The organism is Paraburkholderia sp. MM5477-R1 (assembly GCF_050436385.1).
Taxonomy (GTDB): domain Bacteria; phylum Pseudomonadota; class Gammaproteobacteria; order Burkholderiales; family Burkholderiaceae; genus Paraburkholderia; species Paraburkholderia tuberum.
Genome location: NZ_JBNDMC010000006.1, coordinates 1,439,036 through 1,496,706, shown reverse-complemented (window position 1 = coordinate 1,496,706; position 57,671 = coordinate 1,439,036). Strand labels below are relative to the sequence as shown.

46 protein-coding genes and 7 pseudogenes (1 of these 53 cut by a window edge) are annotated in these 57,671 nt (G+C 58.9%); 24 read left to right on the top strand and 29 right to left on the bottom strand.

Features of this window, described 5'->3' with window-relative positions:
- Positions 1 to 82 precede the first annotated feature (82 nt).
- The 5 genes and pseudogenes from tnpC to OKW35_RS25310 all read right to left on the bottom strand — a co-directional run.
- Positions 83 to 1,502 (bottom strand): annotated as a pseudogene (gene tnpC, locus OKW35_RS25330) (IS66 family transposase); the annotation flags it as partial.
- Positions 1,503 to 1,699: 197 nt separating this feature from the next.
- Positions 1,700 to 2,083, bottom strand: coding sequence for a RidA family protein (locus tag OKW35_RS25325; protein ID WP_429553457.1), 384 nt, complete (start codon positions 2,081 to 2,083; stop codon positions 1,700 to 1,702).
- Positions 2,084 to 2,149: 66 nt separating this feature from the next.
- Positions 2,150 to 3,259: a pyridoxal-phosphate dependent enzyme gene (locus tag OKW35_RS25320; protein ID WP_429553851.1), complete on the bottom strand. Its 1,110-nt coding sequence runs from the start codon at positions 3,257 to 3,259 to the stop codon at positions 2,150 to 2,152.
- Positions 3,260 to 3,368: 109 nt separating this feature from the next.
- Entirely contained in the window at positions 3,369 to 4,370 is a 1,002-nt protein-coding gene (locus OKW35_RS25315) for a succinylglutamate desuccinylase/aspartoacylase family protein (protein WP_429553456.1), read from the bottom strand.
- A gap of 89 nt (positions 4,371 to 4,459) precedes the next feature.
- On the bottom strand, positions 4,460 to 5,629 hold the full coding sequence (locus OKW35_RS25310; RefSeq protein WP_429553455.1) for a M24 family metallopeptidase: 1,170 nt from the start codon (positions 5,627 to 5,629) through the stop codon (positions 4,460 to 4,462).
- 334 nt (positions 5,630 to 5,963) lie between these two features.
- Here OKW35_RS25310 and OKW35_RS25305 point away from each other — a divergent pair, with 334 nt between their 5' ends.
- The gene (locus OKW35_RS25305) at positions 5,964 to 6,668 is read left to right on the top strand and encodes a GntR family transcriptional regulator (RefSeq protein ID WP_429553454.1); all 705 of its coding nucleotides are present in this window, start codon (positions 5,964 to 5,966) and stop codon (positions 6,666 to 6,668) included.
- A gap of 375 nt (positions 6,669 to 7,043) precedes the next feature.
- Here OKW35_RS25305 and OKW35_RS25300 read toward each other — a convergent pair whose 3' ends face one another.
- Positions 7,044 to 7,280 carry a DDE-type integrase/transposase/recombinase gene (locus OKW35_RS25300; RefSeq protein WP_429553453.1) on the bottom strand — a complete coding sequence of 79 codons (237 nt, stop codon included), beginning with the start codon at positions 7,278 to 7,280 and terminating at the stop codon, positions 7,044 to 7,046.
- A gap of 274 nt (positions 7,281 to 7,554) precedes the next feature.
- Positions 7,555 to 7,986: an Lrp/AsnC family transcriptional regulator gene (locus OKW35_RS25295; RefSeq protein ID WP_429553452.1), complete on the bottom strand. Its 432-nt coding sequence runs from the start codon at positions 7,984 to 7,986 to the stop codon at positions 7,555 to 7,557.
- A gap of 221 nt (positions 7,987 to 8,207) precedes the next feature.
- On the opposite strand from OKW35_RS25295, the gene OKW35_RS25290 reads away from it, so the two are divergent.
- Together OKW35_RS25290 and ctlX are read left to right on the top strand one after the other, a co-directional pair.
- A complete protein-coding gene (locus OKW35_RS25290) occupies positions 8,208 to 9,287 on the top strand; it encodes an ornithine cyclodeaminase (protein WP_429553451.1) in 1,080 nt (359 codons plus the stop codon).
- 58 nt (positions 9,288 to 9,345) lie between these two features.
- Positions 9,346 to 10,299, top strand: coding sequence for a citrulline utilization hydrolase CtlX (ctlX, locus tag OKW35_RS25285; protein ID WP_429553450.1), 954 nt, complete (start codon positions 9,346 to 9,348; stop codon positions 10,297 to 10,299).
- Between the two features lie 158 nt (positions 10,300 to 10,457).
- On the opposite strand, the gene OKW35_RS25280 is transcribed toward ctlX, so the two are convergent.
- On the bottom strand, positions 10,458 to 11,387 hold the full coding sequence (locus OKW35_RS25280) for an HTH-type transcriptional regulator ArgP (RefSeq protein WP_429553449.1): 930 nt from the start codon (positions 11,385 to 11,387) through the stop codon (positions 10,458 to 10,460).
- A gap of 14 nt (positions 11,388 to 11,401) precedes the next feature.
- Positions 11,402 to 12,733: an EAL domain-containing protein gene (locus OKW35_RS25275; protein WP_429553448.1), complete on the bottom strand. Its 1,332-nt coding sequence runs from the start codon at positions 12,731 to 12,733 to the stop codon at positions 11,402 to 11,404.
- 1,025 nt (positions 12,734 to 13,758) lie between these two features.
- Between OKW35_RS25275 and ehuB the strand changes: the two genes are divergently transcribed.
- Positions 13,759 to 14,613 (top strand): ectoine/hydroxyectoine ABC transporter substrate-binding protein EhuB, encoded by an 855-nt coding sequence (gene ehuB, locus OKW35_RS25270; protein WP_429553447.1) that lies wholly within the window; start codon positions 13,759 to 13,761, stop codon positions 14,611 to 14,613.
- A gap of 77 nt (positions 14,614 to 14,690) precedes the next feature.
- Positions 14,691 to 16,145, top strand: coding sequence for an MmgE/PrpD family protein (locus OKW35_RS25265; RefSeq protein WP_429553446.1), 1,455 nt, complete (start codon positions 14,691 to 14,693; stop codon positions 16,143 to 16,145).
- 137 nt (positions 16,146 to 16,282) lie between these two features.
- Here the strand turns inward: OKW35_RS25265 and OKW35_RS25260 are convergent.
- A pseudogene (locus OKW35_RS25260) lies at positions 16,283 to 16,969 on the bottom strand (IS5 family transposase); the annotation flags it as partial.
- A 95-nt stretch (positions 16,970 to 17,064) separates the two neighbouring features.
- On the opposite strand from OKW35_RS25260, the gene OKW35_RS25255 reads away from it, so the two are divergent.
- Both OKW35_RS25255 and OKW35_RS25250 read left to right on the top strand, forming a co-directional pair.
- Positions 17,065 to 18,501, top strand: a complete 1,437-nt coding sequence (locus OKW35_RS25255) for an integrase catalytic domain-containing protein (protein WP_429553445.1) — start codon at positions 17,065 to 17,067, stop codon at positions 18,499 to 18,501.
- Positions 18,502 to 18,710: 209 nt separating this feature from the next.
- A pseudogene (locus tag OKW35_RS25250) lies at positions 18,711 to 18,892 on the top strand (IS5/IS1182 family transposase); the annotation flags it as partial.
- Between the two features lie 34 nt (positions 18,893 to 18,926).
- Here OKW35_RS25250 and OKW35_RS25245 read toward each other — a convergent pair.
- The 3 genes and pseudogenes from OKW35_RS25245 to ltrA all read right to left on the bottom strand — a co-directional run bounded on the left by OKW35_RS25245 (position 18,927) and on the right by ltrA (position 22,600).
- A complete protein-coding gene (locus OKW35_RS25245; RefSeq protein ID WP_429553850.1) occupies positions 18,927 to 20,276 on the bottom strand; it encodes an MFS transporter in 1,350 nt (449 codons plus the stop codon).
- A 289-nt stretch (positions 20,277 to 20,565) separates the two neighbouring features.
- Positions 20,566 to 21,003: pseudogene (locus OKW35_RS25240) on the bottom strand (transposase); the annotation flags it as partial.
- Positions 21,004 to 21,295: 292 nt separating this feature from the next.
- Positions 21,296 to 22,600, bottom strand: coding sequence for a group II intron reverse transcriptase/maturase (ltrA, locus tag OKW35_RS25235; protein WP_429553444.1), 1,305 nt, complete (start codon positions 22,598 to 22,600; stop codon positions 21,296 to 21,298).
- Between the two features lie 2,051 nt (positions 22,601 to 24,651).
- Between ltrA and OKW35_RS25230 the strand changes: the two are divergent.
- From OKW35_RS25230 to OKW35_RS25205, 6 genes and pseudogenes are all read left to right on the top strand, one after another.
- Positions 24,652 to 24,744 (top strand): annotated as a pseudogene (locus OKW35_RS25230) (transposase); the annotation flags it as partial.
- A 60-nt stretch (positions 24,745 to 24,804) separates the two neighbouring features.
- The gene (locus tag OKW35_RS25225) at positions 24,805 to 26,190 is read left to right on the top strand and encodes an agmatine deiminase family protein (RefSeq protein ID WP_429553849.1); all 1,386 of its coding nucleotides are present in this window, start codon (positions 24,805 to 24,807) and stop codon (positions 26,188 to 26,190) included.
- A gap of 328 nt (positions 26,191 to 26,518) precedes the next feature.
- The gene (locus OKW35_RS25220; RefSeq protein ID WP_429553443.1) at positions 26,519 to 27,088 is read left to right on the top strand and encodes an IS4/Tn5 family transposase DNA-binding protein; all 570 of its coding nucleotides are present in this window, start codon (positions 26,519 to 26,521) and stop codon (positions 27,086 to 27,088) included.
- A pseudogene (locus tag OKW35_RS25215) lies at positions 27,088 to 27,653 on the top strand (transposase); the annotation flags it as partial. The gene OKW35_RS25220 and the pseudogene OKW35_RS25215, both read left to right, overlap by 1 nt.
- Before the next feature lie 65 nt (positions 27,654 to 27,718).
- Positions 27,719 to 29,286 (top strand): IS3 family transposase gene (locus OKW35_RS25210; protein ID WP_429553442.1). Its coding sequence is split into 2 segments (ribosomal slippage): positions 27,719 to 28,157 and positions 28,157 to 29,286, totalling 1,569 coding nucleotides; the frame shifts between segments, so codons are not numbered across the junction.
- 30 nt (positions 29,287 to 29,316) lie between these two features.
- Positions 29,317 to 29,490, top strand: a pseudogene (locus OKW35_RS25205) (transposase); the annotation flags it as partial.
- Positions 29,491 to 29,703: 213 nt separating this feature from the next.
- On the opposite strand, the gene OKW35_RS25200 reads toward OKW35_RS25205, so the two are convergent.
- Both OKW35_RS25200 and OKW35_RS25195 read right to left on the bottom strand, forming a co-directional pair.
- Positions 29,704 to 30,693, bottom strand: a complete 990-nt coding sequence (locus OKW35_RS25200; protein ID WP_429553441.1) for a PLP-dependent cysteine synthase family protein — start codon at positions 30,691 to 30,693, stop codon at positions 29,704 to 29,706.
- Positions 30,694 to 31,820: 1,127 nt separating this feature from the next.
- Positions 31,821 to 32,186: a ParB N-terminal domain-containing protein gene (locus OKW35_RS25195; protein ID WP_429553848.1), complete on the bottom strand. Its 366-nt coding sequence runs from the start codon at positions 32,184 to 32,186 to the stop codon at positions 31,821 to 31,823.
- 945 nt (positions 32,187 to 33,131) lie between these two features.
- Here OKW35_RS25195 and OKW35_RS25190 point away from each other — a divergent pair.
- The 8 genes from OKW35_RS25190 to OKW35_RS25155 all read left to right on the top strand — a co-directional run bounded on the left by OKW35_RS25190 (position 33,132) and on the right by OKW35_RS25155 (position 43,036).
- Positions 33,132 to 34,760 (top strand): pyridoxal-phosphate dependent enzyme, encoded by a 1,629-nt coding sequence (locus OKW35_RS25190; protein ID WP_429553440.1) that lies wholly within the window; start codon positions 33,132 to 33,134, stop codon positions 34,758 to 34,760.
- A 245-nt stretch (positions 34,761 to 35,005) separates the two neighbouring features.
- Complete coding sequence (locus OKW35_RS25185; protein WP_429553439.1) at positions 35,006 to 35,746, top strand: GntR family transcriptional regulator; 741 nt, start codon at positions 35,006 to 35,008, stop codon at positions 35,744 to 35,746.
- 1,286 nt (positions 35,747 to 37,032) lie between these two features.
- Positions 37,033 to 37,749, top strand: a complete 717-nt coding sequence (locus tag OKW35_RS25180; protein WP_429553438.1) for an IS4/Tn5 family transposase DNA-binding protein — start codon at positions 37,033 to 37,035, stop codon at positions 37,747 to 37,749.
- Between the two features lie 315 nt (positions 37,750 to 38,064).
- Positions 38,065 to 38,469 (top strand): hypothetical protein, encoded by a 405-nt coding sequence (locus tag OKW35_RS25175; protein WP_429553437.1) that lies wholly within the window; start codon positions 38,065 to 38,067, stop codon positions 38,467 to 38,469.
- A 554-nt stretch (positions 38,470 to 39,023) separates the two neighbouring features.
- Entirely contained in the window at positions 39,024 to 39,455 is a 432-nt protein-coding gene (locus OKW35_RS25170; protein ID WP_429553436.1) for a polysaccharide deacetylase family protein, read from the top strand.
- A 243-nt stretch (positions 39,456 to 39,698) separates the two neighbouring features.
- Complete coding sequence (gene nodC / locus OKW35_RS25165) at positions 39,699 to 41,057, top strand: chitooligosaccharide synthase NodC (RefSeq protein WP_429553435.1); 1,359 nt, start codon at positions 39,699 to 39,701, stop codon at positions 41,055 to 41,057.
- Positions 41,058 to 41,327: 270 nt separating this feature from the next.
- The gene (gene nodI, locus OKW35_RS25160) at positions 41,328 to 42,251 is read left to right on the top strand and encodes a nodulation factor ABC transporter ATP-binding protein NodI (protein WP_429553434.1); all 924 of its coding nucleotides are present in this window, start codon (positions 41,328 to 41,330) and stop codon (positions 42,249 to 42,251) included.
- Positions 42,248 to 43,036 (top strand): ABC transporter permease, encoded by a 789-nt coding sequence (locus tag OKW35_RS25155; protein WP_429553433.1) that lies wholly within the window; start codon positions 42,248 to 42,250, stop codon positions 43,034 to 43,036. The genes nodI and OKW35_RS25155 overlap by 4 nt, the downstream gene beginning before the upstream one ends.
- A gap of 408 nt (positions 43,037 to 43,444) precedes the next feature.
- Here the strand turns inward: OKW35_RS25155 and OKW35_RS25150 are convergent, their stop codons facing one another.
- The 12 genes from OKW35_RS25150 to nifH form a co-directional block, all read right to left on the bottom strand.
- Positions 43,445 to 43,948 (bottom strand): hypothetical protein, encoded by a 504-nt coding sequence (locus OKW35_RS25150; protein WP_429553432.1) that lies wholly within the window; start codon positions 43,946 to 43,948, stop codon positions 43,445 to 43,447.
- A gap of 117 nt (positions 43,949 to 44,065) precedes the next feature.
- Complete coding sequence (locus OKW35_RS25145; RefSeq protein WP_429553431.1) at positions 44,066 to 44,500, bottom strand: oxygen-binding protein; 435 nt, start codon at positions 44,498 to 44,500, stop codon at positions 44,066 to 44,068.
- 297 nt (positions 44,501 to 44,797) lie between these two features.
- Positions 44,798 to 45,358: a nitrogen fixation protein NifQ gene (locus OKW35_RS25140; RefSeq protein ID WP_429553430.1), complete on the bottom strand. Its 561-nt coding sequence runs from the start codon at positions 45,356 to 45,358 to the stop codon at positions 44,798 to 44,800.
- Between the two features lie 11 nt (positions 45,359 to 45,369).
- Positions 45,370 to 45,678 carry a ferredoxin III, nif-specific gene (gene fdxB / locus OKW35_RS25135; protein ID WP_429553429.1) on the bottom strand — a complete coding sequence of 103 codons (309 nt, stop codon included), beginning with the start codon at positions 45,676 to 45,678 and terminating at the stop codon, positions 45,370 to 45,372.
- A gap of 25 nt (positions 45,679 to 45,703) precedes the next feature.
- Positions 45,704 to 45,904, bottom strand: a complete 201-nt coding sequence (locus tag OKW35_RS25130) for a CCE_0567 family metalloprotein (protein ID WP_184053515.1) — start codon at positions 45,902 to 45,904, stop codon at positions 45,704 to 45,706.
- A gap of 24 nt (positions 45,905 to 45,928) precedes the next feature.
- Complete coding sequence (locus OKW35_RS25125; protein WP_429553428.1) at positions 45,929 to 46,414, bottom strand: NifX-associated nitrogen fixation protein; 486 nt, start codon at positions 46,412 to 46,414, stop codon at positions 45,929 to 45,931.
- The gene (gene nifX / locus OKW35_RS25120; RefSeq protein WP_429553427.1) at positions 46,407 to 46,820 is read right to left on the bottom strand and encodes a nitrogen fixation protein NifX; all 414 of its coding nucleotides are present in this window, start codon (positions 46,818 to 46,820) and stop codon (positions 46,407 to 46,409) included. Before nifX ends, OKW35_RS25125 begins: the two co-directional genes overlap by 8 nt.
- Before the next feature lie 22 nt (positions 46,821 to 46,842).
- A complete protein-coding gene (gene nifN, locus OKW35_RS25115) occupies positions 46,843 to 48,234 on the bottom strand; it encodes a nitrogenase iron-molybdenum cofactor biosynthesis protein NifN (RefSeq protein WP_429553426.1) in 1,392 nt (463 codons plus the stop codon).
- Between the two features lie 50 nt (positions 48,235 to 48,284).
- Positions 48,285 to 49,742, bottom strand: a complete 1,458-nt coding sequence (gene nifE / locus OKW35_RS25110; protein ID WP_429553425.1) for a nitrogenase iron-molybdenum cofactor biosynthesis protein NifE — start codon at positions 49,740 to 49,742, stop codon at positions 48,285 to 48,287.
- A 381-nt stretch (positions 49,743 to 50,123) separates the two neighbouring features.
- A complete protein-coding gene (gene nifK / locus OKW35_RS25105) occupies positions 50,124 to 51,683 on the bottom strand; it encodes a nitrogenase molybdenum-iron protein subunit beta (protein ID WP_429553424.1) in 1,560 nt (519 codons plus the stop codon).
- 62 nt (positions 51,684 to 51,745) lie between these two features.
- Positions 51,746 to 53,209 carry a nitrogenase molybdenum-iron protein alpha chain gene (nifD, locus tag OKW35_RS25100; RefSeq protein WP_429553423.1) on the bottom strand — a complete coding sequence of 488 codons (1,464 nt, stop codon included), beginning with the start codon at positions 53,207 to 53,209 and terminating at the stop codon, positions 51,746 to 51,748.
- Between the two features lie 105 nt (positions 53,210 to 53,314).
- Positions 53,315 to 54,196 (bottom strand): nitrogenase iron protein, encoded by an 882-nt coding sequence (nifH, locus tag OKW35_RS25095; RefSeq protein ID WP_018423167.1) that lies wholly within the window; start codon positions 54,194 to 54,196, stop codon positions 53,315 to 53,317.
- Between the two features lie 379 nt (positions 54,197 to 54,575).
- On the opposite strand from nifH, the gene OKW35_RS25090 reads away from it, so the two are divergent.
- The 3 genes from OKW35_RS25090 to OKW35_RS25080 all read left to right on the top strand — a co-directional run bounded on the left by OKW35_RS25090 (position 54,576) and on the right by OKW35_RS25080 (position 56,229).
- Positions 54,576 to 54,995, top strand: a complete 420-nt coding sequence (locus tag OKW35_RS25090) for a group II truncated hemoglobin (RefSeq protein WP_026226291.1) — start codon at positions 54,576 to 54,578, stop codon at positions 54,993 to 54,995.
- A 36-nt stretch (positions 54,996 to 55,031) separates the two neighbouring features.
- Positions 55,032 to 55,640: a hypothetical protein gene (locus OKW35_RS25085; RefSeq protein WP_429553422.1), complete on the top strand. Its 609-nt coding sequence runs from the start codon at positions 55,032 to 55,034 to the stop codon at positions 55,638 to 55,640.
- Between the two features lie 76 nt (positions 55,641 to 55,716).
- Positions 55,717 to 56,229 (top strand): ankyrin repeat domain-containing protein, encoded by a 513-nt coding sequence (locus OKW35_RS25080; protein WP_429553421.1) that lies wholly within the window; start codon positions 55,717 to 55,719, stop codon positions 56,227 to 56,229.
- Positions 56,230 to 56,238: 9 nt separating this feature from the next.
- On the opposite strand, the gene OKW35_RS25075 is transcribed toward OKW35_RS25080, so the two are convergent.
- Together OKW35_RS25075 and cyoD are read right to left on the bottom strand one after the other, a co-directional pair.
- Positions 56,239 to 57,321 (bottom strand): fatty acid desaturase, encoded by a 1,083-nt coding sequence (locus tag OKW35_RS25075; RefSeq protein ID WP_429553420.1) that lies wholly within the window; start codon positions 57,319 to 57,321, stop codon positions 56,239 to 56,241.
- A 105-nt stretch (positions 57,322 to 57,426) separates the two neighbouring features.
- On the bottom strand, positions 57,427 to 57,671 hold the 3' portion of the coding sequence (gene cyoD, locus OKW35_RS25070; protein ID WP_121325257.1) for a cytochrome o ubiquinol oxidase subunit IV. The gene runs 88 nt beyond the window's last position; 245 of the gene's 333 nt are visible here — the last part of the coding sequence; its start codon lies off the right edge, out of view — the gene reads right to left on this strand; the stop codon is at positions 57,427 to 57,429.

The window sequence follows — 57,671 nt, the reverse complement described above, 5'->3', positions numbered from 1 at the left end:
ACGCGTCAAAAAAGCGTTGAGGGTTTTTCCTGACGGGGAGCCACGCAAACGAGCCGTTGCTGTTGTATTTCCGGCTACTGGATCGAATGGGAGAGATCTTCGCGGTAGCCGGCGGGCGCGCCGCGATGTTCCACAGGAGTAGCTCATCGATACGGTGCACCGGATGGTCCGCAATGCGCTCGATGACGTAGTGCAAATAGGCCTCGGGATCGAGCCCATTCAGGCGTCCCGAGCTGATCAGGCTTGTACATTGCGGCAGCACGCTCTTCGCCCGTATCGGAGCGCGGCCTGCGAACGTGAAGTTGCGGCGACCGAGAGCGGTTACGCGCGCGGCGCGCGCGGGGATCAGGTTGTCGATCTGCGCACGTCCATCGGTGCGGTAGTAGACGAGCGCCGGCCAGCGATTGAGCGCATAGCGAATCGCTTTGGTCGTGTCGGACTTCGCCGAGAGAGTGTGGCGAGCGTGGCCTCGAACCAGCGCTTCATGTCGTCCAGTAGCGGTACGGCCCGCGCCTGGCGCACGCTCCGACGTTCGTCCGGAGGTTTGCCGCGGATCTGCTCTTCGATCCGGTAAAGCGCACCGATGCGGCGCAGAGCCTCCTCGGTCACGGCATTGGGGCGCACCGCATGCAGCTCGCCGATCTTTCGGCGCGCTGCATGCGCCATAGATGCAGCTCCTGAATACGCTCGCCACGATACAGCTCTGCATAGCCCGCGAACGCGTCAGCCTGCAGCACACCGGCGAAGTCGGCCAGATGCTGCGGCGGATGCTCGCCGCGCCGGTCGGACGTGTAGGCATACCACACCGCCGGCGGCTCCTTTGAACCCGACGACCGGTCATCGCGAACGTAGACCCACAGGCGCCCTATCTTCGTGCGACCGTTACCGGGAGCCAGCACTGGCAACGGCGTAATCGGTGGGCGGCTTGCTGCCGCCGAGCGTGTAGCGCCTCACAACGTCGACCAGCGGATTGAGTAACCATGTGAGAGCACCTAGCCAATGCCCCATCGTGCCCGGCTCGATCTCGACGCCGTCGTGCGCGTACATGACCGATTGCCTGTAGAACGGGATGTGATACACGAACTTCGCTGCGGCAATGTGAGCGAGCAGTCCCGGGCCTGGCAGGCCTCGCTCAATGGGACGGCTTGGGGCGGCGGCCTGTGCGATGCAGGTCGCAGCACGAGCAGGCCCGCTTCGGGCGGCGATGACGGATCACGCGGAAGTGCGCGCGCACGTATTCGAGCTGCTCGGCAACATCCTCGCCGAGCGGCTCAAGTGTGTCACCACATTCTGGGCAGTCTTGCACGGTGGGCGGATGAATGCGCTCGTCACGTTCGAGATGGCCGGGCATCGGCTGTCGCACAGGTGACTCGCGATGTGCCCGCGTCTTCTTCGCCGTTGCGGCGGCAACCGCGCCCTCGTCGACCTGGAAGGTCTTCGAGTCTCAGTTCGAGCTGCTCGATCTGGCGATCGAGCTTCTCCGGCTTGCGCCCAAACTGCATCCCTGAAGAGGAAGATGTTCCCGCGCTGCGGGTCTTTCTCCGACACCGTCTGAACCATCGCAGCCAGAGAATTGAAACCGGAGCGCATGTCGGTCACCCCCGCAGCAATCCAATTGCGGAGCCTAGGGCTATAGTTCAATAAGCTGTCGCAACACCGGACGGTAACAACGGCTATTTCAATGAGCCGCGCCGAGTTGTCACGTCCCGACGGCGACTACCGCTTCGATTTCCACCTTCGCACCCCGCGGGAGCCCTTTCACCTCGTAACAGCATCGGGCAGGATACGGTGCGTCAAAGTATTTCGCATAGACCTCGTTGACCACTGAGAAGTCTCTGAGATCGGCCAGCAAAACTGTCGTTCTTAGCGTTTTGCTAATATTGGAATCCGCAGCTTTTGCTATGGCGGCCAGATTCCTCAGACACTGATGCGCCTGCTCCTCAACGTTGTCCGACGGGAATTGTCCTGTAGCCGGATCAATTGGCAGTTGTCCGGACACAAACAGAAGTTCGCCGCTTCGAATCGCTTGAGAATATGGACCTACTGCGTTTGGGGCGGCGTCTGTGCGGATTTCGGCAATCATTTTTCCTCTAACGAGTTAGCGTTGCTGGATTGAATCACAATGCTCGATATGGCCACTGCGGTTGAATCAGATCGCGTTCGCGACCTCTTTGTACCCATGTGATGTTGCGATCAATACGACGCGAGCATCGTGGGCCACCTTCCTCTCGGCGACAAGCTTGCGCAGACCGGTGAGCGCAGCGACACCTGAGAGTTCGAGATATAGTCCTTCCCTCGCCAGCACGGCCTGGTCGCATGCGACGTCATTGTCGTCAACAGAGACGGCTGATCCCCCGCAGAGCCTCAGCGCCTGCATCGACTGGTATGTAACGGTGTCACCGCCTATCGATACCATGTTGGTGTAATCGTGAAACTGCCCGACGGTGGATTGCCCTTCGAGCGCGCTCTGAATCCGGGGGAAGGGCTCGACAGCGTGAACTTTCGGGGTTGCGCAGAGGAAGCCGGTCTCCTGGAGGTCCTTGAAACCCTTGGCGATGCCCCACAAAATGTCTCCGCGCGCTGTTGGCACGACGACGTCCGTTGGAAGGGCCTCACGCATCTGAAGGTACAACTCCAGTGCTACTGCTCGGTACGAGTCGACACCAAAAGGATTACTCCCGACGGGCGGCACGTTGTAGTTTGTTGCTGGGTACCACTCGCCGGTGGCCGCGTGGTCCGCAACGCAGGTCCAACGTTCTTTAACGCTATCCACGATGACAACCTTGGCACCATGCATGCGAATAGCGCGCTGCCAATTAGGGCTCATATTTGCGGTCGTCACAACAACGCATTCGACGCCGGCCCGAGCTGCGTATGCAGCCATCGACACACCAGCGTTGCCGCTTGAGGCAACCGCGATCGCCTTCGCACCAACATCAACTGCGCGTTGAGAGACCGTTGCCCCCATCCGGTCTTTGTGAGAGCCGGCAGGATTCGCGAATTCGTTTTTCGTAAGCAGACTGTCAACGCCAATCTCTGCTGCGAGACGCGGCAAGCTCGACAATGGCGTCCTCCCCTCGCCAAGACCAGAGCCGTCGGGGTAACAGAGCCAGTCATGGATCGAGTCCCATTCGAGTGATGAGGGAAAGCTCGCGTAATGAGGCGCCACGCTCGCAGGAACGCCCTTCTTCGCGCAGGAAGGACAACCTTCGAAGTAATCGCCTACAGGGTGAACTGTCTCGCACCGGATGCACTGCATTCCGTCGATTCTGGGATTAAGGTTACTAGCCACTCCGCGATCCTCTCATGATAAAAAACGGGAGCGTGCGATACCGCTCCTGATGTGAACGATGGTTGATGTCGAGTGCCTATTGATCAGGCTCTGCCATCAGTCCGAACAGCGCGTCCCCAACCGAGCAGAGAGTGGGGAACCGACGGAACGTCACGATTCCCGCAGCCGGAAACGTAAGTTCGACCGGCTCGTTCACCGCATCGAGTCCATGAATGAAGCCAGCCGGCCGGCCGCACTCGACGACATCTCCTGGTGCCGCAAGAGGCTCAAAGAGCCCACCGCATGGCGCATAGATAGACTCCAGCAGACCAAGCAGACGAACCAGCTTCGTTTCGCCTGCTTCCAGCGCATCGATTTCTGGCACTATTCCATAGTCCCTGAGGACACGGCGCACGCCACCTTCTGCGATCGCCAGTCCAGCTTTCGAAAGAGTTGATCCGCTGCCGAGCTCCGCAGTTAGTGCGGGAATGCCCTGTTCCTCGGCTGCCGCGAATAGGGTGGTATTCGCCCCCCCGCCCTCTCCCGCGGTCATCGCGCTGTACGGGGCACCAAAACTTTTTAGTAGTCGACGGATATCTTCCGCTTGCTTTTCATCTCGTCCCGGGCGAGCAAGCGCCATCGCTACATGATCGAGTGAGCTACCTCCAGAGTGCAAATCTATAACCACATCGGCCATCGGAAATAGTTCAGAGGCGACATAGTGCGCGATCATGGATGTAGGCCCCCCGGCTGCATCACCCGGAAACAAACGATTGAGGTTCCCCCCATCCAGGGGCGAGTTACGTCGGCCAGCCGCCACGGCTGGCTGGTTCAACGCTGGAAGAATGATCACCCGTCCACGAACCCGCCCCTTCCTGAGGTCATGTACGAGGCGACGAAGCGCAACTTGGCCCTCGTACTCGTCACCATGCGTGCCGGCAGTAAGCAATGCCGTCGGTCCGTCGCCGCCGTTGAAGCAAAACATCGGTACGGGGATCCAACCGTATGCAGAGGTATCCGAAGAGTAAGGAACTCGCGCGAAATCAGCTTGCGCTCCTCGTGCATTGAAGTCGATCGTAGTCCAGACGCGGCTTTTCATTGAAAAATGTGCTCTGAATAATCAGCGGTTGTTGATGCGGGCCTCGGTAAATCACGTGCCTGCGACGCGGTAGTTCGCAGGCTGATCGCTTATAGTTCTACAATGGGCAGCCGCTCCGGGGCCAATGGGCTAAGGAACTCGGGGCCCGACGACGTGACCCGGAATACCTCTTCCACTTGAAAGACGCCGCCTGCTGCCTCCAGCTTTGGCTCGACGTGCAAGACCATGTCTTCAAGAATGACTTCGGTCGAGCCGGCCATAAGCGATGGAGGTTCGGTCAACGCAATTCCGGAGCCATGTCCCACGCGACCTGCACTGGAAATGCGTGCCAGCTGCCGTTCGGACCAAAGTCTTTCAAACAAGACGAAGGCATCGTGCCCCGTCATCCCAGGGCGAATTCCTTCGGCTAAGCGAAGCGTGACTCCCCTTACATAGCCATAGAGATCTTCTTGCTCCGCCGTTGCTTTACCGACTTTAGCTACGCGACAAAGGTCGCTGATCTGGTCAGCTCGGCGAACCCCGATGTCGGCCCATACGAAGTCGTCAAGCTCCAGTCTTACGCCCGAATTCGGTTGTGCGTAGCTCCTGCCACCGCGACCAAATCTGACAGGTAGCCAATCGACACTATCCGCGCCGAGACCAATCATCCGTTGCTTGAGTTGCTGCCCAAACGCGTATTCGGTCATACCGATGCGCAGATCAGGAAGCCCCTCGAAAAAGGCGGTTGTTGCGATGTAACAGGCATTTTTCACGGCTTGCAGCTCGTGGTCACTTTTGACCATGCGCTGCGTCCAGATGAGGTCGGCTGCGTCCGTCAACCGGTAACTGCTTGTCTCTCCCCTCAACGAGTCGATCAGCGCCACCGAGCCGCGTCCGAGCATATCGCGACCATAGTCGAACCCGATGGCGGATCCACTGGGAAGTTCGCTAAGGACCTGCCCGACGGCTCGAATTGCATCGTCAGTGAAGCCGTCATAAAAGACAGGTCGGACCCGTGGATTGCGACCGTTGTGCTCATTTTTCTCTTCAATCCGACTGGCAACGATCGTAACGCCTGGCTTGTCGCGTCGGACAACCGCGAACAAGGGGCGGGTGTCCGACAACCAGAAGAGTGTGCGAAAGCCTGTGTAGTACTCGAAATTGTGCTGGGAAGTGACAACGAGCGCATCCAGCCCGCCAGTAGCCAGGTTTTCTCGTAAGCGCTCGATTCTTCCCCCGACTTCCTCTTGACTCGGCCACTCAGGTAAGGAAATAGCCATCCACTTCTTCTCCATTCAACGCGGTAAGTGACCCCACCCGGGAATGAGCAAGGCATCCGACGGCTCAATATACCTGACATTCCGTCTATACCTAATATACCTGATGGACCGTATGGTTGCAACCTTAAAAATACGGGACAGTTCCAAACCAGCCCTCATCGGCGCTGCGACATGCTGCCACGTATGGCCAGACTGGCCACATAGGGCAGCTGAAATAGACACGGCTGAGTGCCTTTTTGGTGGCAGTCAGATATACTTGGAATGCCAAGCAAAGTAGCTGCTGATCAAAGTCGCGTCCGGCGAACTAACTGGAAAACAGAGGGAGAAAAGGGGTTTGAACAAATCGCTGCAGTTTTCATCATCCTTGCATGAGTCCGTGCGCGAGGAGATTTCGAAACGCATCTCGCAAGGCATATACGTTCCCGGAGAACCGATCCCCTCCACGGCCATGCTGAGCGGGGAATTCGGGGTAAGCGCGATCACGATCAAACGGGCGTTACGAGACTTGCAAGCAGCGGGAATGATCTTCGCCGTCCCAGGCAAAGGCACCTATGTCAAAAAGCAACGTCGGCTACTTCATCACCTCGATCTTCGCGCTCCGGGGCGAGCTTCTCAGAGCAAAGTGCGGCCGATGTCGGTCACGAGAGAAAAGATTTCCGATCCCACGATGAGTGCAATCGACGCACCCGACAAGGTCATGCTTTGCGTGCGGAAGATCGTCCTGTTCGAAGACGCGCCGTGGATGTACGACGCAACATATGTGTCGTCTGAACTGGACGACGAAATTGTCGAAGAATTCCGTGAGCGTTTCGTCGTTGATGCACTGAAACGACACGACATCAACGTTACAAATACGCGTCTTGTTATCGACGCCGCGCCTGCGTCGGGCCAGGTTGCAGAGGTATTTGGCGTACCAAATGGCTTCCCGATGCTGCGCCGGCTCTATCGAATGATCACCACGGAACCACACATAACGGTATACGGTGTGGTGCAGGCTCCCTTTGATCAGTTAGCGTGTACCATCGATCTCGCTCCGTGAACTTACGGCTGGCTGCGGTAGGACCAAGGAGGAAGCTGCACAGCGGTCCTCCGCGGAATCGCTGCGCATAATCGGCCAATCAGCGCGCGCTCGAGATCTTTTCCTCGACCTAGGCGACTGCTTCTTGCGCCGGAGCCTAGAAGAAGCTTCGGACCGCGTCGTCACCTCGCACGTGAACTTGCTCTATCTGCGTGCCGGTACCTCCGAGCGTGCAACTCGCAAATACTTCAACCTTTTCCCACACGACTCCCTTCGAACCGCAACAACCGCTTTTTGGCGAGTTCGGCCTTGTCAGCGTCGATATCAAAACTACAGCCTTTCAGGCTCCCGTCCCGTCTATGGACAGTTTGATGCCGCGATCCAGAACCGCCTCGGTTAAGGCAAACTCGATGAACTGGCTGACCTGTCGGTCTTGACGACCTCCGGTTGACATATCTTGAATGCCTCTTCAAGCGCGTGGACCGCATTAATCGCTTCTAGCATCGCCACGCGATATGCCAGCACCTCTCGGCTGGCCCAGTCCACCGCAGCCATCAGATACACGAAGCCCCGTGCCATCGAGATGTAGTTGCTGTCGAGTGCCCACACCTGATTAGCTCCGTTGATCGCCATTCCCCGCAGCTGCTACGGCTAGATCTTGTACTGCTTGTCGCGGCGGCTCGTGTTCAGCTTGCAGTACAGCGTTTCGACGCTATGTGTGTCATCAGCGTGTCCACATTCCGATGCCCCACCCTGATGCCTGCATAGCGCAGCAGATGAGCCATCATGCGCGCCCCCCCGGAACGGAAACTCAAAATGCAGTTCATCAACGCGGCGCATCCGTTCCATCTCGTCTCGCTGATCGGTTGCGGCAGGCAATAGACGCTTGATCGTGCGATCGGCGTGTTCAAACTTTGTGCGTCGACAAGAGAATGCTCGTTTCAGTGTTCGCGATTCCGTCAACAAGACGAACAGCGCCGAGCACGCGATCGAATTGCTCCAGCGAATCGGCATGCAATTCGACGACAAGGTCCCACCTGCCGTTTGTACTATGGATCGAGACGACGTTCGGATGCCCGCGCAGAAGTTTCACGACGTCGGCGGCACGATTGCCCTGCACCGTGATCGACATAAGCGCACGGATGCGGTGGCGCTCGACTGCGGGCTTCAGCCGCACGGTATAGCCGATGATCACGCCGTGTTTCTCGAGTCGGGTGATCCGATTCTGCACGGTAGCCCGCGCGATGCGCAAAGTCTTCGAAAGCGCGACGATCGACAGCCGCGCGTTATCGCGCAGCAGCGCGATTAGCTGACGATCTACGTCGTCGAGAGTAACCATCGAACCTGTCGCTCCTGTTAGATGTCGTCCAGCCGCAAGCATGTCGCCTGTGGCCCTGCTCGATCAGCGCGAACCGATCAAGTTGCCGAATCGGAATGAGCATTCTGGATAGCTTATCGACAAATTTGACGATTTTGTTATCTATCTGCTGGTCGCCCTACTTGCAACAATGTCTCCATCGGGCGGTAGTTTTCGCCGCGTTCACCCCAGGAGATACACCAATGACACGCTTCCTCGACGTTCCCACCACCGCGCGACTGATCGCCAGGACCGGCGTCACGCAGTTCCTGCGTGAACTCGTCGCCACACTGCGCGCCGACTACCTGCACTGGGCAGACTTCGACAAGTCACCGCGCGTCGCATGCCACTCGCGCGACGGCGTGATCGAACTGATGCCCGTCGCGAACGCGTCGCTATTCGCGTTCAAGTACGTGAACGGCCACCCCGTCAACGCCGCGCGCGGAATGCACACGGTAATGGCGTTCGGCGCGCTCGCCAAAGTCGACACCGGCTACCCGCTGCTGCTCGCCGAACTCACGCTGACCACCGCGCTCCGCACGGCCGCGACGTCGGTGCTGGCCGCGCAGGCGCTCGCCCGCCCGGACTCGCGTACGATGGCGCTGATCGGCAACGGCGCGCAGAGCGAGTTCCAGGCGATCGCGTTCCACACGCTGCTCGGCATCGAGGAGATCCGCGTGTTCGACGTCGATCCGCATGCAACCGACAAGCTCGTGCAGAACCTCGCCGCGTATCCGGCACTGCGCGTCGTGCGCGCCGCGTCGACCGCCGCCGCGGTGCGCGGCGCCGACATCGTGACGACCGTTACCGCCGACAAGGCGTACGCGACGATCGTCACGGCCGACATGATCGAGCCCGGCATGCACCTGAACGCAGTCGGCGGTGACTGCCCTGGCAAGACCGAACTGGAAGCGGACGTGCTGCGCGCGAGCCACGTGTTCGTCGAGTTCGAGCCGCAGTCGCGCATCGAGGGCGAGATCCAGCAGATGCCGGCCGACTTCCCGGTGACCGAACTGTGGCGCGTGCTGCAGGGCGAGACGAGCGGCCGCGAACGCGCGGACGAGGTCACGGTGTTCGACTCGGTCGGTTTCGCGCTCGAGGACTACTCGGCGCTGCGCTACCTTTACGCGCTCGCGCAGCAGCACAACGCAGGCATCGAGATCGCGCTGATTCCGCCGGCCGTCGATCCGAAGAACCTGTTCGCGCTGATCGACGATCCAGCCGCGATCGCACAGGGTCACGCGGCGTTCGTGACCGAAGCCGTCGCCACACTCGCGCGCTGATCGTCATCCCGGGCGGCCTGCGCGCCGCCCGGCTCCCTGCCTCTCGCCTCTACCGTTCATGAATCTCGTATCGATCCAGGCACCGGCCGCCGTCGTGATGATCCGGCCGCACCACTTCCTGCCGAACCCCGAAACCGCCGCCGATAATGCGTTCCAATGCGCCGCCGACCCGGGCGCCGCGCCGTCGGTATCCGCCGCCGCGCGCGACGAAGTCACCGCCGCCGCGCAGACACTCGCGGACGCCGGCGTGCGTGTGCATGTGTTCGACGACCACGGCGAACGCGACACGCCCGACTCCGTATTTCCGAACAACTGGTTTTCGACGCATCCGGGCGGACACATCGCGCTGTATCCGATGTACAGTCCGAACCGCCGCCGCGAACGGCGTGCTGACGTGATTGAGATGCTGAAGGCGGTATACCGGGTCCAAGACGTGATCGACTATTCGGGGCTCGAATACGACGACGTGTTCATCGAAGGCACCGGCGCGATGGTGCTCGACCACGTCGCGCGCATCGCGTACACCGCGCGCTCGCGCCGCGCCGATCCGGTCGCCCTCGAACGCTTCTGCACGCACTTCAATTTCGAGCCAATCTGCTTCGATACGGCCGACGTGGAAGGCCGGCCGATCTACCACACGAACGTGATGATGAGCGTCGCAACCGAGTTCGCGATGGTCGGCCTCGACCTGATCGCCGATCGCCGCCGCCGCGAAGAGATCGCACGCCGCCTGACCGAAACGGGACGTACAGTGATTGCGCTCGATCAATCGCAGGTCGCCAACTTCGCGGGTAATGCGCTGGAGCTGTCGGGCAAGGACGGACGTATGCTCGCATTGTCGCGACGCGCGTTCGACTGCCTCACCGCGGACCAGCGCGCGGCGATCGAGCGCTCGGCGCGGCTCCTGCCGCTCGACGTCCCGACGATCGAACTGGCCGGCGGGTCGGTGCGCTGCATGCTGGCTGGCATCCATCTCATACCACGTCATGCGCAATGTGCTTCCGATTTTTGACACAGACACAGCGACAGGATCGAGACGCGATTGCATCCGCCAGAACTTCTTCCCCGGGTGCTCACACTGAAACGCTCGACAAGCCAGCCACAGCGCGACCTGCAACGTAGTAGGCGAGAGCAATTTCACGGCATGCGTAGGCGAGTCACAACGCAGCGTTAACCTGCGCGACCTGCCATCCGGACCGGCTGAACCAGGCTCCGCCGTGCCGCTGCCATGACCAGTGCGCTGATCGTCGCGAGCGGCTCGGGCTCCTGCTCCCAGTGATGCCAGTAAAGGTCGATCATCAGGTCACGCTCAGGGGCGAGCGCCACCAGCCTGCCTCCAAGGATTAGCGGTTCCGCCTGCATGGCGGGGACCAGCCCGTAACCGAGCTCGTCCACGATCGCATTGAGCAACGCGGCCGGAGAAGGAAAATAGTGTCGGGGGTACCGGGCGACCGTCACACCGAAATGCAACCCGAAAAACACATCGTGCAGGGCGTCCTTCCGGTCAAACAGGATGGCGGAGGCCTCGAGCACGCCCGGCAAGGTCAGACCACCGGCGAAATGTTCACGGGCGAATCCCGGTGTGGCGACGCACTGATAGCGCATCTTTCCGACCGGTTCCGCCACAAAACGATCGACAACCGGTTGCGGCTGGGTGGACAGAAAACCTTTGATATCGCCGCGCGCGAGGGCCTCAAGCGTATGGTCCTGATCGTCCACGACGATCTCGAGCGCCACATGGTGTTGCGCCAGCTCACGTGTGACCGGTTCAAACCAGGTGGCAAGCGAATCGGCATTGACGGCAAGGGCAAGCGCTGTTGTCGTCCCTTTCCCCGGCGTGACACGCCGGAGCAGCTCATCTTCCTGAAGCCGGACCGTCATGAAATGACGAAACACGTCTTCGCCCGCTTTCGTCGGTATCACGGCCGGTTCTCGGATCAGCAGCAGCGCCCCGATCGACTGTTCGAGCCGCTTGACGCGTCGCGTCACTGCAGCAGAGGAGATGTTCAGCGCAACCGCCGCCTGCGTGAAACTGCGATGTTCGACCACCGCGGCAAATGTCTCCAGCTCGACCATGTTCAGCATCGCGCCCACTTTCATGAAAGCCCGTTTCGTCAATGTTCCGCAACAATGTCTGGTGCGGAGGGACCTGAATAGAGATAGCCCTGAAGGCAGGTCGCCCCGCACTCTCGCGCCTGTCGCGCGTCGTCCTCAGTCTCGATGCCTTCGACGATGACGCTCGCCGCGTAAGTCTTCGCGAACTGGATGAGCGGACGCAGACCCAGGGGACTTCGGGTGCCGCCTTTCTGTCTCAGGCAACGCAGATCGATCTTGACGATATCGACGCCAAGCCCGATCAAGGCGGTCAGATTGTTGTGGCCTTTCCCCAGGTCATCCAGTGCCATCTGGCAGCCGAGAGCCTGGAACGTGCTGACGAAGTTCCGCGCCTCTGTCGTCGAAGTCAATGCGGCTGTTTCCGTGATCTCGATCGTCAACCTCGAAGCAAGGCATCTGTCTGCATGCAACTGTGAGGCGATCGGTGTCCACCATGCATCGAGTGTGGCGCTATGCGCGGACACATTACATCCGAGTTGAAGCGCAGGATTGCGGCGCAATGCGGCGATCGTCGCGTCGACGACCCATTCGTCGAGCCGCCTCACCATTCCCAGGCGCTCAATGGCCCCCACGAGACTACCGATACGCATCCGTCGGCCATTCTTCATCTCGCAAAGCAGTACCTCGTAATATAAAACATCCTGTGAATCGTCGGCGGTGCGGACGGGTTCCCGGTCGAAATCGAGCCTTTTCTCCTCCAGTGCCGCGAAGACGGCAGCAGCTACCACCATATCGGCCCTGTAACGCTCACGCCAGTGGTGGCCCACAGTCGCCAGGTTTGCCGAATCGATGAAATCCTGAAATGGTTGATACCCAGAGCGCATCGCTGACGCGCGTACTACAGGCATGACGGCCGCGTCTCCCAGTGGCACGCCGTGCGCGCCAAGTACCTTGACTATCCGGTGCTCGATGATGGGCCCGCGTAACTCCTCCGACGCGTTGCCCTTGTAGGACAGGTCGAAGATAAAAACGATATGCGCGCCGGTTGTTGCAACGGTATCCCTCCCTGATCGTGAGAGCTCCCGGGCCCGCTCATGTACTACATGCCGCACGGCAAGCGCAGTCAACTCGCCATACACCTGCTCGATCTCGCGCAGATTTACGATCGTTGCGACGACGCAGAGCTCCACGACCGACTCGGCAGGCTCCGCTGGCGCGTCGATTTGAGTGGGCATCGACCGCTGGCACGAACCCGGACGATCTTCCGTCTTTCGCTGATCATCGAAACTCTCCTTGCACGCGTCGCACTTACTATCATCGGCTTCCCGCCCGGCAAGCCGAATCGATGCGGATCTGCGCAACTCATGAGCAGGGTTTTCGGACGGCTCCATAATCACCTCGGTATGCTAAACATCCACAAGTACTACTTTTCACTGCATGTCCCGTAGCCACTCGTGGCGCGGAAAACGCATTCACCGTTTCCCGGCCTGCATGTCTCCGATGATCACAGAGAACTGGCCACGCAACCACGAATCAGTGGACATGGAAGACATGGAAGAATGACCACCATCAACGACGTTGAGCCATAGCCGACGAATAGAGTGCTGGCGCATTGTTGGTAGCACCGACCGAGCTCCGCGCGTTCAGCCTGGAGCCTGGTTTCGCCCTCAGTCTCGGGCATACGAAATCTCGGCGAGGCACATGGTATGCCTCTCTCGGCCGAGTGGAAAACGCTCCATTCCCCCTTCCGATGTCAAAAAGAGAACATCGCTTTTGGCCCGCCTCCGTTGTCTGCGACGACGCAAACATATCCGACTTTGCGCCGCCGTTATAAATGGTCACTACTGATCCTAACGTTACAGTCTACGGCGTCCTTCAAGCACCGTTCAATCGGCTAGCTTGCAAAATCGACTTCAGCTGGAATTAGAGCCGCTGTTGAGCCGCCGCAGAAAGCGCCGCTGTCGAATTGGCTCCTGCTTCTTCTGCGTTAGTGCGAGGCGGCAAGGGTGGCCTCAAATCTGAAGTGCAACACTGTTTCGACCGCTCGCTCACACTAGCGCTTGAAGATGGCGGAGCCTCATAAGCTTGCCGCCGGCCCCGCGCAATCACCGCATCGGGTCAACCCTCGCCGACTCTGATTTGACAGCGCCGCATACAGACAACCCTCGTCCGGGTAAGACATGCCGTCCGACTCTACTCTTGGCAAAACACAAGCTTCCCAAAGTGTACCTGGCATACCTAGAATGTCAAGAGGGCGTAGTATGCGTGCGCAACCGCCTGTTTCGGCGGTCGTTATCGCATGCCGCAGCCGAGAGCGGACGCGCTTGCTTCGAGCATAGGTCCCCTTGACAGCCCGGCTATACCTGATATACTTGATATATCAGACGTAGCTATTCAACACGGAGGAGAGCCAAGAATGAGACTGAACAAGGGTTTGACTACGATCGCTGTCATTGCGGCCCTTTTTGCGGCGTCAGCAGTGCATGCTCAGGGAGTTTTGAGCAAAGCGAAGCAGACAGGAACAATCAGGGTCGGGATTTTTAACCGGGCTCCGTGGGGATACGTTGACGCCAATGGAGACGTGAAGGGACAGACCGTCGATATCTTGAAGGCGGCATTTGCTCCGCTCGGGATTACGAAGATCGACGCGGTGGTAACGGATTTCGGGGCGCTTATCCCGGGTCTTTTATCCAAGCGCTTCGACGTTATTGCTGCCGGTCTGTATATCAAGCCGGAGCGATGCAAGCTTGTTGCTTTCGGAAACCCCGACATCCAGATGAGCGACGCCCTTCTGGTCCACAAAGGAAACCCGAAGGACCTGCATAGTTATTCTGATATCGCGAAGGACAAGTCTGTGACGCTGGCAACGGGCAGAGGAAATGTTGAGTATCAACATGCGCTTGACGCAGGCATTCCGAAAGACAGGATAAATGCCTACACCGACCCCAACGCCGAACTCGCCGCGCTAACGACTGGCCGTGCTGATGCCATCGTCGAAACTGCAGCGACAGTCAGCGTCTGGGCAAAAGTGTCCGGCAACGTCGAGCGTGCTTTGCCATTCGCACAGCCGGTAAGCGCTGACGGAAAAACGCTCTACGGCTACCCTGCACTTGCGTTCAGGCCGGCCGATTCCGATTTGCGAGATGCCTACAACGCCGAGCTCAAGAAGCTTCGGAAAAGCGGCAAGATGCTGGAAATCCTCAAGCGGTATGGCTTCTCGGAGACGGATCTCCCGCCAGAGAACCTGACTGCGGCAGATCTCTGCAAGTAAAGGTTTGGTGAAGAAGCACCTGATCGAAACGTTCGGAGGCTGATCCACAGCATCCCTTTCAATCTATAAGGTAAGCTATGAAAGCGGCAGACCACCCCTCCCCCGAAAGCGAATCCGCGTCGCGTGTGGAACACATTCTTTTTCCCAGCAAGGCGAATCACCACGACGCCGGCGTACTGGCGCAATTTCTTTCCGAGTTGGCGTACGAAGACATACCGGCCGATGTTGTTCACATGGCCAAACTCATCACGCTTGATACCATTGGATGCATCGTCGCTGGAACGCAAACGACACTGGGTAGAGAAATCCTAGCCGCCTACGAATTTGGAAATTCAGATGACGGCTGCTGTGTCCCCGGAACCTCTGTGCAGCTCCCTCCGTCGCTCGCTGCAAAGATCAATGGGTGGCTGTCCGACGTTCTCGATTACGAAGACACAGAGAGCGGTCATCCGAGTGCAACAGTCATTCCAGCGGCATTGGCTGTAGCTGAGCGGCTGAAGGCCACGCCCAAGCAACTGCTCACCGGAATTGTTGCCGGCTATGAGGCGGGCCTTCGCGTTCATGATGCGACGCGCGCGAGCCCTGAAGCGTACCGACGATTTGCCGTTTATCACGCATGGCACGGGGTCGCCGCTGGTGCTGCCGCCATGGTGGTTTCAGGCGGAACGGAAAAGCAATTCCGCTCTGCCTTGGGGCACGCTGCAGCGAACACTAATATACCACTCTGGTACGTTCAATACGGTCGTCCGGCGCACGCCTTGAAAGCAAACTACGGCCAGATGGCGTTGGGTGGTGTCGATGCCGCGCTTTGTGCTCGTCAAGATATCATTGGTCCATTTGCAATGTTAAGCGATCCTGAGCGAGGATTTGCACGCATTATTGGATCCGACCAATTCGATCCATCTCAGTTTTCGTTGGCTCTTGGCGAGAATTGGCGTACAAGAAAGGTGATGCTCAAGAAGTTTCCAAGTTGTGCTTTCCTTCACACAACCATCGATGCGGTGTCTCAAATAACAAAGGCAAATGGCATTGATCCAGCTAACGTGGAAAATCTTCGGATTCGTTGCTTCGCCAGAATTGTCGAATGGTTTTCTGACAAGGCGCCGAAATCTGCCCTGGATGCTCAATTCTCGGTGGAATACGTGTCGGCTATGGCACTTCACTCCATTGAACCCGGCCGCGAGTGGTACTCACCGGAAATTCTCGACAGTCCGGAAATCACTCGATCAATGATGAAGATGGACGTAGGAATCGACCCGGTGGCGGAGGCAGCGTTCTGGGGAGAGAAAAAACAATGCATGTCGACGGTAACTGCTTTTTTGAAAAACGGTGAATTCCATTCGGCAAGTGTTGGCTGGGCGCCCGGCGAATGGCAGAGGCCGCTCAGTGACGCAGACGTTGTCGAAAAATTTCTCAATAACGTAAAGGGGACCTGTCTGGACCAACGGGGATCGCAGATTGTTGAGAAAATACTGCATCTGGACGAATCGCGAACGCTGAACGAGCTTACCGACCTGCTTCGCGCGGTGTAGTTCGCCGCTATCCTTGATCGCGGTTTCCTTGAGCAATTGAAAACCCTTGTGGAATGATCGCAAACCATTAACCCGATGATAGCCTCTGTGAATCAGCCGCGCGATGGAAGGGTGTCCTTCAAAGACCGCTTACAGATGGTTTGCTCCACGACCCAGCGTGTCTTGCCCAATCCGCTAATGCGGCTTGGCCTCGGCGGGCGATTTCGGTTGCAATGCCAGCTGCATGTAGCGGACGGCGATATTTGCCGTGGTCGTAGCCTCGGTCGCCCTGAACAATGCGGGGCTTCGAAAGCGGCCGGCCGCGCTTGCCAGCAATGGGCGGGATAGCGTCACCCAGTGGGTGAAGCGAGCAACATCGTTACGGTTGGCGCCCGTAAGGATTACCATGAGCGGGATGCCCTGCGCTTCGGTGACGAGATGATGCTTTGAACCGGATCGCGCGCGGTCCGTGGGATTCGGTCCCGTTTTTGACCTGCGCCCACTGCGCGGATCGAGGAAGAATCGACGACGACACGGGACCAGTCAATCTGGTCAGCCGCGCGCAGCTTTGCGAGCAGCACTTGATGCAGTTGGTCCCAGACGCCGGCGGGCTGCCAGTCCCGCAGCCAGCGCCAGCAACTCATGCCGCTGCCGCAGCCCATCTCGCGCGGCAGCAAGTCCCTGCATAGGCCCGTTTGCAGGATGACAGGATGCCCGTGAGCAGTGCACGCTCATCGAGCGGCTTGCGCCCTGGATAACGGCTTCGTCTTGGTTTGGAAGGGGGCAAACGGTTCGATGAGTGCCCGCAGTTCGTCGTCGAGTATGGGTTTAGCGCATTGACTCATCAGAATTGCAACTCGCGCTGACCTGTTGCCACACGTAGTTTGCTACCCGTCGGATTGTCCGGCGGGAGCGGCACGAGGTGACGAGACAAATCAGCATGACGACACGCAAGGAGTTGGTGGAAGCATTGCAATTGCGATACGGCAGCGCGACGTTCGGTGACCGGATCAGAATTCTCGATGAGTTCGTGGCTCTGACCGGGTATCACCGCAAACACGCCCTCCGGCTGCTACGGGAAGAGCCCGGCGCAACAAAGGGGACGCGCGAGCGCAACCGGCTGTACGACGAGGCGGTACGCCAGGCGCTGACGGTATTGTGGGAAGCAGCCGACAGGGTTTGCGGCAAGCGACTGAAGGCGTTGATCCCGAAGCTGATTGATGCCATGGAGCGGCACGGCCATCTCGACCTGGACCCGGTCGTCAAGGCCAAACTCCTTCAGGTCAGCGCGGCGACCATCGATCGCATGCTCGCCACTGCGCGTGCACACATCGATGGACAGCGCAAACGGCGCACGGGGGTGGGCTCGGCCATCCGGCGCAGCATCCCGGTGCGGACCTTCGCCGACTGGCGCGATCCACCACCCGGCTTCTTCGAGATCGACATGGTCGAACACTGCGGCGGCTCGAAGATAGATGGTGAGTTGGTCCACACCCTGACGCTGACTGACATCGCCACCGGCTGGACAGAATGCGTGGCCATGCGAGTACGTAACCAGATGCTGGTGATCGAAGGATTTGAGAAGGCGGCTGCCGATCTGCCATTCGCGATGCTTGGCGTGGACTCGGATAATGACAGTGCATTCATGAACCAAAGCGTCCTCGATTACTGCAAGGGTCGCGATCTTGTGCAGACGCGCTCGAGGGCATACAAGAAGAACGATCAGGCTTGGGTCGAACAGAAGAACGGCGCCGTCGTGCGGCGACTGGTCGGTTATGGCCGGCTCAGCGGTGTCGATGCCAGGAACGCGCTGGCACAGCTGTACGCGTCATCGCGGCTTTACATTAACTTCTTCCAGCCTTCGTTCAAGCTGAAGTCCAAGACGCGTGACGGCGCACGCGTACACAAGATCTATTCAGCGCCGGCCACGCCGTGTGATCGGCTTCTGGCACATGACAGCGTTGAACCCGCTATCAAAGAGAAACTGAAGGCACAGTTCAAAGGCCTCGATCCTGTGCGACTGCTGCAGGAGATGCGAACGGCTCAGCAGACATTGAGCGAGTTCGCGGCCCACGGCGTGCGTGCTGAAGCGGCGTTGGCGGGCGAATCGGACGTTGCCGTCTTCCTCGCAAGCCTCGCTTCGGCATGGAAAGAAGGTGAGGCACGTCCAACGCACCGAAAGCAACCCAAGGCAAAGCACTCGTGGAGAAGTCGAGTGGATCCGTTCGCCGACGCGTGGCCGCTAATCGAAGGGTGGCTGATTGCAGAGCCCTCTGTTCCGGCCAACGTCTTGATGGATCGGTTGGCCGAGATGTTTCCAGAGGCGTACGCAAGTCAGGCACAACTACGAACGCTGCAGCGCCGGGTCAAGGCATGACGAGCAGAGCGCGTAAAAGAACTGATTCTGGGCGGCCTGCGAAATTCCGCTGATGCGCCAGCCGAATTGTGAGCTGCGGAAAAGTTGAAAGTCGCCGGGGGCCGGGCGTTCCGCGCCCGGCAAACCACGAAAGAAGAGAAGAGAGAAAGCGAAACGACAACAATCCCTCGGGTAACATTCCTTCGTGAGGCAACACGCCGGCCAAGCTAATTGTCGCCGCCCAACTGTCATCCAAGCGCACACGCCAGCGGGAATTTCTCGATGACATGCGTTGTGTTGTAACTTGGTCGAAGCGATTGTGTTAATCGAACCACACTATCCGACGGGCAAAAGCGGACGACCGCCTTTCCCGATCGCAACGATGCTGCAGATTCATTTCATGCAGAAGTGGTGCTTCTTCCATTGCAGCGGCCGACAGGTCGAACCTACCTTTTGGAGTTAGTCGCGCCGCCTGCCATTTCATTGCCCGCGTCAGTCGGAAGACGACGCGAGAACGGAATGGAGCCGAGTGAAAAGAGACCGGCGACAAAAAAGGCCGGCAAGAAATCGGATGACATGGCGTACATGTGACCGTTCATTTCACATGAGACCTCTAGTACCAGCCCACCGATCGCGACCCCAAGTCCCAGTGACATGTACTGGACGACGCTACCGAGACTCGTGGCACGTCCGATGTTGCTTTCGGTAATGTCAGCATACGTCAATGAATTTATGCTAGCAACTTGTAACGCGTAAAAGAAGCCGCCAACGAGCACGATAACCCACATGCTAAAGAGCGGCATCTCACGCGCGAAAGTGCCAGTTGCAGCCATCGCGGCGCATGACAACGCAGCGTTGTAGATCAGAACCGTGCGAAATCCGAACATGCGAAGCGTCAGGGCCGTAAGCGGACGCATGAGCAGGCTGCCCGACGCGGATGCGCAGGTTAGGAGCCCCGACTCGAAAGCGGTCATACCAAGCCCCACCTGCAGCGATAGCGGCAGCAGGAACAGCACGGCCCCATAACCAAGGCGAAACATCGATCCGCCGAGCACGCTCGCACGAAACGTGGGGATATTGAAAAAGCGCAAGTCTAGCGTCGGCAGTTCGGCGCGCCGCGCATACAGGGCGTAGAGTGCAAGCAGGGAGATTCCTACAAGAGACATTCCCCAAGCGGTCGCGTCAGCGGCAATGTCGCTGCCCACGAGAGAGAGCCCGAGCAAAAGCAACGATGCGCCCGTCGCCGAAAGGAAGGAACCTGGCAAGTCGAACCTGCCAGGATCGGATTCCTGCAGGTTGGCGATGTGACGACTACTCAGATAGATGAGCGCGACGCCAATCGGTACGTTGATGATGAAAATCACCCGCCAGTGAAGATAAGTGGTAGCGAAGCCACCGAGCACCGGCGCTAGCGCCGGTGCGACGATCCACGTTATGTTGAGCCAGTCCATGGCCTGAAAGAATTGGCTCTTAGGCACGGCACGTACGACAATGATTCGACCCACTGGCACCATCATCGCGCCGCCGACGCCTTGCACGAAGCGTGCGACCGTGAATATGTAGAGCGATCGTGATGAAGCGCACATTAGTGATCCTGCGACGAAAATACCGATAGCAATTCGAAAGATCGTTCGCGTACCGAAACGATCGGCAAGCCAACCGCAGACTGGGATGCACATACCGAGACCCACAATGTAGCTGGTGATTGCGATTTTCAGCGCGACGGGATCACTCCCAAAATCGCGCGATATCGCAGCCAGCGCTGTAACGATGATGTTTGCGTCGACGGCCTCCATAAAGAATGCACAGCCAACGATGCGCAAAGTAACACGGACGATCGGAACAGGTGCCAAGACACCTCGCCGCCGCGGGTCAGAACGGTCTGTCATCTAGCTCCCTCCCCTTCGCCTCCAACTGGATCAGGATTTCCCGTTGGACATCCATCACCTAGGGCAACGCTGAACAAGCCGTTGTAGTCATCGATTCGGGCGCAAACAGAGGTAGATTCATCGTGAGTGAAGCTTTCCGCCTGCATTTCGTGCCCACCTGGGCGTTGCACACGGCCTGCGGCCCGCTTTTCGCCCATTACGGGCGTACCTGTGCCATCAATCCCTGCGCGAGAGATAGACGTTGGTCAACGCCAGCGCGACGAAGGCGCGATTGGCGTTCGTCGCCAGACCGCGATAGCGCACCTTCGTGAAGCCCCACAGGCGCTTGACAACAGCAAACACGTGCTCAACCCGAGCACGGATCTTCGACTTGATGCGATTCTTACCGCGCTACCTCGTCAACTTCGCCCGCACGGCGCGTACGCTCATTGGTGAAGTCGCGTGCATTGGGGGCTTTGTCACGGATCAGCGCTTTCTGGCTCGCATAGGCGCTATCTCCATAGACACGTTGCTCTTGCCCATGCAGCAATTTCGGCAGCGGATGTTTGTCGTGTACGTTGGCCGGCGTGACCACCGCGCTATGTGCCAGGCCGCTTTGACTATCTCCCCCGATGTGCAACTTCGCGCCGAAATGGTGAGTAGCCTCGGGAAATTTCGCCCCGAGGCTGTCGCAGAACCGTACGTGACACTCGCGCGTCATACGGCTGCCGGGTCGGCCGGTGGAATTTCACCACCAGCCGCCCACAGGTAGGGTCGAGAACTGGCGCGCGCACGGTAGGCCCCCGGTGGCTTCTCCCTCGCTTTCGCGGTGGGCCTCAATCCGGTTGCCATGGTCACGTTTCCAGCTCCCGCCACGTCAAACGCAGCATGCGGTTTTCCCGCACTACGCTTTCCTGTCCGCTTCACGTCAAGATTTATGGGACCTATCATGCCGGGGACGCTTTCGGGGTGGTAGCACGGCGAACCCGATAGCCGTTGAACAGCTTCAGTTCGTCATATAGCCAGTGCCTACTCCACGTCTTCCAGCCGAAGCCCCGACGATTCCGGGATCGACCCATGTGGCGCCGAATCTTCTTTTCCACCCAGTCCTTGATGAAGCTGAAGCACTCGCTGGAATGTCCAACAGCGAAATAATTCACCCAGCCTCGCAGCACCGGGTTGATCAGTTGCACTACCCGATCGACCGGCCGCGACTGGTATCGCTGGAACACCTCCTTGAGCTTGCGCAGTAACGCCGTGCGTTTCTTCAACTTGGGCGTATAGTGCGCTCGCCATACCTGTCGCCCGATACTGCGCAGGCGTCGGAAGTCAAACCCCAGGAAGCCGAAGCTTTCCGCGCGGTCCAGATCCACGGTGCGACTCTTCTCTTCATTGACCTCGACCTGTAGTTTGGCAAATTCTTCCCGAAGGCGCCGGCTTACCATCCGCAACAGCCACGCATTGCGCGGATGAGCATCGATCAGCACAACCAGATCGTCAGCGAATCGGGCATACTCGACGTAGGTATACTTCCCGCTGCGCGTTGAGCCTTTCACCCGCTCCAGCATCCGGTCTACCTCCGTGAGATAGATGTTACTGAGCAGGGGCGAAATCACCCCGCCTTGCGGAACGCCTTGTTTGCCCGACGCCCTCAGCATCAGCCTCAGCAGATGCATTACGTCGTCGTCCTTGATCCGACGCGCCACTTTTTCAAGCAGTAGATGATGCCGAACTGTGTCAAAGTAGGCGCGCAAATCAAGGTCTATGACGCGGGTCTTGCACTGAACAATCGCCGTCGCCACCCGATGCACCGCTTCATGCGCGGTACGCTTCGGACGATAACCATACGACTCCGGTTGGAAGTCTGCCTCGAAGATCGGCTCCAATATGAGCTTGAGCGCACCCTGGACCACCCGGTCACGGATTGCCGGAATCGAAAGGACACGGACCTTGCCCCCGTCCTTCGGTATTTCCTGCCGCCGCGATCGTAGCGGTACGTAGGCACGCCCGATCAGTTCGTCCCGTATCCGCTCGAGGAACGCCTCCACGCCTTGCGCCTCGATGACCTCAAACGTCACCCCGTCGATGCCCGGTGCGCCGTTGTTCTTTCTGGCCAGCGCATACGCTTCGCGCAGCGTTTCCATCTTGCAGACATGGACGTACAACCCCCAGAAACGCCAGGACGGTTCAGCCTTCGCCTTGACGTATATTCCCCGCCTCAGGTCCTGCAAACTGCTGGACGCCTTTGTCATCTCGTCCTTGCCTCCCATGTTGTCGAGGAAGTTACAAACAGCAGGGCCCCTTCGCTCCACCAGCGTTACCCGGCTTCACAGCTACTACGGACCCATCCGCCACCCTCTCGCCTTCGGTCCACTTCCCGGGTTCGCCGGTTATAGGACCTACCTTGCTCCCGCGATTTCGCGCTGGGGCGAGGAGGGTTTCTCCAGTTGCTCAGCATGTCCTTGTCATCGTGCCGTCGCTTCCACCCCGCCGAAGTGGAATAGCCGTATCGGTCAGATTTCGGCTACCCATGCTGCCTTCGCCCTCACGGTTGCAGGCTCGGCCTTCGGGTCTCTTCACTTTCGAGGCCACATCCACGTTCATCTTCATTACGGCCCGATGACTCGCACGTCCCCCAAGGAGACGGTCGTCGATAGGCTTCAGAGTCTTGGTTTCCCGCCACCCTGCTATCCAAGCTACGGAGCTTCTGACTTCTACTCCGGCAGGTCTACCTCCTGCTGAACACGCCAGCCTTAGCTGGACACACAACCGTGCGTAAGCCTCTCGATTTACACGGCTCGTCCCAGCCATTCTCCCGTCATCTCGCGATGACAGATCGACGCGGAAGGTAGATGCTCATCCCGGTTCGCCGGTTGGCGGCAACCTTCTCTGAGCTGGGTCATCTCCTTCGCTCCATTCGCATTACACAAGCTTCAACACTACTACGGGATAATCCGCCCCCTTCATGTGCATCGGTACTTTCCCCCTTCGTGGGGCCCACTTATAAGGTTTTCCCTTGGCATCACATGAAGAGTTCTCAAGTTCCGCACCCGACCCCGGATTCGAGTCACGCCGCCTATACACCGGACACCACGTGGCCAATAAGCAGGTGGCCGCCACGCTGATCCCGGGGATAACGGGCGCCCCCAGTTTTGATGTCGTCTAAGTTGGTTTCGATGCGTCGTCAGCGGTTCACCTTCGTTCGTCTCTCTTATCCATACATGACGTGTTTGATCACGCCTTTTGACCGTAACGTTCACCACCGCAGCGTTTCCGATTGAAGCAGCTTACGGCTGTTTGAAGTCAGTTCCTGCGAACCGACTTCGGAGGGCCGTCCTCCATCTCGGGTACAGCATCGTGTTCAGAATGCAAACACGTTCATGGCACAACCCGTTATCCAACCGTACCCCCGATGACACGCCAGTGGTGAAACAATTGCAACGCGACGTCCGGCACCTGCCATCCTCGAAGGATGACTTTTCCATGGTCGCTCTCCACCGCGCCTTTTGAGCGCTCAAGCTGTACTTGCTCAGGTGTTATCCCCAAATGTGCAAGGCTTTCCCCATCAAGTCGAGTTATCGGCATTTGATGTCATCTTGCACGTTTTCTCTACTGGCTCGATAACGAATGCATGTAACGTGCCATATTGAAAAGCTCTAAGACTCAATATCGCCAGTGTAAGGCGGCGCGAAGTCGCGATGGAGTCAAGTGGGCGGCAATATCCGGCCGCGGCGCGCATTCGTGTGCAACACAAGACCGAAGCGCTAGATACGATGCGCTGATGCGAAAAGGGTTTCCGTGAAAAGAAGGGTTGCGCCTATTGTCGAACTAGCGACATCCGGCGTCGGAGTTGTTCAGTTTCCGACCTTGTAGCTGGCCTCAATGTGGAATGTGACTGGGGCAAGCTGGAGATCGCCAGCCGTCGGCGGATGAACTTCGACACCAGCAGACCAAACGCACCTGCGGCTGCGAAGGTATTCACATCGGCGAAGATGATATCAGCGAGAAACTCGATTACGCGCCCGGCGAGTTCGCGGTGGACTGGCATGTCCGTTGCAAGCAGGTACCACAACTGCTTGACTGCCTCAGGATCGAGGGCTGCGACTGGAATCTGCCATGGGGCGAAAGGCATGAATGGGTTGCAGGCTGGCAAAATTCCTTCGCGAATCAGACGAGGAACCGAACCCGCATAGGTGTTTAGGCGCCGAGAAGGCAACCTCCACGCTGATGGTTTCGACCCACGGTAAGCCTGTCAGATTTTTGGTGTGCCGAGGTCATGAAACGATAGCGGAAAATATGTCCTATGACCGAAGCAACAGTGACCAAGAAAAGCAAGAACCCGAAGGCGCCGAAGCTGTTCCCCGATGATCTGATCGACCAACTGCTGGCGCAGGTAAGCATCCGGATTTCCAGATTCTATCGACTGCTGTCTTGTCTTCTATTCACCACGACGGAGATGAACGTGTCAGATCAAAACTTGTTGAATCGATCCACCCCTCAGCAGCTCGCCGCCTACTTCCTCGCTCGCACCGGCTGCGAGCATCCGCCGCCCATCCGGATCTATCGAAATGACACGCCGTCGCTCGTCGGCGCGGTGCCGGAATTCGCCGATATGGGCGCGGTTCTGATTGCATATCCTGGTAGCATCAAGCCGCCGATCGGCCATAGCCAAGAGCCCCCGAGCGGGCCACGGTCGTTTGGCATTCCAAGTGAGATGATTATCCGCATGCAGCAGAACGATACCGCGACGCCAGTTCACATTTTGGTCATGTGTGCGGACGTCGCTCAACGCGACATCATTCTGCGAGACCTACAGCAGACGGCCGACAAACTTTCCTTGAAGTTCAACCCTGACCATCTGCAGCTGGTCGGCTGGGACACCGATACCTTCTGGACGCGCGACTATGGTCCGTGGTGGGTGTACGATCCCAAAAACGATACCTACGCGATTGCGAAACACACGCATACGACGATGGGCGGCGGCGCCGTCGGCTTTGTCGAGGGGGCGGAGAAAGCCAATCCGCTAGTGGGGTTGGGCATCTTCCGTCCGAACGACGATTACGGCGCGGTCAAACTATCCGACTTTCTCAATGGTCCCATCCGAAAATGGAACACCGCCACATGGCCCGGCGACAGGAAACAGCCACAGATCGCGGTGCATGACTGGTATTATCTCGGGTTGCTCAACGTTGGCGGCAATTTCATGGTCAACGGCAAAGGCGTGGTGGCTTCGACCTACCTAGCCGTCACTCAAAATGAAGGTCCGGGCAGCGCCTACGGAGAGATGGCGGAAGTTGTCGATAAGCGCGCGGAGTACATCCTGAGCCAGTTGAACCGTTTCATGGGTCTTCATACGTATCACGTGCTGAGCGACCCGACGGGCACCTACATAGAGCATATCGATTGCTGGGGAAAATTTCTCGCGGAAGACAAAGTACTTGTTGCTTCGTCGCAGGATCAGAAGACCAATCAGGCGTTCGATGCAATCGCCGCGTCGTTCGAGAAGGAAGACTTCAAGGTTTACCGCGTGCTGTGCCAGGATATTTACGTCCCCAATGCGAAAATGCCGGCCACCACTGCCGCCTACACAAACAGTCTGATTCTCAACCACCACGTCTATGTGCCCATTTCCGGCAGGGGCTATGAAAATTATGATCGTCAGGCCCTGAGCGTCTACAAGGAGGCGCTACCCGACTACACGGTCGTCGGTATCGCGGGCAAGCCGGAATTTCCGTGGCTTGGCACCGATGCCGTGCACTGCCGCACGCGCGCAATCCCGCGCAAAGTGATCGATAACTGGCAGGCTGCTCTGCACGGCGCGCCACCCTGGTCTCGGTCCTGAAGCGTTTCCTTCGTAAGGGCCTCATTATACGCATGCGAAGCAGTGCAAGCGGATGAAGAAATCGCTGGGCGCTGTGCGTTCTCGGGTGAACGCACATAGCGCGCCGGCAGATCATGACGTCGCATCGTTCGTACTTTCGATGCCAGCTTTTGAGAGCATGCTTTCTCGGGTAACCCAACTGACGAATTGTCGCCGCCACGCGCTTTACGAGTTTGATGTAGAGCTCAACCGCTCGAATGCGTAAGCGTGGCACCAGCCTTGTAATTACCCACATGCCCATCGAAAATCCTGGTACGCTGGAATACGTCAAGACCGGGATATTTAAAGGATGGCCGGTAACGGTAGCCGACAGACGAAGGATCGTGCCTGGATCGAGCGGGAGATTAACGCCAGCGAGTTCCGGGATGATCGGTTGCGTAAGCGTTTCGGAGTACTTCTGGAACAGCTTTGGGATAGCATGGGCCAAAGCATTCCGTTTGCTTGCCAGGACTGGGCCTCAACGAAGGCTGCCTACCGGTTCCTCTCGAATGAACGCGTGAACGAACGGGATATCCTGTCAGGCCATTTCGCAGCGACTGCGGATCGATTCAAGGTGAGCGGAGGCACCACGCTTGTTTTGCGGGATACGACAATATTTTCCTACAAGCGGGAGCGCCCCGAGCTTGTCGGTTACACGGGCAAAGCGACAATGCGAACCGGGTACAAGGGAAACGGATTGCAGAATTCGCTGACCCAATGCGGCATCCTGATGCATTCCAGCCTGGCGGTAACCATCGAAGGTTTACCACTGGGTCTGACCGCCATAAAATTCTGGATACGGAGCAAGTTCAAAGGCTGTACGGCGCTCAAGCGTCACGTCAACGCTACGCGCGTACCGATTGAGCAAAAGGAAAGCTAGCTGTTGACGAAACCTCGTACCGGCGCGGCCACGAGTATCTGACGCTGGTCGCTGACATGCAGGCGCGACGGGTCATGTTCGTCACGCCCGGGCGTGACGCGAAGCCGATTGAAGGCTTCGCGGCATATCTGAGCCAACACCGCGGCACGCCCGAGCAGGTCACCTCGGTGAGCATCGACATGTCGGCCGCCTTCACCAAAGGCGTGAGCGAACATCTGCCCAATGCGCGGCTGACGTTCGACAAGTTTCACGTCGTCGCCCACGCGTCCAAGGCGCTTGATACGGTGCGCCGCCAACAACAGAAAGCCGACCCAGAACTTAAAGGGATGCGCTGGACGCTGCTCAAGGACGCCAACAAACTGAATCTGGCGCAATTGACCGACCTCGAGGCGCTGGTCAGGCAGTACGCCACCAAGCGCACCGCCCGCGCATGGCTGTATCGCAAGCAAATCCATGTCGTCTCCGAGATGTTGCGGCAGCGGTACACCAACGTCAAGCGCTCGAAAGTCAGCCGATGAAGGACGTCGCGCGTCTGATTCGTCGGCACTTCGACGGCATCGTCGCCCCCCGCGTCACAATGGTTGTCGTCTGGATAAAATTGGAATCTGGGGGCGGTAAAGAGAGAACAAGTTGGCGCGTTACGGAAAGACATTCAAGGACAGAGCAGTGGCGCGGTTGCTGCCGCCGGAGAGCGCATCAGTGGAAGAGGTTGCGCGAGAGATCGGTGTGGGCGCGCAGACGCTGGAGCGCTGGCGCAGTGATGCGCTGTCCATGCCCGCTCGCGAGCGGGCATGGACAGCGGCCGCGCGTTTCGAAGCGGTGTTGAGCACGGCAGCGATGGACGAGACGGCCCGCAATGCGTGGTGCCGCGAGCATGGCGTGTATCCGCAGGAACTGGCGCAGTGGCGGCAAGCGGCCACGCAGGCGCTGGCCGAGCCCGAAGAGGCCCGTGCGAGTCCACAGCAGACGAAGCAGGACCAGCGTCGCATCAAGGAACTGGAACGCGAACTGCGGCGCAAGGAGAAAGCACTGGCCGAGGCAGCCGCATTGCTGGTTCTTTCAAAAAAACTCGGGGCGATCTTCAACACGGACAAGGGCGAGGACGAATGATCGGCCTCGAAGATCGCCAGTTCCTGGCCCGGGAAATCGATTCGGCAAGACTGGCTGGCGCACGGTTGCGCCTGGCCTGCGAGGTGGCCGGAATCGACGTGCGTACCCTGCAGCGCTGGAGGGCCAATCAAGGGCTCGTCACTGGCGACGCCAGGCCCGGCGCGATGCGCCTGCTGCCCGCGCACACCCTGAGCCCGGAGGAGCGGGAAAACGTGCTGCGCGTAGCCAGCGAGCCGCGCTTTGCCGACATGCCACCGGCGCGCATCGTGCCGATGCTGGCTGACGAAGGCGTGTATATCGCCAGCGAATCGACCTTTGCACGCGTGCTGCGCGAGCATGGGCAGATGAGGCGCCGTGGCCGTGCCAGAACTCCTTCGAGCGGCCGGCCGCCGACCACGCACGTTGCAACCGCGCCGCGCCAGGTGTGGTGCTGGGACATGACCTATTTGCCGGCAACGGTCACAGGGCGATGGTTCCACCTGTACCTGATTCTGGACCTGTACAGCCGCAAGATTGTCGGCTGGGAGGTGCACGACAGCGACGCGGCCGAACACGCTGCTCATCTCGTACGTCGTACGGCGCTCTCCGAAGGCATTGCCGCCCTTGAGGCCCGGCCGGTGCTGCACGGCGATAACGGGGCGACGCTGAAGGCCACGACCGTGCTGGCGATGCTGCACTGGCTGGGCATCAAGCCGTCGTACTCGCGCCCCCGGGTCAGCGACGACAACGCCTATGCCGAGGCGCTGTTCCGAACCGCGAAGTACCGGCCGGAGTTTCCGGTCACAGGCTTCGAGGACCTGAACGCTGCTCGCACCTGGGCTGCCGGCTTCGTGCAGTGGTACAACTTCGAGCATCGTCATAGTGGCATCCGCTACGTGACGCCTGCGCAGCGTCACGCCGGTGACGATCGTGCGCTTCTCGCCGCTCGGCATGCACTGTACGAGAGGGCCCGCGAGCGCAATCCGGCCCGCTGGTCGCGCCACACGCGCAACTGGACACCGGTTGGTGCCGTGACGCTTAACCCCGAACGCGACTCAGTCGTCGAGATGGCGTCGATCAGCGCAAATAAACAGCCTCTGGCTGCATGAGTGAGGCGACAACTTGCTTGACGCGCGCCGGTCGCCTGGACTCAGACGCGCCAGACCAACGGCTTCATCGAAGCAATCAACGGTTTGTTTCAAACGGCCAAGCGAAAGGTTCGCGGCTACACGCGCTTCGCGACGATGCGTACGGTCCTCTTTCTCGTTGCTGACAAGCTCGATTTCTCCGACTTCAACCCGCATGCCTCGTGAGCCCCGTTACCCACTGCATTTTCAAAAGAGCCTCCACCATCTATTCCTGACTAGGGTGGTTAATTGCGAGCTTCGCTAGGGGGGGCGAAGATTTCGGACTATGTGCGTTACCGCCGCGCAACGATGTAATCGGGTGGAGTCAGGCGTGTGAAAATGGCAGTCATGCGTCATTGAACGCGCGCCGGTTCTGAAATCTCAACTATTCGTTTATGACTACGGTAAATATGGCGCGTCCGCGAAAAGATCTGCAAAGTGCTCCTCTACGTCGATTATTTGAATATCGTGAGTTGACAGCCAATTTTGATTGAAAATAGTGTCCAAGTACTTTGTGCCACTGTCGCACGCTAGTGTTACGATGCGCGATCCTATCGGTGCTTCGCGAGCCAAGCTAAGTGCCTCGTAAATCGCACCCCCGGTCGAGCCGCCGACCAGTAGGCCATGCCGCCGGGCCAAATGATGGCAAATCGAAAAGGCCATGTCGTCTCTCACTTTTCGACCCGAATCTATTACGTTGTAGTCAATCGCCACGCCCACTTCCGCGCCTTCAGGCGTGCCAGTGCCCGATTGGTGGTATTGCGCACCCTGACCGCCAAAAATGACACTTCCGGCTGGTTCAACACCAATTACTTGGATGCCAGGAATATATCGCCTCAGGTGACGCGCAGTACCGCAAAGCGACCCACCGGTACCGATAGCGCACACAAGATGCGAAATTGTTGGACCGAGATCGTCGAGCAATTCAGCGGCTAGCCCGACGTAACCGGCAGAGTTAGCCGGATTGTTGTGTTGTTCAGTCCAGTAGGCGTCCCCTTCCGCCGACATTCGCATAGCTGCTCGGTCACGTACGTCCGTGGCTAGAGCTCCATCGCCACTGCCAACCGTCCGGACGTTGCTGCCCAATGCACGAACGGTAAGGATCTTATCGAGGCTAGCATGGGAGTCCATCAAGGCGGTGAAGTTGATTCCGCGTACCGCTGAGATCATGGCCAACGCACTCGCCGTATTTCCCGATGAGGATTCGACAATGTCAACAACGGCCTCATTTGGGCGGCTGTCGATCATGCTTAGCGCCATGCGGTCCTTCATCGAGCCAGTTGGATTAAACATTTCCAGCTTGAGATAGAGACCAATCTCACCGCCGCGTAAAGAGATGAACAGCAGCGGCGTGTTTCCGATAGTATCAATGATGCTATTAACGATCATCTGTCTATCCTCCGTTTGAGGAAGTTTTAGTCGGCCAAGAAATGCCATCCGACTGGATGCCGGAAAGCGATTATCCTTTTTTCAGTACGAGAATCTGGTGAAATGAATTTCATTCGAATCCATTGGTAGTCGGCGGTGTTGTGAAGCTGACGAGATCGCTCTGGGCAACGCCCCCCCCAATTGCCAGCCCTCGCCACGGAACGACGTCGGATTCCAGACAACTGCGTCCGGCAAGAAAATGATGCGTCTTATGGCGGCACCGCTCGCTTCTTTCGCCGTAGAACAACCGGAGCAGGCACGAAACCGCCACCAAACCAAGTTTCCGAACCATGCCATCAAGAACCTCTGCCAATCGACTGCCTCCAAGATTCCCGACGTCGCTCACATCGAAGGCACATATCCCACACGGGTCGAGAAGTAGTCGACCGGCTACAGTAGGACCGGGCGCAGGTGGTACTGCAGAAAGCTTTGATCTGACGACTCGGTATGCGCGGTTTGGGTCACTGCAGCTGCGTGTTTCGCTTCGTCCCGAGTTCATGAACAAGCACATCTGGCATCCCTCGCCGATGTCGATGCCCCCGGGCGTCAGACCGTTAATCCGTGGACACTCCAAACCGCGAGCTTGGTTCGCCTTCGGGACGGATTCAAAGGAGCCGGCAGTTCCGATCTTACCGGTCAATACGGGAATCCGTTTAGGATCTCCGATGCGGTCGACGTGAATCGTCGCTTTATGACATATGCGCTGACTATTTTCATAATTGGACTTCGCCGGACTGGTCATCGACATACGCCCCGCGGAAGTCAAGTTCCCAACGGCCGAAGTCATCTCCCTCGGTCGAAGAGGCGTCCGCCGCGGTGCCAACCACTGCCGCTGCTCGTAGGAACGAATTGGACGTGCATGCCTTAGGCACAAACTGGACGTGACTGTCGCTATAGCTTTCGCGCAATTCGTTCCGCTATTGGAGGTAGTTTTTGGTGGGCTGGTTTGGATATACGATACGCGACGGCGATCGGAATCCGTCGACCCAAGCCTTGGTTCGGACTGGTCGTTGAGCAAATCGCGCATCCACCTGCTGAATAGGGGTTCCGGTCTGTCGACAGAGTATTCTTGGGTCATGAGTGGTCCCTCATCTCAGGTCATCTAGCTCGATTGAGCAACTTGGCAGTGTGATCTTTAACCTGTGTCGAGTGGTTTTGAAGCTCATCAGATTCCCGGAGAGGCCAGCCTGGATGATTTGGTCGACAGCAACGGGCGCAGGATCGGACCAGTAGGTCACGTCCAAATTTGGATCATCGTAGGAAAGCAGGATGCACGGAACATACGATAGGCTTAGTGCCTTGGCGCAAAAATGGCGATGATGGCCATCCATAATAACAAGATGGCGGTGTTCGGCCAAAATGGGCTCGGTCCACCGCCCGCTTTCGGCGATCATTTTGGTTAGCGTGCTTGCACGGCCGGGATTAATGTTCTCGCTTGGTCGAAGTTGCGTCACAGGCACTTTGACTACGGCGTAACTAGAGATTAATTTTGCGGACGACAATGGCTTCACCTCGGTTAGTAATGTGTTCGCGGATAAACGGCTGCATGTATCGTGCCATATTGAAAGATCTGATAATCAGCATCGCTGGTGTAGCGTTGGGCCGGTACCGCTATGGAGTCGCATGGATGGCAGTATTCGACCGATGCACTCCGTAAGCAGCTCGCGTTCGTTTGGGACACGCAGTGCATCCGCTCGTATCTGTGGCGCGAAACGGCATCGCCATCCGGGTTGATCGCCAGCGTTGTCGGGATGATTGTCGAACAGCCGCCACGTCCTCTGTCTGCTTCGTCGTATTTGCGACGTTACGGAGCCCAGCCTGGGTTTCCTGCTAGCCGTTCGGTACATGGCGCGCCTTTTGCTGCTCTCAACCTATTGAAGCGTGCCGTGGCGACCGGTCACCGACTCTCGTCCGGGCGAGACGCGGCCGATTCACGTCTTAAAGCGTCGCGGCGCGCCCAAAGCGAGGGAGTACGTCGCCGCGCAGAATGCGGAAACCGGCAAGCAATTGGATATCGCAGGGGTTGCTCCACGGGACTTTGAAGAGGAGATTGGTTTGATGCATTGTGGTGTGGTTTCTATGCTTTGCCACCGTCCTATGGGGCTTGAGCGTTTCGCTTGCTTCGAGCTCTGTTACTCACGGCGTCCGAGCTGTCCGATGGTTACTTGGTCGCGTGATTCGACGGTAGGCATTTGGCTTAACGAAAGATTACTTTCCAAGGCGCAAAACTGCACCACTTTCGCATTCGGCACGGTGCGACCGCTTTACAGATTACCCATTGTGGAGCTATTTTTGATTGATGCTTGCTTTATAAGCGAATGGAATCGAAAACTCTTTCGGAAAAGCATGATCGCCTATGTTCTGACTTTAATAGTGAATAAGCTTACTCGGGAAAAGAAATGCCTAATGAAAATCTAGTGCACAATCTGGAGGATTTTGAAAATCCTCGAATCGTTGAGTTAAGCGACAACGTATCTTGCGCCAGTTTTTTCTTGATGAAACTTTTCCCAGCACGGTTCATGCTCGAATGGGCCGCGGAGCAGGAACTATGGAAGCCGAGCACCACCATATGCGAGTCTCCTTCTCGTACTTTCGGTCTGGCGCCGGCGATGTTGGCTGAGAAATATGGTTACAAACTCGTATTGATAAGCGACTGGACGATTGATCCACATCTTAAAAGGCGCCTTATTGAGGGTGCGCATGTAGACATTGTCGATGAACCGGCGACCCGCGGGCGACTTCTGCAGGTTCGGTTAAACATGCTAGCCCAGTATCTGAAGGAGCTCCCCGACAGATTTTGGCCGTCACAATACTCCAACTCTGCGAATTCACTCGCTAATAGGAAATTCGCGGACTTGCTAATCGACAGAGTGAGAAAGTTTGACTGTTTGATAGTTGCCGTTGAATCAGATTGGTCAATGTGCGCTACTGCTAGCTTTATAAGAGAACGATTCCATAAATTGCATGCTATTGGTATAGATACTCCAAATTCTGTTTTGTTTGGGCAGCCCGGTGGAGATCTAGAGGATGACAGCGGGCTGGGCGGCGAAATCGTGCCTTCCAGCTTAGATCACCGTCAGTTTGATGAGGATCATTGGCTGACGTCCGCAGAGGTGCTTGATGCAACTCGTCGATTGCATCGTGAACACGCTTTATTTATGGGCCCAACCAGTGGTGCAGCATATAAAGTGGCCGATTCGTGGGCACGTAAGAACCCTGGCAAGAAGGTCTTGGCGATTTTCCCCGACGAGGGAAGCCGCTATTTCGAAACCGTCTACGGCGATGAAAAGAACAGGCTCTCATCCATATGCGGCTGGTCTGAGCTAATTCGGCGAGAACCAACGGTTGTGGTGCCAACAGAGAAATTGAGCGGCTGGTCGTGCTACGCTTGCGGCCGACGAACCCTCGATGAGGTTCTTTCTGGCCTTATTGAAAAGTCGTCTCCGAACTGTAGCGAGTCCCGCCAACAGTCGACGTTCCTGCACGTAGGCAGACGTACTCCAGAGGAAGTGTCTCGAGAGGCTACTACTGCTGTCATCGAAGCAGGTGAAACGAGGCTGATAGCATTATCTCGCTTTGACGGGGGCACCGTCGCCCATCTCGCACTGGAGCATGAGCAAAGTCAGTTTGTGGATCCGTTGTACGTGGTGTTTTCGGAGCTAAAGACCAGCCAAAACCTCGAGTTCGAGCACCCGTTTTCAATTGCGGCCCGGAACGAAATAGTTGGTTTTTTTGTCCTGCGTGAAAAGGCCGCGTTGCCAGATTGGGCACCGTCAAACGTCGTGACGCTGCACAGCCTGCGTATCGGTCGATCATATCAAGGCAATGGATACGGTAAAGCAGCAACCAAATTGGCTGCTCGGTGGATCGCGTCGAACCGACCATCCATCGACCGACTCATGCTTACCGTCAATGCGCGCAACGTGCCAGCCAGAAGCGTCTATCTTAGCTCTGGCTTTCAAGACACAGGCGGTACATATTGCGGCCCAATTGGTATTCAAAACATTCTCGAATATAAGATTGGGTGACAGAATTGTGCGTTATTTCGTCGAATTCGGCGCCCGACAGGTCGCCCGTAGCAGAAGAGACATGTTAAATGGACGAGTCTTCAGTAAATGTTGAAATTCTAATTGGTTTGCCGCGTGAAGTGCCACGTCATATCGATTCGACCGAGCGCTTCATTCTTCCTGCGTGGTTGACTAGATGTTCCGAATGGAGTGGCCCATCTTGACCGCACTCGTGGTCAATATTGCGTATTATGGGGGATCGCTGAATGCCTAGGACGACGATAGCTGGGACGTTGCACGAAAGGATTCGAAAAGAGATAAAGGGGCGAGTTACGGAGCATCACTATGAGATGGGAGATCGTTTGCCGTCAGCTTCCGAACTTGCAAAAGAATTTGGCGTAAGTTTGATAACGATAGCACGCGCATTGTACGATCTCCAGTCCGCCGGGGTTGTGGACACGGTGCCCGGGCTTGGAACTTTCGTGCGAGAGAGTCGACGAGTTGTTTTTGATATTGACTTTTTATTTTCTAATTTCAAAGATGAGTCACGATATACTCTTGGGCGATCGGTTACGGCAGTCTCGGTGACACGAGGGAAAATCGCTAATCCGATTTTACGCGAGTTTGACACGCCAAACCAAACTATGCACTGTGTGAGAAGTATGATAGCGGTCGACGGAATGCCGATCATTCATGACGTTCTTTACGTGCCACTTTGTTTTGGCGATAAAATAGTTGACGAACTTGAGGGAAAGTCTGTTGGCGAGGTGCTGCGTGGGCAAGGAGTACAGTTCGACGAGGTGAGATTGCTTGTAGACGCATGGCCTGCGTCGGATGAGGCGAAAGTTACATTCGGAATCTCTGACGGATTCCCGACCCTCCGACGCGCATATCAGCTAATGACAGCCAACCCGTCGCTCTCGTTCTTTGGAGTCTCGGAATCCCCGTTTGATCGTCTGGCATTTAGTGTCTCCAACAAAACTAATCGAGGAATCTCAAGCAGATGATGGCGCAAGCGAATGAGATCAATTCCACGTGGGTATCGAGACTTCGCTTGAACCGGATATGCAGCTTGCCGAAACCGACCTGCCAACAACGAGGGTAGTCGTAGTCCTTGTCGGCATGGACATTATCAGGGACGTTGTCTCGACCGAACGCGTATGACCGGGACAGCATTTTGGCGGCATGACCGGAAATTTTCAAGCTAGTTGTCGCCTCAACGAACAAATTTCAGGCGGCCTTTCTATCCTGGTTAGGGCGTTGCGGAGCGACACCGTGGTGGTCAATCTATCCGGGTTCAGATGCACGGCATCTACATGCTCTGCCGGCTGCGGTACGCCACGCGTCGCGGACGGCAGGAGGCATGGTATATCTTCGAGCGCGCAAGGCACTCGTGGAGAGCCCTGCTGCCAGTCGATTGCAGGAGAACCCATTGACGAAGCAGTCGGTGCATTGGTCGCCGTCATGGTGACTCCGGCCGCGGTTGAGTTGGCCTGGAGATCCGCAGAGCGATTGAAATTCGGCATAACGAAGCAGACCGATTACGCGTGCGGGCCGTCGAACGTGCCCAGTACTCGGCAGATCTGGCACAACGACGATTCATGCTCGTTGACCCGAATAACCGTCTGGTCGCCGATACGCTCGAGCACGAATGGAACGACAAGCTACGCACATTGGCCAACGCCAGAGAGGAAAGAGAGCGTAGCCAGCAGCAAGATCGTCTCGCACGCGACGATGCAATCCGTGAGCGACTCATCGCTATGATAACCGACTTCAAAACACTCTGGCGTGACCAGTCACTACCGAACCGTGAACGCAAGCGGCTACTCGCTCATATTATCGAGGACGTTACACTGGTCAAACTTCCGCAGGAAGGAACCACCCGGATTCAGGTCCGCTTTAAGGCCCGCAGGACTGAAACCCTGACGGCACAGAATCCCAAGTCCTCAGCGCAACAGGTCAAGACACGGCCCGAGGTCCTGGAACTCATCGACGAGCTTCTCGACAGCCACACATGCTCCGAGATTGCGGACATCGTCAACAATCAAGGCATTCGTCCTAGCGGTTGCGTCAGGCCGGGCAAGTCCGACATCCGCTTTACCGCGCTGCGCGTCTCATATGTCGCTCAGCGAAACGGGCTCCGCTCCTTTGTGGCCACAGTCACATTTGTGCCCCGGGGAAAGCATGGCTTCACCTTCAGGCGTCTATACGGTCAGGGTCGGCTTGTAATTACCCACATCCGCATCGAAAAACCTGGTACCCTGGAATACGTCAAGACCGGGATATTTAAAGGATGGCCGGTAGCGGTAGCCGACAGACGAAGGATCGTGCCTGGATCGAGCGGGAAATTAACGCCAGCGAGTTCCGGGATGATCGGTTGCGCAAGCGTTTCGGAGTACTTCTGGAACAGCTTTGGGATAGCATGGGCCAAAGCATTCCGTTTGCTTGCCAGGACTGGGCCTCAACGAAGGCTGCCTACCGGTTCCTCTCGAATGAACGCGTGAACGAACGGGATATCCTGTCAGGCCATTTCGCAGCGACTGCGGATCGATTCAAGGTGAGCGGAGGCACCACGCTTGTTTTGCGGGATACGACAATATTTTCCTACAAGCGGGAGCGCCCCGAGCTTGTCGGTTACACGGGCAAAGCGACAATGCGAACCGGGTACAAGGGAAACGGATTGCAGAATTCGCTGACCCAATCCGGCATCCTGATGCATTCCAGCCTGGCGGTAACCATCGAAGGTTTACCACTGGGTCTGACCGCCATAAAATTCTGGATACGGAGCAAGTTCAAAGGCTGTACGGCGCTCAAGCGTCACGTCAACGCTACGCGCGTACCGATTGAGCAAAGGAAAGCTACCGCTGGCTCGAGAACATGCGCGAGTCGAGCGCGCTGCTGGGCGAGCCCGGGCGCTGTATCCATGTGGGTGATCGGGAAAGCGAAATCTACGAACTGTTCTGCACGGCGCACGATCTCGGCACACACTTCCTTGTGCGCACATGTGTAGATCGCCTGGCAGGCGATGGTCAGCATACGATCGACGCAGAGATGCGTAACGGAAGAGTCAAGGGTCTACATCGCGTTGAGCTTCGCGACGCGAACGGCGCGCGACTGGTGGTCGATCTGGAGCTTCGCTATCAGCGCATGACGGTGCTACCGCCCATTGGCAAGCAGAGCCGTTATCCGACGCTGCAGCTTTCGGTCATTCACGCTCGGGAGCGTAACGCTCCGGGCACGCGTGCCCCCGATAGAATGGAAGCTGATTACGGATTTGCCAGTAAGCTCGCGTGCACAGGCCGTGGAAAAGCTCGACTGGTAATCCATGCGCTGGAAGATCGAGACGTTCCACAAGATCCTGAAGTCGGGGTGCAAGGCCGAAGAAGCACGGCTACGTACGGCAGACCGGCTGGCCAACCTCATCTCCGTACTCTGCATCCTGAGTTGGCGCATCTTCTGGCTCACGATGGTCAGCCGCGCAGTTCCGCATGCCCAGCCAGAAGCCGCATTCACGAAAACGGAAATTGAGTTGCTGAATCGCCTGGTACAGGAATCAGCCCACACCGCACGTGCACCACCGCTCGTGCGCAACGTGTTCAAGCTCGCCCAGCTTGGCGGCTATCTGGCGCGCGCCAGCGATCCTCCGCCTGGCAACACGGTGTGGCGAGGTATGCGACGGCTGACGGACATTCAACTCGGTTACGAACTCGCAATGAAAAGAAGTGGGTAATTACAAGCAGGGTCGGACGGTTACGAACTGTCCGAATTCTCGGCGCCACCTCTCACGCCCAAGATCGTCGTTTGTGTCCGCTCAGCCTCTGCCGCACCCTGCGCTGGTCGCTCACTGCATCCTCGCGGGCGCGAACCAGGTCGCGGATGGCTTCATCCTGCAGTTCGGAAATGGCAACCGGCACAAGTTCGCCTGCTCGAGCAAAATTTGTCACCCATTTCATCCACTTACTGTAAAAAGCATTTCACAACATATCCACGTTGTAGATGAAAGGCATCAAAACAATCGATTTTACAAATAAATCTTTGTATTGCACAGTGAAACCCGTCGTTGCGGAAATGGGAATCGAAGTTGATTGAGCGAATACTTCATATTTGTAAACCTAAGTAGTACGACAGATTTAGGCATGTCTCCATGATGCTCACACTTTTGGATGTATCTCTCGACACGCCACCTAAGCTTACCGAAACCGTGCCCGTCGCGGCCTTCCGGATGGGACGATCGACTGCGGAGCGGCTTACTGGCTCGATAATTGAACGAAACGGGCCAGAGCTGTGAAGGTCGTCGATTGCGTATCCGAGGTGCACGACCAGTGCCACGATCGCGCCGGACGTCGCGACGTCTATTTGACGTTTGACGACGGTTCTAATCCACTTTGCACACCGGACGCCCTCGATGTGCCGGCAGAACACCGGGTGCCAGCAACGTTCTGCGTCATCGGCGCGTACGTAGAGGACCAGCCGAAGCTGATCCAGCGAGTGATCGACGAGGGACACGAGATTGCCAATCACACGATGACTCATCCAGATTTGTCCAGATGCGAACCTGATGAAGTACGAGCCAAATATTGGACGAGAACAGGATCATCAGGATGGCGTGTCCCCAGGCCGCAGTTCGGCATATGCGTGCCCCTTACGGAATATGGACGGACGAAGTGGTCGCTGAAGTGGCAAAGGCGGGGCTGGCGGCTCTTGACTGGTCGGTAGGCCCGCGTGACTGGTCTCGCCCCGGCGTCGATGCGATTGTCAGCGCGGTGCTGGCCTCTGTCCGGCCTGGCGCAATTGTGCTCTTGCACGACTGAAGTCCTCCCGGCGAGTCAGGACGGTGCTGTCATGCTGGGCTGCGCGACCAGACCTTCATGGCGCGCTTTCCCGCCCGATTCCAGAACTGCATGACTGCGGATTTGTAATCAGCTCGCTACCCCAACCACACTGAACAAACCGACATCTATGAATGCCATTGCCACAATCAGCACTGCCCCGGTTTTATTGTATGCACTACTCTCGACTGTTTACAAAAGCGCACAGGCCCTCCATGGCCTACCCACGAGTGCTCCGCCGAAGTCGCCCAATGCCGCCGACTCCAACTTTCTGCCGGACGTGGACGTCATCGTGCCGTGCTTTAACGAGCAACCGCACACACTCTCGGCGTGCCTGGAGTCCATTGCAAACCAGGACTACGCCGGAAAACTGCGGGTCTATGTGGTTGATGATGGTTCTGCGAATCTCGACGCCGTGAGGCCGGTATACGATGCGTACACACGCGACCCGAGATTCAACTTCATTACGCTTCCCCAAAATATGGGAAAGCGCAAGGCACAGATCGCCGCGATACGCTCTTCATCCGGGGAACTGGTACTCAACGTCGACTCGGACACGACGCTGGCGCCCGATGTCGTCAAGAAGCTCGTATTGACAATGCGAGACGCGACGATAGGCGCCGCCATGGGGCAGTTGACGGCCAGCAACCGGAGCGACACCTGGTTGACCCGTCTGATCGATATGGAGTACTGGTTGGCTTGCAACGAAGAGCGCGCCGCACAGGCTCGCTTCGGCGCTGTTATGTGCTGCTCCGGTCCATGTGCTATGTACCGCCGGTCCGCGCTCCTTTTGCTGCTAGATCAGTACGAGACACAGTTTTTTCGCGGGAAGCCGAGCGACTTCGGTGAGGACCGTCATCTAACGATTCTCATGCTGACGGCAGGTTATCGGACCGAGTACGTTCCGGACGCCATTGCGGCGACAGTCGTTCCGGACAAACTGGGGGCGTATCTGCGCCAACAATTGCGCTGGGCGCGCAGTACTTATCGGGACACGTTGCTTTCGCTGCGCCTTCTGCCCTGTCTCGATCGTTACCTTACGCTGGACGTGATCGGACTGAATCTGGGCTCGCTATTTCTCGCCTTATCGCTTCTAGCGGGGCTCGCGCAGCTCGCATTGACAGCGACAGTGCCGTGGTGGACTGCCCTGATAATCGCATCATCGACCATGATCCGCTGCAGCGTGGCATCGGTTCGCGCTCGCCAGATTCGATTTCTTGGCTTTTCTCTTCACACACCCATTAACCTCTTTCTCTTGCTCCCGCTGAAAGCCTATGCGCTGTGCACATTGAGCAATAGCGATTGGCTGTCCCGTGGCTCTTCAGGCAACGTATCGAACGTTCGAGAAAAACAGCCCGATACTCCGGATCCGGTTACGAAGCCGAACATGACTTCAGCGTCAAGAGTTGCGACTCCGCACCGTCGACCGGATCACGCGTGTGAGTCCTCAACGTTAGCAACGTCTGACGAAGCATTCGATGGCAATTAGTTAATCGTACGTATAGATCTCGAGTATTGCGCCAACCCAGAACCGCGCACCATCGGCAGCGGCCCGCTTGAGTGCGATCGTCTCACGCAATGGCTCAATTGGCGCCTTCCCAAGGCGAGTGCATTCACCGGAGTCCTGGTACTCCATTGTGAGTAACTATTCCGCAGCAGGTAAGGATCTTCTATCGGACAGGGCGTTTTCAATCGGGCCGCGGCAGCAGAACGGCTTCTTTTTCTCCAAGACGAGCGCGTAATTTTCCTTCTTATCCCCATGTCCAAGGCAGCAATCAGCTTCGCTAGCGTAAGGAAGTCATATGGCAACAAGATCGTAGTCGACGGATTATCGTTCAGCGTCGCGCCTGGAGAGTGCTTCGGCCTGCTAGGGCCAAATGGCGCGGGCAAGAGCACGACGGTGCGTATGGTTCTCGGCATGGCGCCGCCCGACGCAGGCAAGATCATCGTGCTCGGGGAGCCAGTGCCGGCTCGCGCTCGCTCGGCACGTATGCGCATTGGCGTAGTGCCGCAATTCGACAACCTCGAGCCCGGGTTCACCGTGCGCGAGAACCTTCTGGTGTTTGGCCGCTACTTTGGCATGAGCACACGTGAAATTGAAGCGGTCGTGCCATCGCTGCTCGAATTCGCCCGCCTCGAAAGCAAGGTCAATGCGCGCGTCACCGAGCTATCCGGCGGCATGAAGCGGCGGCTAATGCTGGCTCGCGCGCTGATCAACGATCCACAGTTGTTGGTCATGGACGAGCCAACAACGGGTCTCGACCCGCATGCTCGCCACCTGATCTGGGAACGGCTGCGTTCCCTGCTGGCGCGCGGCACCACGATCCTCTTGACCACCCATTTCATGGAAGAGGCCGAGCGGTTGTGCGACCGACTGTGTGTGCTGGCGGAGGGTCGAAAGATCGCCGAAGGCGGGCCTCGCGCGCTGATCGCAGAACAGATCGGGAGCCACGTGATCGAGATCCACGGCGGCAATCCGCATGAGCTGCGCACGTTGATCGCGCCTCACGCGCAGCGTATCGAGGTCAGTGGTGAGACCCTCTTCTGCTATGTGTCCGATCCGGAACGGGTGTGCATACAGTTGCGCGGGCGCGCGGCGCTGCGCCTTTTACAGCGTCCAGCAAATCTCGAGGATGTCTTTTTGCAGCTAACCGGGCGCGGGATGAAGGAGTGTGAACGATGAGAGAGTTGTATGCAGCGGCCCTGCCCGCGAACCTGTGGAACTGGGTTGCAGTGTGGCGCCACAACTATCTGGCATGGAAAAAAGTCGCGTTTGCCTCGATTCTCGGTAACCTTGCCGATCCTATGATTTATCTGTTCGGCCTCGGCTTTGGTTTCGGGATAATGGTAGGTCGCGTCGATGGCGCATCTTATATCGCGTTTCTCGCGGCGGGTATGGTCGCGACGAGCGCAATGACCGCCGCGACCTTCGAAACGATTTACGCAGCTTTCTCTCGCATGCATGTTCAGCGCATGTGGGAAGCGATCCTCTGTACACAGCTCACGCTCGGCGATATCGTTCTCGGTGAACTGGCATGGGCCGCCACCAGGGCTTTTTTTGCCGGCATTGCCGTCATGGTGGTAGCCACCGTGCTGGGTTATGCAGCGTGGTCATCCATTCTCTACGCATCGCCTGCCATCGCCCTGACTGGCCTCGCCTTCGCGAGTCTGGCGATGATCCTCGCGGCGCTTGCACCCAGTCACGATTACTTCGTGTTCTATCAAACGCTCGTTCTCACGCCTATGGTGCTCCTGAGCGGCGTGATCTTCCCGATCAGTAAGCTACCTGCCGTTTTTTGTGACGTAGCGCGCTTCTTACCGCTGGCACATTCCGTCGACCTTATCCGTCCCCCGATGCTCGGACGCCCGGTGAGCTATGTTGCCCTGCATATTGGCGCTCTCTGCATTTTCACGGTGTTGCCGTTCTTCCTGTCAGTGGCGCTGTTACGTCGACGCCTCATGTCTTAATCTGCTATGGCCAGTACGAATGAGTGGGAAAACACCATGTCGTATCAACGCGAACGCTTCGTGCATCCGCGCACGCGACTCATGCGCCGACAATATCCCCGCAGCCCGATATGGCAACGGAAACGAGCCGCGATGTGGGCGAACAGCAGCGCCAGCGCGCTGCTGTTCGCGTACGACCTGTAGTTATGCTCGGCGAGCCACACCTCGTGGTAGCCGAACGTTCGGGCGGCCGGCGCGTTACGCACCGCTTGCGTCAGCGCATCGCGCGCGTCGCCGTCGGGGTTCTCGACGTTGAGGAAAAGGCCGTAGCGTTATGCGGAATCCGACATGGCAGGCCCTCTTGTGGAAAGACCACGTCAAAGGCAAGTTTTGCGCCCACATCTCGCGGCATTTAAAGTCATGACGACGTCAGCCGTGCCTCAGGCAGCAGCGCGACGCTGCGACCACGCCGCGCGGCTGGGCAGGCTGAGCCCGCAACACGCCCGCAATGAAGCTCGTCACGCTCGACGAACGCAAGGCGGACCACGGCGTGCGGTGACGCGCGCACAACCGCCGCAGCGCGACCAGCGAGTCCGGGTCGATCAGATCCAATGGGCACAGCACCCGGTAGGCGCCCGACAGCAAAGCCTCGAAGCCTTCGGCACGGCCATCGTCGTCGATGGTCCCGGTGTGATGAACGAACTCGCCTCCCGCCGCATCCACCAGCGCACGCAGCACGGCGTTGATGCTTGGCCGCCCGCCCACATAAACCCATCGACGCCCGCTCAATGCGCGCGTCAATGCCCGGTCGTCGAGCAGCGCCTGCTCAACCGCGAACAACTCGTGCTGCAGGCTCGCGACATGTGCCAGCGCGCGCTCCAGCGACAGGCTCGCACTGCTGTCGGGAAGGCATGTGCCACGGTTCTGATTCATGACGGGCTGCTCTTCGGATCGCACCGTTACGGCAACGGCAGGCGGCATGGGTCTCATGGCGAGCGCCTCGTGGCATGGCCCGCAAGCCGTTCGCCCGCTGCCGGGGTAAGAAACCAGCTACGCACCGTATGTGTAGCGCGTCCGGCCGGCATGACGAGCGTGCGGCGCCAGCCGATGCTCGGACAGCGCCTCCGCCCAGTCCCAGAAGTCGGCGCGCAGCGCGGGCGGGAAACCGACGTCGTCGAACGCGTGCCAAAGTTGAACCAGCCATGGTTCTCGGCCCTCTTCGTCAAGCAGCAACGGCGGCCCGGAGTCCGCCTGCAGATGCACATGCCGCTCGCCGTAATACAGCAGCCCGCCGCAGGACTCGACCACGAAGTCGGCCACCCGCGACGCGACAGAATCGAAGCGGTGACCGACGCGTGCAAACAGCAGCATAAGTCTGAGCCGCTGCAAGTGGCACAGCGCCAGATCGCGCAACCCCGCTTCGTCGCAGATCGCGAGTAGCCGGCGCGGCGGTTGCGGCAGCGCGGGCACGCAGGCGGGCGGCAATGCCCGGGCGCGCGGCCCTTGCTGCTGCGACTCCGCAACGGGCCATTGCAGCGTCAGGTAGCAGGCCCGGGTGCAGGGTGTACAGCGAGGGCGGGGCCCCGGGGACGCAGCAGATTGGAACGAATCCATAGGTGCGTAAGGTTTGTGGTTCGATTTCTCGGTTGAATGCCTGAATAGATAACGATGAGCACGCTTAAGCAAGTCCCGCGCCTTCTCACTGTGAATCTACCGAAGGAGCCTGGCAAAGCGGACCGGCGACGCACCTGCTCAACGGGGGCGCGGGCCGGGCATTTTGGCCTACTCCGCTCCAAAGCAAAGCGCGTGGTCCGAACAGACGCCACAACTCGGCGCCTTGCAGATGAACAGGCCCTCGCGCTCGCAAAGTTGCTTGTAGAAGAACTTCTTCCACTTCATGTCATGCGTATTCTTCGCGGCCAGCCGCGGAAACCAGTGGCTGATCAATGCGGACAACTCGCGCCGCGACGGCAGAAGCAGGTCTTGCCAAAGGTGGTTTTGCCCGAGGCTCGCGCAGGCCAATGCATGGGCCAGGCAGTTCGCCTCGTCTGCCGGGCCGGCGCGCGGATCGGCATGGTGATTGAGCAACGCCACCAGGTCTTCGAGTTCGTCGTCACGTGGCATCGTGGCGGGCGACAAGACGCACGTAAGACCGAGCGCCGGCCCGGCACCCGGGAACCAGCGCGCGAGCATTCGGCGCGTCTGGTTGGCGTCCAGTCCGGGCATCGGCAGCACATCGACGCCGTAGTGCTCGAACCCGCTCGACAGCACGCCGGCCAGTGCCAGCACGGTGGGATCGCCCGCATCCACCGCGCACGCCATCAGGGTTGCATAGGCGTCCATCGCGGCATCGCTCAGAGAACGGCCGCCGCGTGCGTGTAGCACTTTTTCGGGCAGATCTTCGCGCACGCGGTGCAGCCGACGCACAGTTCCCGATGCACGATAGTCATCACCTTCTTCTCGTACTCGTCGTCGTCTTCGTCGTCGCCGTCCAGTGCGATGTGCGCGCCGTCCTCGTTAAGCCCGACGAGTTGCAGCACGCCGCGCGGACAGACACGGAAACAGCGTCCGCAACCAATGCATTTGTCTTCGTCGAGCCTGTTGACGAAGGTCGGCGTCCAGGTGGCGCCGCTTGGCAGCGTAACGCTGAAGGTATCGCTCATGATGTGGCTCCGTGGCTTCGCTGGTTCAGGCAGCTGCCGCAGCGGCAGCCTTCCGGGCTGCCATCAGCGCGGCGTGGGCGTCATGGCAGCGCTGGGCGACAGCGAGAATGTTCTCCCAGTTGGTCGGGAGTTCCTCTGAGAGGTCGTGCAGGTCCAACTTCGCCCGGGTCGCTTGCGCGTTGAGTTTCTTCAGGTGCGTTTTGAGTTCATCGGCATCGGTGCTTATCGTCTCGGTCCCCTCACGATTCCTTCAGGCGCCGTACTGTGCGACGGCGGGGTACATCCGGATCACCTCGACCGCTTCGTCGAAAAGCTTTGCGCCCGCCTGGGCGAGCTTCTCCAGCGAAGCGAAGCCGAACCGGTGTACGTCGCGCAACTGCTTGTTGACGACAACGAGCCGCCCCGCGATCAACACCATGCGGCCGAAGCCCTCGTGGCTCATCTTCATCATCGGCGAAACCATTTGGCCGGTCTCACGCTCGATCGCCACCGCAATCGCGCTATAGAAAAGCTCGAGCCGCCACAGCGTGTCGGGGTCGGGGTCTCCCATGACCGGAATCGCGCGGCGTTCCTCCGGCGTGTGGATGTACGGCTTGAGCAGTTGCAGGTCGGTCTTTCCGTCCCACACGCCGTGGGTGTCCTGCGCGCGCAACTGCCTGACGAGTTGCTGCACAAACGGTGCGACCAGCAGCAGTTCGTCGCTGGCCTTGGACGGAATTGCGGATGGTTCAGCCATGGGATACCTCATCGTCTTCAAAGTCGTATACACGTTCGCCATCCTTCGCCAACGCCTTGCGCAGCCACGGCGGCGGCGTGCCCTTCAGCACCTGTTGCAACTTGCCGAGAGTCTCCTCGATGGACTCGGGCCGCGGCACCTTGATCGGGTGAATCTTCAGCGCAACCACTCGAGCCGCGGCCGAGCCGCCGATTGCGGCGACGTACAGGATCGCGCAATCCTTGACGGCTTCGAGCTTGGGCGCGAGCTTGTCCTCGTCGCCGTCCTCTTCGAGCTTGTCACCAAAGTCGAACGACTCGACGAACTGGTAGCCGTCCGGTGCGACGTTGTAGGTGACGATGCTCCTCGCCCAGCCAAAATGCGCATCGACGAACTGCCTGTCCTGGGTGGCGAACGCGATCTTCATGCTGTGTGCTCCTTCAGGTGGGTCAAGCACCGGCCGCGACGACAGGAATGTTCCCTTCGCGCGCCGGATCGCGCGCGGCCAGATCGATAGCGGCCTGCGGCAGCGGCCAGTCGCCCGGATCGTGATGCGGAATCTGCTCGATCATCAGGTTGGCGATCTCAAAGATCAGGTTCATCGTGCCGCGGTAGCCGACGTAGCGTCGATGTGCGTTTCCAACCCGGTCGAAGACCGGAAAACCGATCCGGAAGAGCGGCTTTTGCAGGTGCTCGGCCATCTGCCTGCCGTGCGAATGGGTGATCAGCAGGTCGCAGTCCGCCGCGGCGCGCTCCATGTCTTCGAGATCGCCGATCACGACCTGATCAGCGGGCAGCAACGCGTGCGCGCGCGATCGCGTCGTGCTGATGCAGCAGCGCAACTGCGCGCCCATCTCGTGCAGCATGCTGCCGACCGCGAACAGCAGATCGGGCTCTGCGCCGATCGCGACCTTGATGCCTCCAGTGTAGAAATGGCCGTCTAGCATCGCATCGAGCAATTGGCTGCGCTGACGCCGGTATTTCGCGGGAACGGGTCGTCCGGAGCGCTGCGCGAGCAATTGCAGCAGACGATCGTTGGGTTCCAGTCCGGTGAGCCGCCCGAACACTTCGAACGGTGTGCCGGCGATAGCATGCAATGCCTCGGCGCCGTCGCGCGTCTGCTCGCCCACGCCGATCGTAAATGCCGATGCACCCGCGGCCCGGATCTCCGCGAGCGTGGTACCGCCCAGTGTGGTGCCGCGCCAGTCCGGCGCGATATGGCCGTCGAGCGAGCCGGAAATGTCGGGCAGCACAATGACATCGAAGCCGAACGCTTCGATGATCTCGCGCAGTTCGTCGATGTCGCCAGGCGACAGATGGCTGCCGGGCAGCAGCGTCACCTGATTGGCCACCGTTGGCAACGCCTTGACCAGCGCGTTGACGATGCCGGTAATCGCATGCCGGTAGCCGTCTTCGAATGCGCCGACATAGTCGGGGGTCGACACATAGAGGATTTCAGTGTCGTTGAGTTCGGGCTTGCGCTTGCGCACGGTAACGAGATAGCCGTCCACGTCGTCGCCCTCGGTCTCGGTGAGACCTGTTGAACAGATCGCGATGACCTTCGGCGCAGTGCGCTTGCGGATGTTGAGCAGCGCGGCCTCGATGTTCTCGTAGCCGCCGAGCACCGCGGTGACTTCGTCCATGGCTGTCGTCTGCAGCGGGATCGCCTCCCTGAAGTGGCGCACCAGCAGCACGAGGCCGAACGACGTGCAGCCCTGCGAGCCGTGCATCACGGGCATGCAGGCATCGAGCCCAAGGAACGCGAGGCTCGCGCCCAGCGGCTGGCTCATCTTGAGCGGATTGACCGCACAGGCTTTCATAGATTCGACGACATCGGCCATGGCATGTTCTCGAGTTCGGGGGCGTCAGTTCGGTACACCGGGTTCGAGGCTCATCGCCCCCACCCCGCGGCGCTCGACAGCGGGCGTGCGGCTTGCGCCTGGATCACACCGAGCGCTCCCCCGTCGTCGCCCCACGGAGCAGGGATCCGCACCTGTTGCCACACCGGGTTGTAGATCGCGCGGTCGATCTCATGCACCAGCTCGACGATCCCCTCGTAGCCGCCATAAGGGTGGTGGCGTTCCTGATTGATGTCGAGCCACGGTATGCGGGCCTTCAGTGCGACGAACTGTGAGCGGCCACCCGACAGCATGATGTCGGCCCGCGCGTCCCTGAGCATCGCGTACATCTCCCGCGGAGTCATGCCGTCGATCATGTGGGCGTCGTCGCCCATGATCTCCCTGATCTTGTCCTTGTCTTCCTTAGTGCTCTTCTTGACGCTGGTGCCGACGATTTCGAGCCCTGCTTCCTGCAGTGCGGAAACCACCGACCAAGACTTCACGCCACCGGTGATGAGCAACACCCGCTTGCCGGTAAGGCGCGCCTTGTAGTGCGCGATGCGTTCCCACGCGCGCGCTTCCTCGGCGGCGATCAGGCGCTCGGTCCGCTCGAGCAGATCGTCCGGCGCGCCTTGCAGCACGAGCAGGCTGGCGATATGGCGCAGCGTGTCGCTCATGTCGCCGATCCCATAGAACGAGCCCTCAAAGTAAGGGATGCCGTAGCGCCGCTGCATCTTTGTCGCGATGTTGATCATCGACTTCGAGCAGACCATCATGTTGACCTTGGCGCGATGCGAACTTGCGATCTCGTTGTAGCGCCCGTCGCCGGAGATGCACGAGAGGATACGGATGCCTAGCGCGTCGAGCAACGGCTTGGTCTGCCAGAGTTCGCCCGACAGGTTGTATTCGCCAATGACGTTGATGTCATACGGCGTCGTGTACTCGGGCTCGCGCGTGCCGATCACATGGTTGAGGATCGCCTCGCCGCCAAGCTTGTTGCCCAGATTCTTCGGCCCGGCGAAACCGGGGGAAATGACCGGAATCACCGGCTTGCCAAATTGTTCGGTGGCGCGCTTGCAGACTGCCTCGATGTCGTCGCCGATCAGCGCAGTGACGCAGGTCTGGTAGACGAACACTGCGGGCGGATCGTATTTCTCGATGATTTCGCGCACGCTCCTGAACAGGCGCTTCTCGCCGCCGTACACCACGTCGAGTTCGTTGATATCGGTGGTGAAGCCGGTGCGATAGAGTTGCGAACCGGACGAAGCGGCGTGCCGGTTGTCCCACGAGTTACCTTCACAGGCAATCGGCCCGTGCACGAGGTGTGCAACGTCCACCACCGGCTGCAAAGCGATCTTCGCGCCGTCGAACGCGCACCCGCCTGCGGCCGAACCCGGCGAAAGCTGCTTCGTGCAGCCCCTTTTGCGTTCCTTCTCGCTCTTGCCTTGATTCTTGTCGCAACCCGGCTCGTCGAAAACTTCGGCGATTTGGGCATTGAGCGAAGCAGACATGACGTGCTCCTGATGGATGGACGTTTCTCTAGTGGCAAGTACCATACCACCGGGAAACGCCTTGAAAACGTGCCAATTGGCGCTGAAGCAGTCGCTCGCGCGCATCGCCATGGCGGGTTTGAACGGTTTCCGACAGACGGCTCGCGACACAGAAAACGACAACACACGTTCACTGCCTGCCTTGCCGTTCCGTATGGAGCAGGACCCGTCCGATCGCATTCGCGCGCGCCTCCAGCAACGCATCCGGCCTCGCCCCCACCGGCCAGGCAAACCTAGCCGTTGATGACCTCGACGTTACGGCCGTCCTGCGTCATCTTGACCAGAACTGCATCTGCCGCGCCCGATACATCCGCTGTGTCTGCCATAGCCGCGCTCTCCTCGTCAGCGAATGATGTCGTAGCTGTAGTCGGTCTTCGCCACGTCGATCGTGTTGGCGTCGAGCGCTTCGAAGAACTCGTCCAGCACCGTGACCAGCACCCGCAACCCACCTTCATAGCCCCAGGTCGGGAAGCGATGGTAATGGTGGCGATCGAAGATCGGGAACACCATGCGTATCAGCGGCGTTTTGGTATCGCGCTCGAGATATTTGCCGTAGGTGTTGCCGATCAGGAAATCCACCGGCTCGGTAAACAGCAGTGAGCGCATGTGCCACAGATCGCGTTTCGGATACACCTTGCAGCCGGCGCCGTAGGGCGACGCGTCGAACAGCGCCTGCACCTTCGCAGCCCAGGTTTCGTTGCCGTTGGTCGCCAGCACGTGAGCCGGCTCGGCGCCGAGTTCCAGCAGGAACTGCGTGTAGCCCAGCATCTGGTCCGGGTCGCCGTAGAGTGCAAAGCGCTTGCCGTGCAGGTGAGCCTGGCTGTCGGCCATCGCGTCGACGAGCTGGCCTCGCTCCTTCTCCAGTTGCGCCGGAATCGGCTTGCCGGTCACGCGCGAGATTTCCATCAGGAACTGATCGGTGCCCGCGACGCCAACCGGCGAGTTCAGCACCACCACTTCCTGGCCATGCTCGCCAATGAACTTGCTGGTCTTCTCGCAGCAGTATTCCTGGAACACGAAGGTCGCCTTCGCGTTCAACGCGCGCTCGACTTCCTCCTTGGTCGTGCCGCCTTCGTACATCCGGAACTCGCCGTCGGTCGGCGTATTCCACGTTTCGGATGGGTCGCAGATGATGTTCACCGTCACGCAGAACAGATCGAAGATGCGGCGAATTTCCTTCATGTTGCCGACCACGTAGCCGTCGAAGCCGCCGATGAAGTTGACGCTGTCGTCGGGCACACGCTCAAGCGGCGTCGCTGTGCCGGCCTTGCCGTCCCAGAAGTGCCTGAGGATGCCGAGGAGCGCGTTGTCGTAGCCGGTCACGTGGCTGCCGACGAAGGCCGGCGTGTGCGCGAACGGCACGTCGTAGTCTTCCGGCACGCTGCCCTTCTGCTTGCTGTTCTTGATGAGCGCGTCGAGGTCGTCGCCGATCACTTCCGCCATGCAGGTCGTGGAGACCGCGATCATGTCGGGCTTGTACAGGTTGTACGCATTTGCGAGGCCGTCGATCATGTTGTTCATGCCGCCGAACACCGCCGCGTCCTCGGTCATCGACGAGCTGACGCACGAGGTCGGCTCCTTGAAGTGACGCGAGAAGTGCGAGCGATAAAACGCTACACAGCCCTGCGAGCCATGCACAAAACTGAGCGTCCTGTGAAAGCCGTTGGCCACGTACACTGCGCCGAGCGGCTGGCAGGCCTTGGCCGGGTTGATGGTGAGCGAGTCGCGTGCAAAGTTCTTTTGCCGGTAGTCTTCGCTCTTGGTCCACTCGACGATCTGCTTGACCTGCTCGTCTGAATGGTTGAACTCGAAATTTTCCTTTTTCGCGCGGAAAATTTTCTGGTACTCGGGCTCACGGAACAGGAGTTCCTGATCGAGAATCTGGTCTGCGGATTGGGGCACGGGATGCTCCTGATATTCAATTCAAAGGCCTGCCGGCCGGTGATCAGTGCGGTGGCCGGCGCTTAGGGGTTTTTCTTCCAGGGCGCCTTGGCGAGCCCCCACACCGGGCTGGAAATGGCCATGTCCATGTCGCGCGCGAAAATGGCGTAGCCGTCGTAGCCGTGATATGGACCGGAATAGTCCCAGCTGTGCATCTGGCGAAACGGCACGCCCATCTTCTGGAACACGTACTTTTCCTTGATGCCGGAGCCGACCAGATCGGGCTGGACCTGTTCGACGAACCTCTCGAACTCGTAGCCGGTCACGTCGTCGTAAATCAGCGTGCCGTCCTTCACGTAGTGCGTGGTCCGCTGATAGTCGTCGTTGTGGCCGAATTCGTAGCCGGTGCCGACCACGTTCATGCCGAGGTCTTCGTAGGCGCCGATCACGTGGCGCGGACGCAGGCCGCCAACGAACAGCATCACGGTCTTATCCTGCAGGCGCGCTCTGAACTTCGCGTTCACCGCATCGACCAGGGGACGATACTTGGCGATCACCCTGTCCGCGTTGGCTTTGATGGTGTCGTCGAAGTGGCTGGCGATCTCGCGCAGGCTCTTCTCGATCATCGACGGGCCGAAGAAGTTGTATTCCGCCCACGGAATGCAGTACTTCTCTTCCATGTGCCGGCTGATATAGTTCATCGAGCGGTAGCAATGCAGCAAATTGAGCTTGGCCTTGGGCGTATTCTCGAGCTCGGCGATCGAGCCGTCGCCCGACCATTGCGCGATCACGCGCAGGCCGATCTCTTCGAGCAGAATCCGGCTCGACCAGGCATCGCCGCCGATGTTGTAATCGCCGATGATCGCAACATCATAAGGCGTCGAAACAAATTCGGGCCGCTTGTCCGGATCGGCCTTGTCGAATATCCAGTCTCGAATCGCATCGTTAGCCAGATGGTGGCCCAGCGACTGGCTGACGCCGCGAAAACCTTCGCAGCGCACCGGCAAAATGGTGTGCCCTTCATACTGCGCACTCTTCTTCTTCGAGACGGCCTCGATGTCGTCGCCGATCAGGCCGATCGGGCATTCACTCTGGATCGAGATGCCCTTGTTCAGCGGAAACAGTTCCTGAATCTCGTCGATGATCTTGTCGAGCTTCTTGTCGCCGCCGAAGACGATGTCCTTTTCCTGGAAGTCCGACGTGAACTGCATCGTCACGAAGGTGTCGATACCGGTAGTGCCGATGTAGTAGTTGCGACGCGCGGCCCACGAGTACTGGCCGCAACCGACCGGACCATGACTGATGTGGATCATGTCCTTGATGGGCCCCCAGACCACGCCCTTCGAGCCGGCGTACGCGCAACCGCGAATCGTCATCACGCCCGGCAATGACTTGATGTTTGATTTCACGCCACAGTCGGGCTTGCCGTCCTCGAAGGTGCCCAAATGCTTGGCGCGCCGTTTGGCCATCTTCTCCGGATAGGCCTTCAGCACTTCATCGATCAGGGCCTTGTTCGCGGCCTTGCGCTCTTCAACAGTGACGCTCATGGGGGAATGCTCCATAGGGTGAGTATCAAGCCTGGCAGCGGGTGGCCGGCATGGCCCGGTTCATCGCGTGAAGAAGAACACCGGGCCGCGCGCAGCGGCGCTCGCTTAGGCGGTCAGTTCCGCTGCAGGCTTGCCGACTTGCGATTCGTCGATGGACGTCATGATTCCGTGCTCCATTAACAGGTCTTCCAGTTGATCCATCGTGATCGGCGTCGGGATCGTGCCGTTGCCCGCGTTGTTGTGCACCTTGGTGGCGAGCTGGCGATACTCTTCCGCCTGTTTGGATTCGGGCGCGAACTCGATCACCGTCATGCGGCGCAGCTCGGCGTGCTGCACGATGTTATCGCGCGGCACGAAGTGGATCAGCTTCGAACCGAGCATCTTCGCCAGCGCTTCGGCGAGTTCGAGTTCCTTGTCGGTCTGACGCTCGTTGCACACGAGCCCGCCGATCCGCACACCGCCGCTGTTCGCGTATTTCAGAATGCCCTTTGAAATGTTGTTGGCCGCATACATGGCCATCATTTCGCCGGACATCACAATGTAGATTTCCTGCGCCTTGTTCTCACGAATCGGCATTGCGAAACCGCCGCACACCACGTCGCCGAGCACGTCGTACGACACGTAGTCCACGCCGTCATAGGCGCCGTTTTCTTCGAGGAAGTTGATCGACGTGATGACGCCACGGCCCGCGCAGCCGACGCCCGGTTCCGGACCGCCGGACTCCACGCAACGGATGTTGCGGTAACCGATCTTCATCACGTCCTCGAGTTCGAGGTCCTCCACCGAGCCGGCTTCGGCCGCTAGCGACAGGATGGTGTCCTGCGCCTTTGCATGCAGGATCAGGCGGGTAGAGTCCGCCTTGGGATCGCAGCCGACGATCAGGATCTTCTGCCCGAGTTCCGTCAGGGCTGCCAGGGTGTTCTGCGAGGTGGTCGACTTGCCGATACCGCCTTTACCGTAGAACGCGATTTGCCGAAGTTTAGACATTGCATTTCTCCATTCAGGAAGAAGGGTTGAAACCAGGGTTGCGTAACCGCGACCATGTCAGCCTGTCGTGCCTGTATGGGTCTTCTTATATCGAGTCACGCATCGGCCGGACCTGTGTCCGCGCTGGACTCCAAACGCAGCTTCTGTGCCACGTCACCAGCGGTACTGCGACGCGTCCGCCCCGCCGCGCTGCGGCGGTTGGTACGGGACTTTTGCGGACTCCTCTTCTGTCTTGTCGATTTCGCGACAAACCACGCGAACTTCGTCGCCAATGAAACCATTCGGGCGCGTTTGTCGTGCGATTTCTGTCGCATTGGCCTGCGTGCAGCCGGACAATCGCCGGGTTGCGGCCTGGTTCGGTTATTGCATTGATCGCGCCATGGACACACCAGCCACCCAAGCTTCGCGACCCGTGCCGCGCGAGACGCACTTCGACCGTCTAGGCGGCGAGACCGCCGTCATCCGCCTGGTCGACGCGTTCTATCGGCACATGGATACGCGGGCCGACGCGCAGCGCATTCGCGCGATGCATCACCCGGACCTGTCTTCGACGAAGGCCGTGCTGGTGCTGTATCTGTGCGAATGGCTCGGCGCCGACAAGCGGTACTCGGCACAGCGCGGCCAACCACGGCTGCGCACGCGTCATGCCGCATTCGCGATCGGCACCGCCGAACGGGATGCGTGGCTAGCTTGCATGCGCGCCGCGTTCGACGAGACGGGTGTCGATCCGGTGCTACGCGATGAACTGATGCAGGCCTTTTTCAAAATCGCCGACCGGATGCGCAATACGCAGACGTGAATCCCTCTTCAACGCTGTTTAACCCAAGGATCTGTGATGACCGAAACGCTCGCGCACAAGGAGATCGCCGACACCGCGTTCGCCCGTCTCGAACATGAAGGCCGTCTGCTCAACCCGGTTCTCAAGGGGCTGACGAACAGGCTCGACCGGGTCGGCTTCCGCGGCGAACTTGCGCTGCGGTTTGCCCCAAAGCTCGCCGACGAAGCGCGGCCGCCGGAGCTGACCTGCGATCAGGTGATGGCATGCGCGACGATCGGCCATAAGCACTTGCCGTTCTTCGCCGGGTATCTGTTGAGCTTCGAGCATCTGAAGGACGTGGCCGAGGTGCTCAGCGACACGCTCTCGGCGGACGGCAAGTACTTTCTGTTTTGCGACAACATCGACCTGAGCAAGCGATATCAGGTGCCGTACAAGGGCGCGATGTTCTATGTGCTGCCGATTCTCGAGTCCACCGTCTACAACGAGATGCTCGAACTGCTGTACCTCGAAAAGAACGAATTGAAGAAAAAGGACTCAGGCGGCAAGCTGGATGCGGTAGCGGACGCGGCCATCAAGTTCGACGTGACCTTCGACACGATCACCTACAGCGAAGGACTTGAATTGATGGGGCCGGTGCGCAACCCCAACGAGAACCGGCCCGTCTGAGGCGCGGGTCCCGACGGCTGCCACCCGCGCGGCTGCGCCAACCGATGTTCCCTTGCACCCGAACGCGACCATGATCATGCCCACCGACACTGCTTTCGTCGTCCGCGAACGCCTGGCCTCGCGCGTTGTCCGGAACGCCGATGCACAACTCGAAACGATCGTGCCCGCCGCACTTTCCACTTGGCTGGCGTACCACGGCTTCCCTGATCCGCATTCGCGCTGCGTAAACGGCGAAACCCCGTTGATGCGCGCCGCGCAGCATGGCGAGGACGCCGCGGTCGAAGCGTTGCTCGCACTCGGCGCACGCGCCGACGCGCTCGATGACGACGGCAACCATGCGCTCTGGTTCGCGTGCCTGCACGGCGGCCCCGCGACCATCCTGCGGCTGATCGACGCCGGCGCGCCGATCGACCATGTGAACGACGACGACATCACATGCCCAATGCAGGCAGCCGCGAGCGGTCGCCTCGACGTCCTGCAGATGCTGCTTGCGCATGGGGCGAACGCAGAACTGTGCGCACCGGATGGCCGCAGCGCGCTCGACATGGCAGCCGACCTCGGGCTGCAACTGCTGCTTGCTTTCGGATGACAGGCTTTGTTAGCGAGTCTTAAGAGGGACGTGCGTCGCGCGACCAGCGAAGTCGGTCCACTGATCAGTCGAAAAATCGTATAGTTTGCAGCCTCGTGCGGTGTCGAAGTACCAACGCCACGAAAACCGCTGCACGACGATCCGTTCCGGAAGCATCGCTTCGAGGGTTCGCTGAGCACCGACGAGCCCGTATAGAGGGAGACTCATGTCGACGTGATGCGCGGTGTGCTCCATGATGTGATGAAACAGCGCGCCAAAACGCCAGCGAAAGGTCAAGTGCACCGTCGTGGATACGAACGGATCCGAACGCCCCCATTTCGCGCGATCGTCGTACCAGCGGATTTGCGGATGCGTGTGGTGCGCGTACACGACGAAACCCACCATCGCGCACCAGAACAGGAACGGCACCCCGAACCCGCATGCGATTGACGGGACCACCCCCCGCTGCGTCGCGCGAGCGATCCACGCGAGCGCGCCGATCCACAGCAGTGCGAACACCGATACCAGCGTGCAGTCACGGAAGAACACGAGGCGCCGCGTCGGCATTGCGGCCCGCGACGGGAAAAACATCTTCGTCCACCAAATTTCGATCATGTAGTAGAGACCAGGCGCCCAGCCGCTGCGATAGATACGTTCCAGTGCGCGCCGTGGCCCACTCAAGGCGCGATATTCCTGGATCGTCAGCGGTGCCCATACAAAATCGACGCCTTTCAGGTTCGTGTAGCCGTGATGCACCACGTTGTGACCCACTTGCCACAGGCTGTACGGCGTGAGCGACGGCAGGAAGGCGATCCGGCCCAGCCAGCGGTTGAGCTTGCGGTGCCGGGTCAGGCTCTCATGACATGCGTCGTGACCGATGACGAAGAGCCGTCCGATGACGAAGCCCGCCATGCATCCGAATACGGTCTTCAGCACGAACCCGTGCGCGAACACGCTCGCGGCGAGCGCACACAATAGCAAAACGTAGTCGAACACGAGCAGCAGAAGCGCGTAGGCGGTGCGGCGTTCGGCGAACGGTGTCAGCCACGAGCGGATGACCTTGCGATGGGGCAATGGCTCATTGGCGGGAACGGGGTGATTCGGGCTGTTCATGAAGAAAGACCGGTAGAGGGGTGCAGCACAACACTACGCACGCGGCCGACGGCTCCATGCCGTGTCCGCGATGATGTGACCAGACAGTTTCGCGCTGGTGGCGAGTCAGCGCGACATCATGTTCATGCTGACATTGTGCATCACCCAGATCGTGCCGAAGATCAGGAACAGCGCGGCGAGCGCGGTGTAGCATAACGCCAGCACGTTCCAGCGCTGGCCGCGCGACAGGTCGAGATGCAGGAACGTCACCAGTTGCACGACGATCTGCACGAACGCCAGCAACGCAAGCGCCATAATCGCGGAGCCGGACGGCAGCAACCGTTGCGTGACGATCGAGAATGAGCCAGCAG

Coding starts and splice junctions, on each gene's coding strand:
- OKW35_RS25325 (WP_429553457.1), bottom strand. CDS start 2,083: ATGATTGCCGAAATCCGCACAGACGCCGCCCCAAACGCAGTAGGTCCA.
- OKW35_RS25320 (WP_429553851.1), bottom strand. CDS start 3,259: ATGCAGTGCATCCGGTGCGAGACAGTTCACCCTGTAGGCGATTACTTC.
- OKW35_RS25315 (WP_429553456.1), bottom strand. CDS start 4,370: ATGAAAAGCCGCGTCTGGACTACGATCGACTTCAATGCACGAGGAGCG.
- OKW35_RS25310 (WP_429553455.1), bottom strand. CDS start 5,629: ATGGCTATTTCCTTACCTGAGTGGCCGAGTCAAGAGGAAGTCGGGGGA.
- OKW35_RS25300 (WP_429553453.1), bottom strand. CDS start 7,280: ATGGCGATCAACGGAGCTAATCAGGTGTGGGCACTCGACAGCAACTAC.
- OKW35_RS25295 (WP_429553452.1), bottom strand. CDS start 7,986: ATGGTTACTCTCGACGACGTAGATCGTCAGCTAATCGCGCTGCTGCGC.
- OKW35_RS25290 (WP_429553451.1), top strand. CDS start 8,208: ATGACACGCTTCCTCGACGTTCCCACCACCGCGCGACTGATCGCCAGG.
- ctlX (WP_429553450.1), top strand. CDS start 9,346: ATGAATCTCGTATCGATCCAGGCACCGGCCGCCGTCGTGATGATCCGG.
- OKW35_RS25280 (WP_429553449.1), bottom strand. CDS start 11,387: ATGAAAGTGGGCGCGATGCTGAACATGGTCGAGCTGGAGACATTTGCC.
- OKW35_RS25275 (WP_429553448.1), bottom strand. CDS start 12,733: ATGGAGCCGTCCGAAAACCCTGCTCATGAGTTGCGCAGATCCGCATCG.
- ehuB (WP_429553447.1), top strand. CDS start 13,759: ATGAGACTGAACAAGGGTTTGACTACGATCGCTGTCATTGCGGCCCTT.
- OKW35_RS25265 (WP_429553446.1), top strand. CDS start 14,691: ATGAAAGCGGCAGACCACCCCTCCCCCGAAAGCGAATCCGCGTCGCGT.
- OKW35_RS25255 (WP_429553445.1), top strand. CDS start 17,065: ATGACGACACGCAAGGAGTTGGTGGAAGCATTGCAATTGCGATACGGC.
- OKW35_RS25245 (WP_429553850.1), bottom strand. CDS start 20,276: ATGGAGGCCGTCGACGCAAACATCATCGTTACAGCGCTGGCTGCGATA.
- ltrA (WP_429553444.1), bottom strand. CDS start 22,600: ATGACAAAGGCGTCCAGCAGTTTGCAGGACCTGAGGCGGGGAATATAC.
- OKW35_RS25225 (WP_429553849.1), top strand. CDS start 24,805: ATGAACGTGTCAGATCAAAACTTGTTGAATCGATCCACCCCTCAGCAG.
- OKW35_RS25220 (WP_429553443.1), top strand. CDS start 26,519: ATGGCCGGTAACGGTAGCCGACAGACGAAGGATCGTGCCTGGATCGAG.
- OKW35_RS25200 (WP_429553441.1), bottom strand. CDS start 30,693: ATGATCGTTAATAGCATCATTGATACTATCGGAAACACGCCGCTGCTG.
- OKW35_RS25190 (WP_429553440.1), top strand. CDS start 33,132: ATGCCTAATGAAAATCTAGTGCACAATCTGGAGGATTTTGAAAATCCT.
- OKW35_RS25185 (WP_429553439.1), top strand. CDS start 35,006: ATGCCTAGGACGACGATAGCTGGGACGTTGCACGAAAGGATTCGAAAA.
- OKW35_RS25180 (WP_429553438.1), top strand. CDS start 37,033: ATGGCCGGTAGCGGTAGCCGACAGACGAAGGATCGTGCCTGGATCGAG.
- OKW35_RS25175 (WP_429553437.1), top strand. CDS start 38,065: ATGCGCTGGAAGATCGAGACGTTCCACAAGATCCTGAAGTCGGGGTGC.
- nodC (WP_429553435.1), top strand. CDS start 39,699: ATGAATGCCATTGCCACAATCAGCACTGCCCCGGTTTTATTGTATGCA.
- nodI (WP_429553434.1), top strand. CDS start 41,328: ATGTCCAAGGCAGCAATCAGCTTCGCTAGCGTAAGGAAGTCATATGGC.
- OKW35_RS25155 (WP_429553433.1), top strand. CDS start 42,248: ATGAGAGAGTTGTATGCAGCGGCCCTGCCCGCGAACCTGTGGAACTGG.
- OKW35_RS25150 (WP_429553432.1), bottom strand. CDS start 43,948: ATGAATCAGAACCGTGGCACATGCCTTCCCGACAGCAGTGCGAGCCTG.
- OKW35_RS25140 (WP_429553430.1), bottom strand. CDS start 45,358: ATGGACGCCTATGCAACCCTGATGGCGTGCGCGGTGGATGCGGGCGAT.
- fdxB (WP_429553429.1), bottom strand. CDS start 45,678: ATGAGCGATACCTTCAGCGTTACGCTGCCAAGCGGCGCCACCTGGACG.
- OKW35_RS25125 (WP_429553428.1), bottom strand. CDS start 46,414: ATGGCTGAACCATCCGCAATTCCGTCCAAGGCCAGCGACGAACTGCTG.
- nifX (WP_429553427.1), bottom strand. CDS start 46,820: ATGAAGATCGCGTTCGCCACCCAGGACAGGCAGTTCGTCGATGCGCAT.
- nifN (WP_429553426.1), bottom strand. CDS start 48,234: ATGGCCGATGTCGTCGAATCTATGAAAGCCTGTGCGGTCAATCCGCTC.
- nifE (WP_429553425.1), bottom strand. CDS start 49,742: ATGTCTGCTTCGCTCAATGCCCAAATCGCCGAAGTTTTCGACGAGCCG.
- nifD (WP_429553423.1), bottom strand. CDS start 53,209: ATGAGCGTCACTGTTGAAGAGCGCAAGGCCGCGAACAAGGCCCTGATC.
- nifH (WP_018423167.1), bottom strand. CDS start 54,196: ATGTCTAAACTTCGGCAAATCGCGTTCTACGGTAAAGGCGGTATCGGC.
- OKW35_RS25090 (WP_026226291.1), top strand. CDS start 54,576: ATGGACACACCAGCCACCCAAGCTTCGCGACCCGTGCCGCGCGAGACG.
- OKW35_RS25085 (WP_429553422.1), top strand. CDS start 55,032: ATGACCGAAACGCTCGCGCACAAGGAGATCGCCGACACCGCGTTCGCC.
- OKW35_RS25080 (WP_429553421.1), top strand. CDS start 55,717: ATGCCCACCGACACTGCTTTCGTCGTCCGCGAACGCCTGGCCTCGCGC.
- OKW35_RS25075 (WP_429553420.1), bottom strand. CDS start 57,321: ATGAACAGCCCGAATCACCCCGTTCCCGCCAATGAGCCATTGCCCCAT.